Source organism: Tateyamaria sp. syn59 (genome assembly GCF_007995245.1).
Taxonomy (GTDB): Bacteria; Pseudomonadota; Alphaproteobacteria; order Rhodobacterales; family Rhodobacteraceae; genus Tateyamaria.
Genome location: NZ_VCBA01000019.1, coordinates 1 through 57,671 on the forward strand (window position 1 = coordinate 1; position 57,671 = coordinate 57,671).

A 57,671-nucleotide genomic window follows, 5' to 3' on the forward strand; every position below is an offset into this window, starting at 1 on the left:
TTTTCAACATCGAGGTCCAGTGTGAAGTTGCCCAGGTTCGTGCGCTCGAAGGCAGTCCGGTCGCCATCGGCTGAGATCGTGACCAGGTTGGCGGCGTCTTCGGCCAGGCGAACAAATTGTGTGTCGAAACCATCGCCACCATCTACGGTGTCCGATCCATCGCCATTGCGCCAGACCGCGCGGTCATTGCCTGCGCCCAGGTCGATGACATCTTCGCCGGTGTTGCCCGCAACGATGTCGTCGCCTTCATCGCCGAGAATTGTGTCGTCTCCCTCGCCGCCAGTAATGGTGTCGCGACCGGCGCCGCCTTCCAAGGTGTCGTTCCCAGCACGGCCATTCAGCCGGTCATTGCCGTCGCGACCCCGCAGGCGGTTGTCCTGCGCATCGCCGAGGATCTCGTCGTCGAAGTTGGAGCCGGACACGTTTTCAATGTTGAGCAGCACGTCGCCTTGCGCGTCGCCACCTGACTGAATGGTCTCCCGCAAGTCGATCTCCACACCTTCGTCGGACCTGACATAGTCGGCCGTGTCGATACCTGCGCCACCGTCAACCGTGTCAGCACCTGCCCCGCTACGGAAGATCGTATCCTGGCTGTCGCCGATGAAGTTGTCGTTGAAATCCGACCCTTCGATGACTTCGATGTCGAAGAAGCTGTCGCCATCGGCATCCCCGGCACCCGCATTCGGTGCCTTCATGTTCAGCGTCACGGCTGAGGTCGCATCGCGATAGGAAACGATATCAAACCCGTTGCCCCCGATGTGAATATCCAGACCGGCTCCACCGAAGAAAAAATCGTTGCCATTGCCGCCGATCTGGATGTCATTGCCCGTCCCGCCAAGGAAGAGGTCGTTGCCGTCGCCACCATCCAGCACATCGTTGCCAGCATCACCGAACAGGCGGTCATTACCAACGCCGCCGCTGATCTCGTCCTGGTCGTTACCGCCGCTTAGGCTGTCGTTGCCCTCGCCGCCGCGAATGGTGTCGTCACCGCTGCCACCGGTGATGGTGTCGTTGCCGTCCTCACCAAAGAACTGGTTCGCGCGGCCATCGCCGTCCAGCGTGTCGCCAAAGGCCGAACCGATCACGCCGTCGATTGCGCGGACCGTGTCGCCTTCGGCATGGCCGCCGGAACCTGTGTCGGCCGCCAGGTCAACCGCGACAGCTGCGTTCGACGCTGAGTAGTCAGCAACATCTTCACCGCTGCCGCCGTCCATGAAGTCGGCCCCTGCGCCGCCGATCAGCAGGTCGTCATTGTCGCCGCCAAACAGGCTGTCGTCGCCTTCGCCGCCGTTCAGCGTGTCCTTGCCGTTGTCGCCTTCCAGCCGGTCGTCGCCTTCGCGCCCTTCCAGCAGATCGTTGCCGCTGCCGCCATCCAGGCTGTCCTTGCCGGTGGAGCCGATCATGACGTCCCGGTCGCTTTCGCCGATCACACGGATGATGTCATTGTCGGTGAACCCGACGAACTCGATCTGCGACAGGTCCACATCCGCGCCATCCATGATAATGGCAATGTCGACCGCCGTGTCAGCGCTGGTGTCGTTGATGCGGATGCGTTCGATATCGTCAAGCTGCGACGAGTTGATGTTGAAGCCCTTGCGACCGCCGGTGGAGTCGTTGATCAGGATGTCTTCGAAGTTGCTGATCGTGTCGTTGCGGAACTCCTGGAATTGGCGCAGCTCGAGCGTGTCAAACCCGTCGCCACCGTCAAGCCCGACGTTATTGCGGTCCTCTTCAAGGCGCAGCCGGTCGTTATGGTCTGACCCGATGAAGCCGTCGATGCCGGAATAAGTGTCACCTTCGGCGTCGCCGCCGACACCCACGCCCCGGTTCAGGCTGACGATCACACGCTCGGCCGAGTCCGCGTAGCTGACGGTGTCACGATTGTCGCCACCGTTCAGTTCATCCGCACCCGCGCCGCCGATCAGAATGTCGTCGCCGTTGCCGCCAAAGATCGTGTCATCGCCGTCACCACCATCGATCGTGTCATTGCCGCTGCGGGCGTTGATCTCGTCGTTCTCTGTCGATCCGATGATAAAATCAGCGTCGTTCTCACCTTCGACCCGGATGGTGTCATTGCGGTCAAAGCCGGTGAAGTTGATGCCAGACAGGTCAGCGTTGACGAAGTTTTCCATGTCGAAAAAGAGGTCAACATCGCCTGAGAAGCTGCGGACATTGATCTCTTCCAGATCAGCAAGCTGATCGGATTTGATATTGAAACCGACGCGCCCAGAGGTGGAATCGGCAATCACGATACGCTCGAAGTTCAGAAGCGTGTCATTCCGGAGATCCTGAAATTCGTTGAGAAACAGGGAGTCGAAACCGTCGCCGCCGTCGAAGAACAGGTTGCTGCGGTTGGCGTTCACATCGAGTCGGTCGTTGAAATCTGACCCGATGATGCCGTCGATATCATCAAGCCGGTCACCCTCTGCGTGTCCGCCGGAGCCAACACCAAAGTTGAGACCGATGCGGATACCCTCATCAGAATCGGCGTAGCTGACGATATCGTCACCGCCGTCGCCGTCGAGGAAATCTGCGCCCTCGCCGCCGATCAGCGTGTCTTCGCCGTCCCCGCCGCGAATGCTGTCGTCGCCGTCACCGCCCGAGAGGATGTCATTGCCACCGTCGCCAAAGATCGTGTCGTCGCCTCCCAATCCGTTGACCGTATCGTTGCCTCCGTTTGCATCAATGAGGTCCGCATCATTCGTTCCGTTCAAAATTTCCGAAGTATTGTCACCGTTAATATTGGCCATCTGTCTTGTCCCTATGTTGGTGCCCAAATGGGCGTTGGATATGGATGGGTCGGTGGACCTCGGCATTCGGTTCAAACTTTTTTGACCTAGCGGAAACTTGCCAACATACGCCGGGATTTGTCGGGGCAGGCGAAAGCGATTGAATCGGGCATACGGCCATGTAAGTTCGCCGCTGATGACCGACCAAACCATACGTCTCCGAGGCGCATCCGATGATGCGGCACTTCTGTCCCGCATCGCCCAGGGCGACATGGCGGCCATGAAAACGCTCTATGAGGCCCATGCCGATGCGGTCGCCCGCTTTGTTCGACCGCGTGTCAGGGATGCGGCAGAGGCCGACGATATCGTCCATGACACAATGCTGAGCGTTTGGCGCGGTGCAGCGGGCTTTCAGGGCCGGTCAAGCGTCCGGTCCTGGATCCTGACCCTGGCGCGCAACAAGACCGTCGATCATATCCGCAAGCAGGCCCGCGTCACGCTGGCCGAGGCGGACGAGACGCAGCCGGACGACGCGCCCGACCCGGAGACCGTGATCGGCGCTGCTCAGGACGCGGCGCGTGTGCGCGCCTGTCTTGATAAGCTGCCGGAACGCCAGCGCGCTGCAATTCATCTTGCGTTCTATGAAGAGATGACATGCGCCGAGGTGGCCGCGGTGGAAGACGTCCCAGAGGGGACGATCAAAAGCCGCATTTTTCACGCCAAGCAGGCCTTGATGCGCTGTTTGTCGCGCAATGGGCGGAAATGATTTTGAACCGTTCTGTTTCTTGCCCGTCCAATAGGTACGGCATAACCTGGCAAAGAGGTTGACATGGACCGAACAGACGGACTGAACGAAGATCTATTGCTCGCGCATCTGCGCGGCGAAACCGACCCTGAAACGGCGGCCAGGATCGAGGCAGAGGCGGAGGCTGACCCCGCCCTGCGCGCGGAACTGGCGTTGATGCAGGGTCTTCCCTGTGCCTTGTCGCAAGGCGATGGCGCCGCCGAAGGCGGCTGGGACAGGCTGGCGTCAGAGATTGAACGCACCAGACCCGCAAACCTGCCGCACCGGCCCATGTGGCGTATCGCGGCCCTTTTTCTTGGGGCCGTCGTGCTGGTTCAGGGGGCCTTTTTGGTCGTCGGGGGCGGCGCAGAGGACGGCCCGCTTTTCCGCACCGTCAGCGAAGCACCGGTCGAGGCGACCCTCGCTGTCGCGTTTGGGCCAGAGACGACGGCGGCCGAAATCGAGGCCCTGATGCGTGAGACCGGCGCAAACATAGTGGATGGTCCTTCGGCTGTCGGTCTCTACCGATTGGTGTTCAGCGATGCTGCTGTGCGCGCAGCGGCGCAGACGGCTTTGGAGACCTCACCGCTCGTCGAGATTGTAGCCGAGGAATGACATGGTGCGCTTGATCGTTTTCTTGTGTTTCTTTCTGGCCGCCTGCGGGCCCGCAGGACCGCCCCGCGTCGCCGGACCCGGTGGCTTGCCGTTTGCTGTGACGGACGAGCGGGAACTGGTTGTGTTGACAGCAGAGGCGCCCGAGGTTCTGATCGCTCGGGCCGAGGCGCTCGGATACGTGGTGATCGCGCAGCATCAGTTGCCCCGTTTGGATGACACGATGGTCGTGTTCCGCATTCCGGCGACCACAACTATTCCCCAGGCGATTGACGAAATCGAAGCTGCTGTTCCCGGTGTGACAGCCGGGGCAAACCATATCTACACCCTGCAGAGCCAGGGGCAGGCGGGCTTCGACTATGCTGCGGCCATGATCGGTTGGCCAGATGGCGGCTGTGTTGCCCGCGCCCGCGTGGGGATGATCGACGGCGGGGTTGCGTCAAATCATGCGGGCCTTGCTTCCGGTCAAATCGTTCAGGAGGCGTTCGGCGGCGGATCGGATCCCACAGCCACGGACCACGGCGAACGGATCGCAGCGCTTCTGGTCGGGCCGGGACGGTTGCGTGGCGCGCCGCTTTACAGTGCCAACGTCGTCGCCGAGGGCGACGCAGCGGGTGTCGTTCCGATCTTGCGCGGGCTCGACTGGTTGGCGGGCAACGGGGTCCGGGTTGTGAACATCAGCATGGCCGGTCCACGCAATAAGTTGATGAACCGCGCCTTGTCGCGGGCGGCCGAAGACGGAATGATTTTGGTGGCTGCGGTCGGCAACGACGGTCCCAATGCGGCTCCCCAATATCCTGCTGCCTTTCCATTCGTGCTGGGCGTGACAGCGGTCGACCGCGACGGTGCTGCGTTTCGTAACGCAGGGCGCGGGGGCCATGTGGATTTGGCCGCACCAGGCGTTGATGTCATCGTGCGCGATGGAACGCGTCTCCGGATCGCCAGCGGCACCTCAATGGCGGTGCCCTTTGTAACGGCGGCCATCGCCGCCGACAGAAACATGTCGCGCCGCCCGGTGGAGCAGGTCCGGGCGTCCCTGGCCTCCACATCGGAGGATTTAGGTCCAGCCGGGCGCGACACAGTGTTCGGTGCAGGGCTGCTGCAGTTTTCCGGCTGCTGATGTCTAGCCAGCGGCGCGATTGACGGCGCAGATGGTCGAGCGGCCTGTCCGACCGCTCTAATCCGCTCTTAGCCGAGTTCTTGAAGGCGGGCGATTGCAGCTTTCATTTCGGCCTCTTCCCCTTCGCGCAGCCGCAGGTTTTCCTTGGCTTCTGCAACCACCGCGTCCGGCGCTGAGGCAACGAAATTCGGGTTGTTCAACCGCCCCCGCAGTCCGCCCAGTTCCTTACCCAGCTTTTGCATGGTCTTTTCCAGACGTGCGATTTCCGAGGCAACATCAATCAACCCTTCCAGCGGGATGCCGAAGGTGCCGCCATCCATGGGAATGGTCACGCAACCTTTGGGAAAGCTGTCCACATGTTCCAGGCTTTCAATTCGGGCCAGTCGCTGGATGAGCGCCGCGTTGTTGTCCCAGGCGGACTGCCCCTTGGCATCCAGCCCCGTGACCAGCAAAGGCACTTTGGCACCTGCGGGCAGGTGGACCTGCGCACGGGCAGACCGGATGTTTTCGATCAGACCAATCACCCAGTTCATTTCCCGATCTGCGTCCGTATCGACCAGTTCGGTGCCGTACTCCGGCCAATCGGCATGGACCAGCATCTTGCCGCGGCTGTCCGCAAGGCCCCAAAGCTCTTCCGTGATAAACGGCATGATGGGATGCAGCATGATCAGGCATTGATCAAGAACCCAGCGCAGGGTCTGCTCTGTCTCGGCCTTGGCGCTTGCATCGTCGTTTTGCAGGATGGGCTTGGAAAACTCCAGATACCAGTCGCAGACCTTGCCCCAGGTAAAGGCATAAAGCGCGTCAGCCACATCGTTGAACCGGTAGCTTTCCATGCCTGCATCAACGGCTTCGCGCACCTTGCCGGTTTCGCCGATAATCCATTTGTTGAGCGTCTGAGAAGCGTCGGGCCGCGTCGCATCGCCGGGGTAGGGGATCTGGTAGTGGCCGGCAAAGCTGAAAGCGTTCCACAGTTTCGTGCCGAAGTTGCGATACCCCTTGATGCGATCCTCGCTGATTTTCAGAACGCCACCAAGGGCTGCCATCTGTGCGTTGGAAAAGCGCAGCGCATCTGCGCCGTAGGCGTCGATCATGTCGAGCGGGTCGATGACATTGCCACGCGTCTTCGACATCTTCTCGCCCTTCGCGTCGCGGACAAGCTGGTGCAGGTAGACGGTGTGGAACGGGTCGTCTTGCAGTACGGCCTGCGACATCATCATCATCCGCGCGACCCAGAAGAACAGGATGTCCTGGCCGGTGATCAGCACGTCGCCGGGAAAGTATTTCATCGCCGGATCGTTTTCTTCGGGCCAGCCGAGTGTCCCAAAGGGCCAGAGGCCGGACGAGAACCACGTGTCGAGGACATCGGGGTCGCGCATCAGCGTAACGTTGACTGCATCTTCGGCTCCGCTGTCGTCCGCTTTGACAACAGTGTGCGCGAATTGCGCCGCGTCCGCCTTCAGTTCCACGGTGGCACTTGGGCCATAGTACGCTTCGGCCTGCGCCCGAATGTCCTCATCGCTTGCACCGCAGAAAAACTGGGCGTCGCCGTTATCGTTGCCTTTCAATGCGTCCTTGGTTGGCCCGTACCAAACCGGGATCTGGTGCCCCCACCAGAGTTGGCGCGAGATGCACCAGGGTTCGATGTCTTCCAGCCAATGGTAAAACACCTTTTCGCCTGACTCGGGCATGATCTTGACCCGGCCTTCGCGCACGGCGTCCAGCGCGGGCTGGACGATTTTCGATGAGTCCACGAACCACTGGTCGGTCAGCATCGGCTCGATCACCACTTTGGAGCGGTCACCGAAGGGCTGCATGATTTTCTTGGCCTCGACGAAGGGGATCGTCGCTGGCATGTCGGTTGGGTCGGCATCGTCCGGATCCGCGGTGTCAAGCGCCGGATTGGCGACCATCACCGCATTGCCCTCCGCCGTGATGTCAGCGACGATACGCGCACGCGCTTCGAACCGGTCCAGCCCACGGTACTCATCGGGGACGAGGTTCATCGCTGCGATCTTAGCCTCGTCAAACCCTTCGTCGCCCCGCGCAATACTCTGTGCCGTTGCGGCTGCGGTGGCATATGGTTCACCGTCGCTGCGCATCTGCGCCTTGGTGTCCATGAGGTTGTACATCGGGATGTTGCCGCGCTTTGCCACTTCGTAGTCATTGAAGTCATGCGCGCCAGTGATCTTGACCGCACCCGACCCGAAATCGGGGTCAGGATACCGGTCGGTGATGATCGGGATCAGGCGGCGGTGTTCCTTTGGGCCCACGGGGATTTCGCAAAGCTTACCGACGATGGGTGCATAGCGCGTGTCATCGGGGTGCACGGCAACAGCGCCGTCACCCAGCATGGTTTCCGGCCGCGTCGTTGCAATGGAAATGTAGTCCCGCGTCTCCCGCAAGGTGACGTTCCCGTCATCATCCTTTTCGACGTATTCATAGGTTTCCCCGCTGGCCAGCGGGTATTTGAAATGCCACATGTGGCCATCGACTTCGTTGTTTTCGACTTCGAGGTCGGAAATCGCCGTTTCAAAATGCGGGTCCCAGTTGACCAGCCGCTTGCCGCGATAAATCAGGCCATCGTTGTACATCTGCACAAAGACCTTGAGCACGGCGTCATGGAAATTGCCGGGCTTTTCCGTTGCGGGGGCGCTGGACGCCCCCGACATCGTGAAGGCCGAGCGGTCCCAGTCCATGCTGTCGCCCAGACGCCGGGCCTGCTGTTCGATCACGCCGCCCTTGTCCGCCTTCCAGTCCCAGACTTTCGCGATGAATTCATCCCGTGGCATCTCGGACCGCTTTCGGTTCTCGCCGTCCGCCGCCATCTGCTTTTCGACCATCAACTGCGTTGCGATCCCTGCGTGATCGAGGCCCGGCTGCCAAAGCACATCATAGCCCTGCATGCGCTTCCACCGCGTCAGCATATCCATCAGGGTGTGATTGAATGCGTGTCCCACGTGCAGAAAGCCAGTCACATTGGGCGGCGGCAGCTGAATGCAAAACGTGTCAGCGCCAGGCTTGGCGTTGGCTCCGGCCACAAACGCGCCTGCGTCTTCCCACATTTTATAGATACGCGGTTCGGCCTCGGCGGCGTTGAATGTCTTTTCCATCGGCGGCTTCCATTGTCTTACATGGGCTGTACTTGGGTACCATATCCAACAGTCCGCCGGTAAAGCCCAGCCGAAATAGTCAGGCGGGAATGCCAACGGCTGAATGAGCGTGACGACGCTGGCGCTTGCGGATGGGTGCGATTGCGGGCGGCGACTACTTGGATAGTGGCAAATCCGCCAGACCCCGCGTTGTCGTTGACCAATTCGAAACTAGCCGAAACAGACAAAGCTCATCTTGTTGCCGTCGAGATCGCGAAGGTAGGCGCCAAAAAAGTCTGTCCCATATTGCGGGCGCGGGCCTGGATCGCCTTCGTTGGTGCCGCCATTGGCCAGGCCAATGCGATGTGCGGTTTCCACCTCCGCAGTGCTTTGGCACTCAAGCCCGACCATGTTGCCATTCCCGGCTACGGCGGTTTCTTCGTTGTGCGGGCTCGCCACCCAGATCCGCCCACCAACCCGCAATTCGTAGCATACCGCGTGGGGCATGAACTCGGCGACCACTTTGCCGCCGATCACTGGCAGGACCGCATCGAAAAAACCGCGCGCCTTGGGGACGTCATTGGAGCCGAGCATGACGTAGTTCAGTGACATTATGTGTGCTCCAGATCGGTGTGGGCCGTGGTGGCAGGTCAGCCAAGATGCGTCCACAAGGCGTTGCAGGCGGGCGGGATCTGCGCCTCTATGGCCTGCATGGCGTCCACGATCAGGTCTTCGCGCCACCTGCGACCTGCGATCTGCACGCCGATTGGCTGCGGTCCGCCGGGCAGGTCGGCGATATGTGTCGGCAGGTTACCGGCGGGCAACCCGATGAAATTCATGATGAAAGACCATTGGGACGCCCCCAACGCGTCGCGCACGCCTTCCGCCCCTTCCGCATCGCGCCCCGGTCGAAAAAAGGGCTTGAGCATGAACGGCGTCAGGACCAGCGGATAGGCTTCGAGAAATAGAGACCATTGGCGCGCATAATGGGTGCGTTTCGCCTGCATGGCGAGGTATTCCGCGCCCTCGTATGGTGGGAACTGGCGATAGTACTCGTCGAAGATGCTGTTCAGTTCTGCCGATCCGTATTGGCGGATGTCTGCGCCAAGTAAGGCTTTCACTTCGCCCATCAGCGCGCGGTAGCCCACGTCGCCGGTTTCTTTTGCCAACGGTGGCTTCACGCTTTCCACTGCATAGCCCGCGTCGGCAAGGGCAGAGGCGGCTTTGTCTAGTGCGGTTGCGACGTCCGGGTGTAGACCAAGGCCGAAATCGTCACGGGATACGGCGACGCGGATGGGCTGGTCCAGGGGCGCGCCGCGCCAGGGCAGGGGCACGTGGAACGGGTCGCGCGGGTCTGCAGCAATCAGCGCTGGCATAGACAGATGTAAATCGGCGGCGTTGCGTGTGATCAGGCCTTGTACAGACATGGATTGCGCCAAAAGACCCCGCTCAGATGTCTGGCTGGGATTGAAGGCAGGCACACGGCCCATGCCCGGTTTGACCGTGACCGCGCCGTTTGCGGCGGCCGGAAACCGCAGCGATCCCCCGATGTCATTGCCGTGCGCAAGCGCGCCGATCCCCGCCATGACCGCAGAACCTGCACCGCCCGACGAGCCCCCTGGCGACACGTGGCGCCCCCACGGGTTTTGGGTTCGGCCATGCAGCGGGTTGTCAGTGTCGGCACGGAAGGAAAACTCGGGCGTGTTGGTGCGCCCGATCACAACGGCGCCCGCCGCCTTCAGGTTGCGGACAAGGGGCGCATCTTCCTGTGCGACAATGCTTTGAAAAGCGGGAACACCGTTGGATGTCGCGTGCCCCTTTTGATCAACATTGATCTTGATGGTTACGGGCACGCCGTGCAGTGAGCCCTTCGGACCGCTCTGCGCATCAAGCGCCTTGGCTTCGGCCCGCGCCTCATCGGCGAGGCTTTCGACCACTGCGTTCAAATCCGGGTTTGCCGCATCCATGCGGGCAAGTGCGGCTTCGGTGACTTCGACCGCCGACAGCGACCCATCGCGTGTGGCCGCCGCGATGTCCGTCGCGCTCCATTGCCAGAGGGGTTTCTTGCCGGTCATGCTATTTTCTTCCCATAGGCTAATTGGGCCAGACAAATGACCCCGACCAAACCGTAGCAGCCCGCAAATCAACTGGCCAAGGCAATACGAATGCAATCGCTTGAGCGGGCCCTTGCTGCTGCCTTAGCGCGTAGATTTCCAGCGGGCGATGTAGCACACGCACTTACCCGATGCTGGCTGCAACCGGTGTCCGCAGCATTAGGCTGGCGATCTCGTCAAAATCGCCGTTCTCTATGGGACATGCGGCATTTTTGGCCATGCCGATATTTGCGGGGTTCCGCATCTCTGCCGACAAAGCTTCTGGCGTGACGCCACGGCATTCTGCAGGAAGCTCATGCGGAATGTCGCAGGCTCGCATCAACTTGGAAAACGCGTCCGGCAGCGCGTCCGCCGTTTCGGCGCCGCCCAAGGCCTGCGCCGCTTTGGCATAGTTGCAGGCGCCCTCGTCGCGCGCCACCAGCCATGGCAGGCTGGCATCAAGCGCCAACCCGGTCGCAAGCCCGTGATGCACGCGCACCAGAGAGCCGAGCGCATGGCTGATGTTGTGCCCCATATGCGTGTTGCAGTTGTGCAGCGCCAAACCCGCAATCATGCTGCCCCAAAGTACTTGTCCACGCGCGGTGATGTCCGCACCATCGGCAACCGCCCGCGGCAATGCATCCGTGAGCACGCGCAGCGCCTCAAGTCCGTAAAGCTGCCCCGCCGGGCTCGTATTGCGTGCCGTGGCGCCTTCGAGCGCGTGGGCGACCGCATCAATGCCTGTCCATGCGGTCAGGTGTGGCGGCAGGCTGAGTGTCAGTTCAGGGTCCAGGACAGCTTGGGCAAACATCAGGTCTTCGCCCCAGAACCAGGTTTTCCAGCCATCCGCTTTTGAGATGACGGATGTACGGGTCACTTCCGATCCGGTGCCGGCTGTGGTCGGGATGGCGATGGCGGGGATACCGTTCTGGGGCAAGGGTTGCGCGGCAAGCGCGAAATCCTGCGCGGGCTGGCCAGAGCGGGCGATGGCGGCGACCAGCTTGGCCGCATCCATGGCCGCCCCTCCGCCCAGGCCGATGACGACCGCCGCGTCCATCTCTCGCGCGCGAGCGCACAGACCATCAATCAGCTCTTCCTTGGGCTCGCCCGAGACGTCGGCGGCCAGTTCGAATGCCAGCCCCTTGGCAGTCAGGTGCCGGGTCAGTCGTTCCGTCACGCCCAACTGTGCAAGGATGGCATCAGCGATGATCAACACCGGGCTGCCGCCCAACGACGTTACCATCCGCGGTACTTTCGACATCCGGCCGGCGCCGAAGGTGACGGGTGGGACTTGACCCATGTTGAAGTGCTGCATTGGCCCCTCTTTCTGTAACCTGATCGGCATCGTGTGCGTGACGTACCCCGATGTAAAGCAGCCGATCGCATTAGGTTATGTGCTGCAAGCGACGCGATAGGTCGCGGGGAACGCATGCCTTAGCAGAAAGGGGGGATTGGAACCGGACTTGTTTCAAAGCCGCGGTTGTTTTACCCACCCGGCAATTGGTGCAGGCCAACAGGCGCGCAAATGGCAAAGGCTGAACCGTACGCGCCCGAAGGCTTTGGTTGAACAGGAGCAGACCGATGTCCGAGCGTAATTTTGAACCCATGACCAAGGCAGAGGTCGTCGCTGCACAACGCGCCTGGGCCAGATGCGTGACGGAGCAGGATGTCGAGGGTCTGTTGGCGCTTTACGATTTCGGTGACCCGGATGAGCCGCTGCTTTTCAAGCCGACCCTGGCAGACGTGATCCGGTTGGATCGTGAGGGTGCACGCGCCTATTTCGTCGGCGGCAACCCGGATTACCCGCAAGACAACGGCTTTCTAAAGCGTGGGTGGAAAAAGGTCGAATTCCAAAGCGCTGTCGGCCCGATCCTCAAGGCCGGTGGGCTTGGGTACAAGGACATGGGCCACTACACGTTTGTCGACGGTGACGGCAATGCGACGCGGGCCGATTACACATTCGCATACCACAAACTCGACGGGCAAGTGTTGATCTCGCTGCACCATTCGTCGTTGACATGGTTTCCGCCTGTCAGCGGGTAGGGTGGGCTTGGCGCATTCTGACCGCGCTGTGTTGGTGCCTCAAGGTTAGGCCTCGGTGGCGTCGGTTAACCGTAAGACGTTCTTGTCTTTGGCTGAATGGAGCGCTGGTCGCAGCGCAGGCGGCGACCAGCTTTCTGTATCCCGAATTTACAAGCAGTCCGCCATGACGCTTGCCATATCGCGGATGAGTTGCGGGTAGAGGTCCGGTCCAGGCTCAAGCCCTGCTCCGAGCGGGTCGATGACACTGGTGTTTGCTTCAGTACCTTCAAGGACTGTCTCGATTAGGCCGGGGTTGAACTGCGGCTCCGCCAGAACGCAATCGATGCCCTCGTTGCGGATACGGCCCTGCACCTCGGCGATGCGCGCCGGGCTTGGGTCAGACGCATCGCTGATGGAAATTGCGCCCGCTGCGGGGAAGTCGAAATCGGTCTCAAAGTACTGGTAGGCATCATGGAAGACGATGAAGCTGCCGCCACGCACCGGATCAAGGGTGGCAGAGACTTCGGCGCTCAGGGCCTCCATCTCGGTCTGGGCAGCAGTGGCGTTGGCAAAATATGCGCCGGCATTGTCAGGGTCTGCGGCCGACAACTGCGCGGCGATGACGTTCAGCCAAACGCTCGCATTCTGCGGTGACAACCAGGCGTGGGGGTCGTGATCGCCATGATCATGGCCCGAGTGGTCGTCGTGACCATGGTCGTCATGTGCGTGTTCACCGTGGTCGTGATCATCATGAGCGTGGTCGTGGCCTTCCGCCTTAGCTTCCTCGTGCCCATGATCGTCATGGTCATGGTCGTGACCTTCCGCTTTGGCCTCCTCATGCCCATGATCGCCGTGATCGTGATCGTGATCGTGATCTTCGGCCTCTTCGTGCCCGTGATCATCGTGATCATGCGCTTCGAAAAGCGCGTTTTCCCGGAACTCCAGCAATGTGATACCGTCTGCTTCCAACAGCGACGTGACAGATGCCGCTTCGGCCAGCGTCTCGATGGCATCTTCCAGTTGCGGGGTCAGGTCATGGCCAATCCAGAACACGACATCCGCATCTTGCAACGCCTGCGCAGATGACGGGCGCATGCTGAACCCGTGCGGGGACTCACCAGAAGGGATGACCAGATCCGGCGTGCCCACACCGTCCATCACACGCGCCACCAACGAATGTACAGGGGCGATATCGACGGCGACACGCGGCACATCCGCCATTGCAGTGCCGCCCAAAAGCGCGGCATAGACAGTGAGAGAGAGAAGCTTCCTAGACATCTGGGCCACCTTGTGATCTTATAACATTACTGTTGCCGTACATGAACAGAGTTTCCATGACAAGCAATCAAACACCCAAGCAGGCGGTCGGTCGGTCGCCGGTCGGATTTTCGATCCACGATCACAACGTGTGCGTGAAAACGGCCCTCGCTGCGGCAGAGACGCGGTGCGCCAGGGATGGATTGCGCCTGACACCCGTCCGCCGCAAGGTCCTGGAATTGCTGCTGCAGGAGCATCGCGCGCTCGGGGCCTATGCGCTGCTGGACTTGCTGAAGGACGCAGGCTTCGGGTCGCAACCCCCCGTGGCCTATCGCGCGCTTGATTTCCTGATAGAACATGGCTTTGTGCACAAGATCGAGCGGCTCAACGCTTTTGTCGCCTGCAGCCACCCGGAGGAAGCCCACGCACCGGCGTTTATGATCTGCCGTCTCTGCGACGCTGTGGTCGAAGCGCAGTCTACTCCATCCAAGGGCACGTTGGGCGAGGCGGCGAGGGCCGCGGGCTTTCACATCGAAAAGACGGTTGTCGAAGCCGAAGGCGTCTGCCCCGAATGTGTTGACAAGGCTAATCCATGACCCTGGTGACAGTGACGAAGCTGAGCGTCGCTTATGGCGCAAACACCGTGCTGCGTGACGTCGAACTGGCGGTATCGGCGGGCGAGATCGTGACCATTGTCGGCCCGAACGGGTCGGGCAAGACCAGCCTTTTGCGGGCGATCATCGGTGCAACCCCACCGGCCAAAGGGACCGTGCAGCTCAAACCCGGTCTCAAGGTCGGATATGTGCCGCAACGCCTGCACATTGACCCAACGCTGCCCATCACCGTCGAACGCTTCATGCGGCTCACCGCGCCCGCCGACCGGCGCGCCTGCACAGAGGCGCTGCAGGCGGTGGGCATGCCGGATCTGCTGACCCGGCAGATGTCGCAATTGTCGGGCGGGCAATTCCAGCGCGTGCTTCTGGCGCGCGCATTGATCAATGAACCGGACATTCTGCTGCTCGATGAAGCCACCCAAGGTCTGGATCAACCCGGATCAGCCGCGTTCTACCGTCAGATCGAAGCGGTCAGGGAACAGACGGGCTGTGCCGTTCTGATGATCAGCCACGATTTGCACGTGGTGATGAGCGCCTCTGACCGTGTCGTCTGTTTGAACGGTCATGTCTGCTGTCAGGGCACACCCGCCGTCGTGGCCTCCGCACCGGAATATCGCGCGCTTTTCGGGGCCGGGACTGGCGGCGCCCTCGCGCTTTACCGGCATGATCACGATCACCACCACCATTCGAGTTCAAAGGCCGCCGAATAATGCTGGACGATTTCATGACCCGCGCGACCCTCGCAGGGATCGGTGTGGCCTTTGCCGCGGCTCCGTTGGGGTGCTTTGTCGTGTGGCGCCGCATGGCCTATTTCGGGGATGCGACTGCCCATGCCGCGATCCTCGGCGTTGCGCTGTCGCTGGCGTTTGAGGTGTCCATTTTTCCCGGCACCTTGGCCGTGGCGCTTATCATGGCGATGACGGTGACCCAGCTTGCGGGGCGCGGCTATGCGATGGACACGCTGTTGGGGGTCATGGCGCATTCCGCATTGGCCTTTGGACTTGTGGCGGTGTCCTTCCTGTCCGGCATTCGTCTTGACCTGATGTCCTATCTCTTTGGCGATATCCTGGCCGTATCACGGACCGATCTTCTGGTGATCTGGGGCGGGGCGGCTATCGTTGTCGCCCTGATCACGTCGCGATGGGCCGCTCTGCTGGCCTCGACACTGAACGAAGACCTCGCCTATGCCAGCGGGTTCAATCCCAAGCGTGAGCAACTCATCCTGACCATGTGTCTGGCCATTACGGTGGCCGTCGCGATCAAGGTGGTGGGTGTCCTGCTGATCGCGGCCCTGCTGATCATTCCTGCCGCAGCCGCGCGCGGGACCGCCCGCACGCCCGAGGCGATGGCCGTGATTGCAGCCGCCATTGGCGCTGTGTCTGCCGTTGCGGGACTGCGCGGCGCCTACCTGTTCGACACGCCCGCAGGGCCGTCGATTGTCTGCGTTGCGGCGATCATCTTCGCGGTCCTCAGCCTGGCGCGGTTGGGAATTGAACGTTCTGGCTGAGGCTTTATCCCAAGCGCGCTGTCCACTGGCCTTTCACGTCTTGCGACGGCCCCTGACACCACACGCGGCCGTCACTGCACCTGCGCAGTATCGCTCTGGATCTTCAGTTTCCAGTCCTCGATCAGCGTCCCTTCGGTCTTCAAACGGCTTGCCAGATAATAGAGCCGCTGTGTCGCCGGGCCCGTCGGGGCCGTCTCAAAACGCTGTTTGAGGTAATAGGGCGGGATCGCCTGCGAGTAGAGCGTGGCCGAAACTGTCGCGCCGCTGGCGTCCACACCGGATGGCAGGGTGATCTTGTAGGTCAGCTGGTCCTTGCCCGCCTTTACGCCGGCATCATGCTCGGCGCGCCCTTCGGGCATCGTGGCTTTCATGAAGGCGGCAGTGACCTCGGAGTCTCCGAACCGTGCCTTGAATGCATCCGTGCCCGGCTCTGCCGCACCCCATGGCAGCAAGCGATTGTCCTTGGGGTGATAGACGCGATGCACAAAGCTGGATGTGAATTCCTTCTTCGCGTTCTGCGTCAACTCCTCATAGATCTGCACCTGGGTTTCATCTTCGATCAGGTCGTGGTGCGGCTGGTACAGCGCTTCGGTCGCGCCATCGGGCACATAGTCCAGAAACTCCGTCTTGAGCGGCTTGCCGTCGGGCCCGATGATCACGCCCGCACCATTGGTGCAGCCCGAACACCAGACCTGCGCGCCACCCGCATCTGTCACCTTCACCTCAAGAAACGCGCGGCGGAACCCAACGCCGGAGGGCAGGCGGTGCCCTGTCTTGTTGTCGACACTCACGACCGCCTCAACCACGCCATCTGCAGCCGTCAGGCTTTCGATGGCCACATCCGCAGTCTCATCCCGCGCTTGCAACGCCATCGTCTCGAGCGACAATTGCGCGCCGTTGGTGGCGTAGGTCATCGGGTCTTTGGGGCTCATGCCCATCTCTTCGTCAAACTGCGACAGCATCTCGACCATAAAGGCGTTTAGGCCCACGAAGTTGTGCCGCTTGTAGTCGTCGCGGAAAGGCACATCCAATTCCTCGTGCGGCAGGGCGTTGGGCACCTCGGGCAGGTTGGTGTCCTGAATGGTCGCGATCTGCGTGGTCAGGCTGTCGATCTTGATCCTGCCATCCAGCGTCTCGAAACTGCTTTTCATGTGGCAGTCCTGGCAGGACTGGGCCGTGCCTGCATCCGCGAACTGGCTGTTCTGCCATTCAAGAAAGGTGGCCTGTTCGATCGAGTGTTGGAACTTCACGAGGGGCTCGCGATAGGTCACGTCAAACTCGTCTTTGAGGAAGTCGACGGCGTTCTGGGCTGCCTGGTTCAAGACCGCCTGTTCCTCGACCGAAAAGCCGGGCAGGGGGGTGTCCGTCGCCCAATCCACATTGGGCAGGTTGATGGTGTGGCAGGCACCGCACATCTCGCTTTCGGTGATGTAGTCGTCGTGGACCGGTGTGATGCCCATGGCGTTCTGCATCGGTTTTTGGCGCACATCCGGGAACGGCCCGATCAACTCGTTGGCGGGGTTGGTACGGAAAACACCCGTCGTGCCATTCATCAGATACGTGTCGAGGGTGTTGTAGTCGGGTTGGCCCGCAGCCCGTTCCGGAGGGGCGATGTGGTGACACACGGCGCAGGAGATCCCCTCGCGGGCGAGGTTGCCATACTCATGGTACTCGAACGTGCCATCCGCGATCTGCTGCTCTTTCTCCGCGGTGGTCAGCGGATCATGCAGCAGGGTGTAGGCCACCTTGAACGTGTTGCCGTCCGGCCCGCTGTCAGGACTGGCATGTGCGTCGATCTCAAGCTGGCGCTGGCCCATCGCGCCGTGACAGGACAGGCACGTCGTGCCCAGGTTTTCGGACAGGTCGCCGACACCCGCGGCCTCCAGTAGGGCAAACTCGGATTCAAGCTGCGCATAGAAAATCGGATCGCGCCCGGCCAAGCCCATCGGCGACCAGCGCCATTCGCCGTATTCCGAGATGTTGTAGCCATCCCCGTATTTCGGCCCATCCTTGATGAACATTGTCACGCCCGAGGGTGCGCCGCCCAGACCACCATGGCAGCCAATGCAATTGTCCGATGTCAGGAAATGCTGGGTGTCGTCGGGCCGCGCTGGCACGTGGTCCAGCCACTCGCTTGGCAGGGTCTGCAGGTTGGCGCGGGTGATATCGACGCCGCCCGTGCCCGGGAACATGTCGGTAAAGGCCGTGTTCTGATCGATCGGCGACGCCTTGGCCGCCGCGATATGCGCCGCGCGCATGGCCGCCGGGTCATGTGGATCGTTCACATAGGACTTGATCATGTCCTCAAGGCTTGCGCCAAAGGCAGGCTTTTGCGCCATGGGCAGATCGCGCCAGCTTTCGTCTACGCGGTAGATCACCGGCTCGCCCGGATACCCTTCGATGTTCTCCAGCGCGGAAAAGATCAACTCTTCGGCCGCGGATGCGTGACACCGCATGCACATCCCGTCACCGCCCGCGCCAAGTGGCGGGCTGTAGGGCGCCTCAAACTTGTCGATCACGGGCGTGCGTGCCTCCATCTCTGCCTTATCCTCGAAATATACCGAGGCAAAGAACCACCCGCCATGCGACAGCGCACTGTCCTTGACCATAACCGTCCAGTTCAGCCCGCCCTGATCATAGGTGTAGCGCGCCATCTCTTCGGCGACCTTTTCCGGGTCGTTCGGGTGCTTGGCAACCAAGCTGGCATAATGCTCGTTGTAGCGGGCCGACGGCGGGGTCACCATTTCTTTCACGACAATGGCACCGTCAGCAATCGTGCCTTGTCGGCCCCCTTCGAGCCACGCCATGATCTCGGGCGAGTAATACATGCGCACGGCAGGGTGGATGCCAAAGCTCATGTCGAAGACAAAGGGACCGGTGTCGCGCCAGCTTTTGTCCCGTTTCCATCCCAGGCCCACATATTCCCGCTTGGCGATCCACGGGAACAGCACATTTTCATAGTCGATCAGAGGCAGGGTGCTGGGCAATGGTAGGTCGGCCCCTTTGCCTTTGTGCGACGCATCGTCGGCAAGGGCAGCGTGCGTGACAAAAGTGAAAATGAAAAACAGGCTGGCGAGAAAGCTGGCGCGCATCGAATAGATCTCCGGCGTTATGCATCGGCAGAATGCCACCTAAGCGCGAATTTGTATACGCAAACTTTCGCCTATATCGGGAAAATCGGGTCTATCTCCGGCTTTTTCGGGGTAGCTGCCTTGATCTGTAGTGCAATCGTCCTAACGCGCTACTTGTTTTGCCACGATGCCCTCCTTAAGCGCGGCGGCCTCGCCAAACCGCGCCTCAACATCGCTCTTGAGACCGTGCTGAGCGGCCTCTCTTGCCTCGGCCTGACGCGCGGGATTTCGCCGAAAATGGGGAACTCTTTCCGATCTCTCCGGTTATTCACCCAGCGCAACCTACTAAACGGAGGTCACTATGACTGACGCACTGAAAGTCGTTCCTTCAAGCGACGACGTCTCAACCGGCGTCCAGGATACCGAAGCGGTCGCAACCGGGCTGGCAGACATTTTGGCAGACACCTACTGCCTTGTTTTTAAGACACATGCCTATCACTGGAACGTCGAAGGGCCGCTGTTCTATTCCGTCCACAATCTGACGGAAGAGCACTACACCAATATGTTCGAAGCCGCCGACGAACTGGCCGAACGCATCCGTGCGCTGGGCGAACTGGCACCGTCGGCGCTTAAGGACGTGGTCAGCCGGTCGCGTATCGAAGATGCCGAGGGCAAGATGTCGACCGCAGACATGGTCGAAGACCTCGCCTCTGATCACGAGCGTATCGCGCACCGCTTGCATGCGCTGGCCGAACTCGCCGGTGACAACCGTGATATCGTGACCGAAGATTTGGCGACCGAGCGCTCCGCGTTCCACGAACAAGCCGCATGGATGCTGCGCGCCATCGGAAAGAGCTGAACACGAAAAAACCCCGCCGGAGCGATCCGGCGGGGTTTTTACCGTCTATTTGAGAAGCGTCACGCCTTCAGCGTTTCCGTTGATGAAAAGAACATCGCCTGACTGACGGCAGATTTGACTTGCGCCTCTGTATAAGGCTTCGAAATCAGGAACGCGGGTTCGGGTCCCTGTCCAGTCAGCAACCGCTCCGGGAAGGCGGTGATAAAAATAACCGGCACGTCGCCCTGTGCTGCCAGGATGTCATTGACCGCATCAATCCCGCTGGAATTGTCTGCAAGTTGGATGTCCGACAGGATAAGGTCGGCGCTTTCTTCCTTGGCCAACTGCACGGCGCGATCACGCGTGCGCGCGATGCCGGTGACCCGGTGGCCCATATCGGCAACAATCGATTCCAGGTCCATCGAAATGATCGCCTCGTCCTCAATGATCATAACCCGGCCGGACACGTGCTGGCTCATCTCGGCATAGGCGATGTCGATCAACTCTTGCGCTTCCTCGGGTGGGATATCCATGACCTGGGCAACTTCGGTTGGTGAGAAATCCTCGACCGTATGCAGCAGCAAGGCTTCCCTTGTGTTCGGTGTGAGCTTGGACAGGTGGTCGCGCGCTCTTCGCGCAATGCCAGGCACATCGGACTGTTCACCAAACGCGGCACCCGACGTGGTCCAGATCGCGTGGAAGCTGCGGAACAGGGCGACTTTTGCGTGCGACCCATCCTGGTATTGATCGGGATCGGACAGGATCGCTTCGAGCGTTGCGATGGCGTATGTGTCACCGCTGTCCTGGCTGCCTGTCAGTGCGCGCGCGTAGCGGCGAAGGTAAGGAAGGTTGGCGCCCACATCGTCCGCGAGCTGCTCCCTTGCGTCCTTGTTCATTTTCTTTGCCTTTTTTCACTTTGTCTCGGAACCTTACGCGCGGCCATGCGTATTGGTTCCGTCACACGCCAATAAAATTACTCGAGAAACCAGATCTGATGACACGGCAGACCCGCAAGACAGACATCGACGCAGAGATCGACGCAAACCTCAAACGCGCTTTCGACAGCTTGGCGCAAGAGCCCGTACCCGACCGGTTTACGGACCTGTTGAACCAATTGCGCACCGGTGACGTTCAGGCGTCGTCCGAAAAAGGAGAGCGGCATGACGACTGACCCGCGTGACGAGTTGGTCGAACATCTCGGTCCCCTGCGTGCTTTCGCACTAAGCTTGTGCCGCAACTCTGCCACGGCGGACGATCTGGTGCAGGAAGCGTTGATCAAGGCGTGGACGAATATCGACAAGTTCGAACCCGGTTCGAACATGCGCGCGTGGCTTTTCACCATCTTGCGCAACACCTACTACTCGCTGCACCGCAAGCGTAAGCGTGAGGTCGAGGATGTCGACGGCGCCTATGCCGATACGCTGTCGCAGAAACCAGACCACGACGGGCGCCTCGCCATGCGGGACTTCGGCGCGGCGTTCGACCAGCTGAACGATGAACAGCGCGAGGCACTGGTTCTGGTCGGAGCAGGTGGCTTTTCCTACGAAGAGGCGGCAGAGACCTGCGGTGTCGCGGTCGGCACCATCAAAAGCCGGGTGAACCGGGGCCGCGCACGTCTGGCAGAGCTGATGGCCGTGGAAGACCCCGACGATATCGAATTGACAGACAGCGTGACCGTGGGGATCGTCTCCGCCCAAAACATGGCCTAAGCTGTGGCACCGGACCGGTTGACACGCGGGCTTTTCGTTCGTCTGGCGGGGCTGATGACGCTGGCCCTGTTCCCGCTGGGTGCCATCGCTCTGTGGCAGACCAACGAAGTTGTCAGCGCCACGGTCAGACTGTCCGAAGAGATTGTCTTGTCCGAGACCGAACGGGCGGCAGCCAACGAACGGCGTCTCCTCGAACGCGGGCGGGGTGCGGCCGAGGGTCTGGCCGCTTTGCTGGGGCCCGTCTCGAACGATGCCGCCCAGTGTTCAGAGATGATGACCCGGTTTGTGAACCGCCAGGACACGTTTGTCTTTGCCGGCTTCATTGATCTCAATGGTATGATGATGTGTTCGTCAAATGGCGTCACGTTTGATTTCGCGGACGACCCCAGCTTCGACCGCGCGCTCGAACAGGAAGGGCAGATTTTCGAGGCAAACCTATCTGGCGTTGCAACCGGCGAATCCGTGGTGATCGTCAGCAACCCCGTAAAGATCGAAGGCAAGTTCGCAGGCTTTGTTTCATTGTCCTTTCCGCATTCCTTGGCAAACCCACCGGCGCGAGGTTTGACTCAAGAAAGCCTGTTTGAGCATGTCACCATCAACCGGTCAGGACGTATCCTTTTTTCGACAAACGACCTCTCGACTGCCGGGGAACTGCTGCCCGCTGCCAGCCAGCCAACCGCGTTCCTGGAACGCGACGGTCAAACCTTCATTGCGGAATCCATTGACGGGCGCGAACGGCTGTTTGCCGTTGCTGCGATCGTTCCGGGCGAGGTGGTCGTGATCGGGTCATGGCCCACAGGCCGCGCGCTCAACAACATCGGAACGACTCCGGTCTGGGTGCCACTGCTTTTTCCAGTGCTGATGTGGTTTGCCGGTGTCTCGGTTGCGTTCCTCGGCCTGCACCGGCTGGTCATCCGCCACATCTACATGTTGCGCAGCTCCATGCGGCAGTTTGCGCTGGGCGAAAGGGATAACCCGGAATTGCGGCTCGATGATCCACCGACCGAGTTCGAAGTGTTGGAAACATCCTACAACCGCATGGTGCGCACGCTCATGCACGCAGAACGGCAAGTCGAACAGGATCTGAACGAAAAGACCATTCTGCTGCGCGAAATTCACCACAGGGTGAAGAACAACCTGCAACTCATCGCGTCGATCATGAACATGCACGCGCGTGCAGCAAAGACACCGGAGACGCGGGCGCTGCTGTCGCAACTGCAACAGCGGGTGCGGGGTCTGGCGACGGTGCACCACACCTTGAACACCGACAGCGATGAAACCAGCATCGACGCGCAGAACCTGATCCGCCGGCTGGTCAAGGAATTGATCCCCATGGCGGACGGGTTGAAACGCACCATTCAGACAACCACCGACATCGCAAAGGTTCATCTGGGGCAAGACCAGGCGGTTACGCTTTCGATGCTCGCTGCCGAAGCGTTGACCAATGCGGTTAAATACATCGACGCCCCGGCAGGTAAGCCGCTGACCTTACACATTGCGCTCACGCACGACGCCGACGACAAACTGACCTTTGCCATTGAAAACTCAGTTGGTGATGGATCCGACCAGATCCCCGACATGCTGGAAAGCACCGGGATCGGAACCCGACTGATGCGCGCCTTTGTTGCGCAACTCGACGGGGAAGAAGACCGCGAAGAGAGCGATACGCATTATCGCTATTGTGTCACGTTCTCTCTGGCCACAATCGAGGACGAAGAACCAAAACCCTGGACCCAGCACCAAGCAGCAGTCTGACACGGTCCGCACCTGACAATCGGGCCACCCTTCTGCGGATTATCCTAGATCAGCGGACGTGGTTGGATATTGTCGGGGTCAATGCCCGACAGCGTTGTCAACGCGTCCTCATCGAGAATGTGCAGTGTTCCATTGCTCCACTGCGCAATTTTCTTGTCCTTCAATTTCGCCAGCGTCTTGTTGGTATGAACCAAAGACAGGCCCAAAGCATCAGCCAGATCCTGCTGTCGAAAGGGCAGGGGGCAGCTGTTGTCCTTGTTCAGATCCAGCGCGCACGCGCGGCGATAAAAGCGGTGCAGGCTCCACCCGATCTTTTCCAACGCACCGCGCTGACCAACGGTGGTCAGCGCATCGCCCAGAAAGTGCTCCTCGACCGCAGCGATATGGGTCAGGGAAAAGGCCCGCTCGGGCTGGTTCTGAAACAGCTCAAACACACGGTTCCGGTTGAACACGCACAGACGCATCGGTGTCGTCGCCTCGACCGAATGGCACATCGCGTCCAGCACTGCGGCCTGCAGGCCGATGAAATCACCCGGCATCACAAAGCCGATAACCTGCCGCCGCCCGTTTTCAAGTGTCTTGTAACGTATCCCCATACCCGACAGTACGGTGAACAATTGCGCTGCGCGGGCCCCTTCCATGAACAGTTGAGTGCCACTGTCTGCCACCATTTCACCAGTTTTGAAGCGTTTCATGAACGCGATTTCCTCCGACTTGAACGGCAGAAACCCGTCCTTGCGCCGCAGAGGGCAGTTGTCGCAATTAATCGTCGAAATATCACCTTGGTATGTCACAGTTTATTGCTCCCCTGAGCCGTCACATGGAATGAGAACGTCCAACAAGAACAAGGGCGAGCCTTCATGACCGTGCGCACACACAACGACCACAGCTTTGCTGTGGTCATAACCCCCAATTTTGTCGAAGCCGAAGACATCGCAGACGCCCTGCGTCGTGTCGGCTTTGATAACGTCACTCACTTTCGTTCTGCTGCGGATGCACGAGACGGGCTGGCCGAAGCCGCTGTGTTGCCCGAATGCGCGTTGCTGTCTTTGCACGGTGCCGACGTCGCGGCTGACGACCTGTGCGGTCGCCTTCACCGTGCCGGATGCCGCTTGGTTTTGATCAATGGCGACCCCGCCCGCGCCAAAGAAATCGACGCTGCCTTTCTGCTCCGCCCCTATTCCGACACCGAACTTGATGGTTGCATCGTTGATGTGATGCGGGGCCGCTTGTCAGCGAGCGGTGCACAACAGGCATGATCGTCGTGGTATACGCCTGAAATGCCCGTCAGGCGGGCCGCCTCGGCTTGTCGTTAGCCCTGCGGCTCGATCATCTGTGCGTCGTCTTCCACAAAGGCTGCATCGTCCTCAACGCTGGAATACATATTTGCCACGAAAAAGAGGCCTGCAACCAAGACAACCGCTCCGATCCCGGCCAAGACAAACCAGTGTTTGCGCGTCTGGGTTTCGATGTTTGTGTCGGGTGCCGACATGTTGTGTCTCCTTCGATTACCGTTGCGAGACAAACGCTCCAAAGCGGTCAGGGTTCCATGCGATATGTGTCACATGACATCCGAGACATAAGACGGGGATGAATTCCGACTGGCGACGCATCGCACTTAAAGGCGGCACACTGGTCCAAGGGAACCAACACCGTGACGCTTGCGTTGTCGGGTCACGTGAAAACATCAGGACATTCCTATGACGGACACATCGTCTTCGCCCCTCGTCGAAGAGAAAGTCGAAGACGAGGCGGTAACGGAAGCGTCTGGCCTTTCGCCCCGGCTCATCTTTGAAACCATCCGCCGCCACGGCGATGAAGAGTTGCGGCGGCCGATCAACACGCTGTTCTGGTCTGGGGTCGCCGCAGGTATCCTGATCAGCTTTTCGGTGCTTGGCGAGGCATATTTGCGTGCTTATCTGCCCGACGCAGACTGGCGCTTTATCTTTGAAAACCTAGGGTACTCCCTTGGCTTCCTGCTCGTGATCCTTGGCCGGATGCAGCTTTTTACCGAAAACACGATCACAACGGTCGTCCCTGCGGTGATCAACCCGTGCCGCGCTGTGTTCGCGCGCGTTGCCACGCTCTGGTCAGTGGTCCTGATGGCCAATCTCATCGGCGCGTTCGTGATCGCAGTCTTTCTTGTCTATACGCCGGTACTGACGCCAGAACTCCTCGCGATTGTCACTGATCTCAGCAAGCATGCGACAGGCTTTCCACCGGTTGAGGGGCTGGTGCGTGGCATTCCAGCCGGCATTCTTATTGCAGCCATCGTCTGGATGCTGCCATCGGCGCAGAACAACGAAATTCTGTTGATCATCATCTTCACGTGGCTGATCGCGCTGGGCGACTTCACCCACATCATCGCCGGGTCGGTCGAGATGGCTGTTCTGGCCGTTCAGGGCTTGATCAGCGCAGAGCAGGCCGTGTTCGGGTTTTTCCTGCCGGTGCTTGTCGGCAATGTCATCGGTGGCACCGCGGTCTTCACCATGATGACCTATGCCCAGATCCGACCCGAAATTGACGACGCCGAATAAAACAGGGCGCCCGAAGGCGCCCTGTCTCTCTCAACCGTCCTCGGCGAGGCTCGATTTCTCCGCGTCCGGATCGTCCATACGTTCCTCAACGCGTCGCTTGCTCAAGTAAGCCCAACCTAAAACCAAACCAAATGTCAGCGCAGGCAGGACTAAGATCAGTGCTTCGATAGTCATGCTGTGTCCTTTCGTGTTGCTTGGATAAGAAACGCCCTGACCCCATCAGCGTTCCCGCCAAACGCGCGTTGGTTCAATTGGTCGCAGCGCGAGCAAGCTGACGCTGACCCCGGCACCGCCGGTGACACTGAACCTCCCCTCGGCGCTAACCGGCGCGTTGCCGCGACTCGCCCGTCCGCGGCCGCAAGCGGTCGTAACGGTGTGCGCGGCAGTCCGGCGCACGAATAAAAGCCGTTTGTTTTCAGTATACAAGATATAATTCTGCCCAAAATGATGAACGCACCTCAAAAATTCGTTGACATGATGTACGTCCCTCAAATAGCGTTTCCCCAAGGTCACCGCCCAAGCGGGACCGATAGGGAGGATCATATGAAAAAAATGACTTCAGCCGCCATTGGCGCGGCGCTAATGACGTCTGTCAGCGTGCCAACCATGGCCATGGCAGAGGATTTGACATTGTGCTGGGCCGCCTGGGACCCGGCCAACGCACTGGTCGAACTCAGCAAAGAGTTCGAGGAACAATCCGGCCACACCATGAACTTCGAATTCATCCCGTGGCCCAACTTCGCCGATCGGATGCTGAACGAGCTGAACTCGGGCGGCAAGCTGTGCGATCTGTTGATCGGCGACAGCCAATGGATCGGCGGCGGCGCCGAAAATGGCCACTACGTCAAGCTGAACGACTTCTTCGACGCCGAAGGGATCAGCATGGACGACTTCGCCCCCGCAACGGTCTACGCCTATTCCACATGGCCCAAGGGTACGCCCAACTACTACGCGCTGCCCGCCATGGGCGACGCAAACGGCTGGTTCTACCGCAAGGACTGGTTCGCGGATGCCGATATCCAGGCCGCCTACAAGGAAGCCACGGGTGAAGACCTGCGCGAGCCGCAAAGCCAGCGCGAAATGCTGCAGATCGCCCAGTTCTTCCAGGGCCGCGAGATCGACGGCAAAACCGTCTACGGCGCCTCTATCTTCACCGAACGCGGCTCCGAAGGGATCACCATGGGTGTGACCTCCGCCCTCTACCCCTGGGGCTTCAAATACGAAAACACCCCGGGCTCCTACGACATGGAAGGCGCGGTGAACTCCCCCGAGGCTGTCGAAGCACTGGAATTCTACAAGGAATTCTACGAAACCGCGACGCCGCCGGGCTACACCAACTCCTACATGGGCGAGTCGCTCGACGCATTCAAATCGGGTCAGGTCGCCATGGCGATGAACTGGTTCGCCTTCTTCCCCGGCCTCTACGCCGACCCGGCCACCGGCGGGGACAAGATCGACTTCTTCGTGAACCCACCGCAGAACCAGGCGGGCTCGACCTTGGGCGGGCAGGGGATCAGCGTCGTCGCCTATTCCGACAAACAGGACGCAGCCCTCGAATACATCAAGTGGTTCGCCGACCCGGAAGTGCAGGCCAAATGGTGGGAACTCGGCGGCTACTCAGCCCACAACGCGGTCCTGAACGACCCGGGCTTCAAGGACAGCGCGCCCTTCGCCGGTGACTTCCTGGAGGCGATGAACGACGTGCAGGACTTCTGGCAGGAACCGGCCTACGCCGAACTGCTGCTGGCCATGCAAAAGCGCATCCACGACTACGTGGTGGCCGACCAAGGCACGGCACAGGAAGCGCTCGACAAACTGATCGAGGACTGGACCGAAACCTTCGAAGACGAAGGCAAGCTCTAAGTCTTCCTCCCATGGGTGGGCAGCATTGCCCACCTTACCTCCGATAACCCGACGCATGCGTAGGGTGGGCAATCTGCCCACCGCACGAAGAGGCTGTGCCAGATGACAGACACCATCGCCAATCGCGCCGCCAAGGCCACGCCGCCCCGCGTCGCGCGCAAGATCAAGGGATTGAGCGACCGCGCCATCGCGTGGATCTTCGTCGCCCCCACGATCTTCCTGCTGCTGGCCATCAACATCTTCCCGCTGATCTGGACCATCCAGCTCAGCTTCACCAACTACCGCGCCAACCGGCTCAACCGCGAACCCGAATTCATCGGCCTGCGCAACTATGAACGCATCCTGACAGACAGCGACATCTGGCTGAACATGCAGGCCACGGCGCATTTCCTGTTCTGGACCATCGCGCTGCAGACGCTGATCGGCTTCACGCTCGCGTGGCTCATCAACAAGAAATTCAAGGGCAACGACCTCTGGACCACGATCATCGTGTTGCCCATGATGCTGTCGCCCGCCGTGGTCGGAAACTTCTGGAAATTCCTCTACCAACCGCAAATCGGCCTCTTCAACTACATCGTCGCCTTCTTCACGGGAAAAGACCCCAGCAGTTTCGAAATGCTCGGCTCGGTCCAGCTTGCCCCCTGGTCCATCGTCATCGTGGACACCTGGATGTGGACACCTTTTGTGATGCTGATCTGCCTCGCCGGTCTCCGCTCCATCCCCGATTACATCTATGAGGCGGCAGAGGTCGACCGCGCCTCAAAAATCCGCCAGTTCTTCACGATCACCATCCCCATGGTGCTGCCCTTCCTGATGCTGGCCGTCCTCTTCCGCGGGATCGAGAACTTCAAGATGTTCGACCTCGTCGTGCAACTCACAGGCGGCGGCCCGGGGTCTACAACCGAACTCACCTCGATCAACCTCAAGCGCGAGGCGTTCGAAAAATGGCGCACCGGCTACGCCAGCGCCTACGCCATCATCCTCTTCGTCACGGTCTTCGGCCTCGCCAGCATCTACGTCAAAGCCCTCAACAAGGTGAAGGAGCGCTGATCATGGCCAAGCTCTTTCATCTTGCCCAAAAAACTCTCGGGGGGAGGTGCGCGAGCACCGGGGGGCAGACAGCCCCCCTCCCAACCTCGACACCCAAACCGGACCTCAAACCATGAGCGCCTATTCCGTCACCGAACCCAGCACGCGGTCGAAATGGTTCGCCGGATCGCTGGTCATCCTCTACGCGCTGATCACGATGATCCCGCTCGCCTGGATCATGCTCACCGGGTTCAAGTCGCCCTCGGACGCCATCAGCTACCCGCCCAAGGTCGTCTTCGAGCCAACGCTCGAAGGCTACGTGAACCTCTTCACCACCCGCACCCGGCAGACGCAGGAATTCCTCGACGCCAACCCACCGCAAAACTGGGCGGACGAGATCGTGCGCGAATACGACATGGTCATCGTCGGCCCGTCGAAATTCGGCGAACGCTTCCTGAACTCGGTGATCATCGGCTTCGGCTCAACCTTCCTATCGGTCTTCCTCGGCACGCTTGCCGCCTACGCGTTCTCACGCTTCAAGATACCCCTGGCCGACGACCTCCTCTTCTTCATCCTCAGCACAAGGATGATGCCCCCCATCGCCGTCGCGATCCCGATCTTCCTGATGTACCGCAACCTCGGGCTCTCGGACACGCATCTCGGCATGATCCTCCTCTACACCGCCGTGAACATCTCGCTCGCCGTCTGGCTGCTCAAAGGGTTCATCGACGAAATCCCGCGCGAGTATGAAGAGGCGGCCCTGATCGACGGCTACACACGGTTCCAGGCGTTCTACAAAGTCGTCCTGCCCCAAGCTGCAACGGGTATCGCCTCCACCGCCATCTTCTGCCTGATCTTCGCCTGGAACGAATACGCCTTCGCGGTGCTCCTCACCTCGGCTACAGCCCAGACCGCACCCCCCTTCATCCCGACCATCATCGGTGTCGGCGGTCTCGACTGGCCCGCAGTTGCGGCAGGGGCCACGATCTTCCTGTTGCCCGTGATGATCTTCACCATCCTGCTGCGCAAACACCTGCTGCGGGGCATCACCTTCGGAGCCGTGCGCAAATGATCCGCCTATGCTCCACCACAACATCTCGGTGCACCGAAACGGTGTACGGGTTGTGCACAGGTTGTGCACGGGTTGTGTACGCCGATTTTCACCAAAATGAGGTGCCAAAATGAAGGGGTTTCTGACCGGCCTCATGCGCCTGCGCCGCGGCCCGTGGGAGATGCTGGCGACCATCATCATTGCCCTCGGGGTCTTCATGCTGATGCAGCCTTTCGTGCTCTGGGCCTTCACCTATTCCTTCATCACAACGCTGGTGGGCACCGTCATGTTCATCATCGTCAGCCACTTCCCGGAAGGTGAGTAATGGCCGAGATTGTTATCAAGAATGTCCGCAAGGAATTCGGCGATTTCGTCGCCGTACGCGAGTCGAGCTTCACCATCGAAGACGGTGAATTCTTTATGCTTTTGGGCCCCTCGGGCTGCGGCAAGACCACGACGCTCCGTATGATCGCAGGCCTCGAACTGCCCACGTCTGGAGAGATCTATCTGGACGGCGAAGAAATCGGCCAACGCCCACCCTCCGAGCGCGATATTGCCTTTGTTTTCCAGATGTTCGCCCTCTATCCTCACATGAACGTCTACAAGAACCTCAGCTATCCTCTGGTCAGCCAGGGCATGCCGCGCGCCCAAGTGCGCGCCAAGGTGGACGAGGTTGCAACCATTCTCGGGATCAAGGACATCCTCAAGAAACCCGTCGGCGGCCTCTCCGGCGGCGACCGCCAGCGCGTCGCCCTCGGCCGCGCCATTGTCCGCGAACCCAAAGCCTTCATGATGGACGAACCCCTCGGCGCCCTCGACGCCGAATTCCGCGAACACATGGCCGAAGAACTCCGCGCCCTCCATGACCGCATGGGGGCCACGACAGTCTATGTGACCCACGACCAGCTCGAAGCGATGCAAATGGGCGACAAGATCGTTGTGATGAACAACGCTGTCGTCGAACAGTTCGGCAAGCCGCAGGACATCTACGACATGCCTGCCACCATGTTCGTGGCCGACTTCATCGGCTCGCCCTCCATGAACTTCTTGAATTTCCATGGAAAAGTGGCGAAGGGCGAAGAGTTGGTTACGCTTGCGGATCAAACGATGAGCGTCCCGACACTGCGCGAAGGCGCCTCCGGTGACCTGGTCTTCGGCGTCCGCCCAGAACATATCCGCCTCTCCGATGACGGCGACTATCGCGGCAAAGTCCTCGCCACCGAATACCTCGGCACCACCCAGATCATCACCCTCGACACCCCCAACGGAGAGGTCAAGGCCCGCATCGCTTCCGACCAGCCTGCGACCGTGGGAGAGACGGTGGGGCTTGGATTCAACGCCAAGACTGTGACCCTGTTCGACAAGTCCACAGGCCGCGCCCTGCGCTCGGAACTGAACGAAGGAGTGCTGGCCCATGGCTGAGGTGCAACTGACCGGCGTGTCCAAATCCTTCAAAGCTACACAAGCCGTCGTCGACATGGACCTGACCATTCCCGATGGCGCTTTCGTCGTGTTGCTTGGACCCACCGGAGCGGGCAAGACCACGACCCTGCGCCTGATCGCGGGACTGGAGAAACCGGACGCCGGGGACATCAAGATCGGCGGTACATCCGTGACCAACCTGACCCCCGCACAGCGCGATGTGGCGATGGTGTTCCAGCAGTATTCACTCTACCCGCACATGTCGGTACGCGACAATCTCGCCTTCCCTCTGCGCTCTCCCATCCTCAAGACGCCTGAGGATGAAATAGCACGTAAAGTCAAAGAAGTGGCGGAAGTTCTTCACATCCCACATAAACTGGACAACAAGGCAACCGAGCTGTCGGGTGGTGAGATGCAGCGTGTCTCCATCGGGCGCGCCTTGGTGCGTGATCCGCAGGTGTATCTCATGGACGAACCGCTCAGTTCGCTAGATGCCAAGCTGCGCGCCGACCTGCGGGTCGAGTTGAAACGTATTCACGCAGAACTGGCCGCCACGCTGCTTTACGTCACCCATGACCAGATCGAAGCGATGACCATGGCCACCCATGTGGGCGTGCTGGACGAAGGGCAGCTGGTGCAGTTCGGAACCCCGCGCAACATCTACGAAAACCCGCGCACCGCCTACGTCGCGGCACGCTTGGGCCAGCCACGGATCAACCTGTTGCCTGTCGGTCTGATGGGCGAGGATGCTCCCGCAGGTGCGCATCAGGTGGGCCTACGCCCGGAAAACATCCGCCACGGCAAAGGCCGCGACGCGCAGGTGGTGCGGGTGGAACATCTCGGCGACCAGACCCGGCTGCACCTCAAAGTGTCGGACCACGATGTCATCACCCTGACCGATCCGCACACCACACTCGAAGCTGGCGAAACCATCCAGATCACCCCGGAAAATCCAGTCTTCTTCGACGCTTCCGGCGCGCGGATCACCTAAGAAAAGGACATGCACATGGCACAATTCGTCAATGCGAAAGAGGATCTGGTTAAGGAAGCTATCGACGGCCTTCTGGCTTGCTCGGGCGGTGCGCTGGCGCGGCTGGACGGCTATCCGCACATCAAAGTGGTGTACCGCACGGATTGGGCCCGAGACCGGGTTGCGCTGATCTCAGGCGGTGGGTCTGGCCATGAACCGGCGCACGCAGGTTTTGTCGGTCCGGGCATGCTGACGGCGGCGGTGTGTGGCGAGGTCTTTGCGTCCCCGTCCGTCGAGGCCGTGCTGGCGGGTATTTTGGCCGTCACGGGCGAGGCGGGGTGCCTGCTGATCGTCAAGAACTACACGGGGGACCGGCTCAACTTTGGTCTCGCCGCAGAACGGGCACGTGCGTTGGGCCGCAAGGTCGAGATGGTCGTTGTCGACGATGACATCGCCTTGCCTGATCTGCCGCAGCCGCGGGGAGTTGCTGGCACGCTTTTTGTGCACAAGATCGCGGGCGCCATGGCCGAGGCGGGCAAGCCTCTGGAAGAGGTCGCCGACGCCGCGCGTCGTATCATCGACAGCGTTGTCTCCATTGGCACCAGCCTTGATACCTGCACCGTTCCAGGCTTGCCCAAGGAAAACCGCATCCCGGCAGGCAAGGCCGAACTGGGTCTTGGCATTCATGGCGAACCGGGGGTGGAGCAGGTGGACTTCACGGGTGCCTCTCAGGCGATGAACACCGTGCTCGAAAAGCTACGCGAGCACGCCGGGCAAGGGCCGTGCGTGGCGCTTGTGAACAACCTCGGCTCGACCACACCGCTTGAGATGTCGGTGCTGAGCCACGGGCTTGCGCAATCCGGCATCGCCAGCCACGTGATCGGCCCTGCGCCGATGATGACATCGCTCGACATGCACGGGTTTTCGGTGTCCGTCCTGCCTGTGGCCGCCGATGACCTCGAAGCGCTGGCGACACCTGTCCCCATGGCAGCATGGCCCGGCCTTCAGGGGCTGGTCGAGGTGCTGGTGACGCCGCTTCCAGACGGCCTCACGCCCATCGAGCCCATCCCCTCGGCCAATGCGCAGACGCGGGACATCATCGCGCAGGTGGCCGATGCGCTCATGGCCGCCGAAGGAGACCTTAATGAACTCGACGCCAAGTCCGGTGACGGTGACACGGGCAGCACACTTGCCACCGCAGCACGTGCGCTGAAAGATCGGCTGGATGCGATGCCTCTGGCTGATCTAACCCAGCTGTTCCCAGCCCTCGGCAATGAGTTGAGCCAGACGATGGGGGGCTCCTCCGGCGTGATCCTCGCCATTTACTTCAATGCGGCTGGTGATGCATGCGCCGGTGGCGCGCCGGTGCACAAGGCGCTGGCTGAAGGGCTGAAACGGGTGAGCGATGTTGGTGGTGCCAAGGTTGGCGACCGCACGATGATCGACGCGCTGGCGCCTGCTTTGCAGGCGTTGTCGCAAGGGATTGATGCGTCTGCCATCGCTGCGCGCAAGGGAGCAGACGGCACCGCGCATATTCACCGTGCAAAGGCGGGCCGGGCGGCGTATGTGCCCTCGGACAACCTGAAGGGCCACAACGATCCGGGTGCGGAGGCGGTGGCGCTGGTCTTCGAGGGGTTGGCACAGGCCATGAAGGGATAGGCGCGGTTGAATAAGCAGGACACGAAGAGCGGCCTAAAACCGACCGTCAATGACATTGCGCGTGTTGCGGGCGTGTCGCTGGCGACTGTGGACCGTGTCCTGAATGCGCGGCCCGGCGTGCGCTCGGTGACCATCGAAAAGGTTAATAAGGCCATTGCCGAACTGGGCTATGTCCGTGACACAGCGGCGGCCAATCTGGCGCGGGGGCGTGTCTACAACCTGCTGTTTATCCTGCCCGATACGGCGAACGAGTTTGTGGTGGCCCTAGATAACCACGTGACAGAACAGGCCGCAAAGCTGCGGCATCAGCGTACGATCTTGGAGACCGCCCGCGTGCCGCCGTTCGACCCGCAATCCATAGTGCAGGCGCTGGACAATGTGGATGCGACACGGACTGACGGGGTAGCCGTCTTTGGGCCAGAGACGCCATCGGTGCGGGATGCGGTTAAGCGAGCGAGGGCGCGGGGCATCGTTGTTGTGGCGCTTGTTGCCGACCTGCCCAGTTCGGATCGCGACCATTTCATCGGCGTGGACAACGTGGCCGCTGGCCGGACGGCCGCGCACCTTATGGGTCGTTTCGCCAAGGGGGCGGGCCGCGTACTGGTCATCACCGGCTCGCGGCTGGCACGGGATCACCTGGAGCGGCGCAAGGGCTTTGACGCTGTCATGTCGGACCGTTTTCCGGAGCTGGACGTTGTGGCCAGTATCGAAGGCCGGGATGATCCCGACCTGATCCGCAAGATGCTGCCAGAGGTCTTTGCGTCCTATCCCGATCTCTGCGGTATCTACTCGTCCGCCGCGGGCAATCCGGGCCTGATCCAGTATCTCAGCGACAACCCGCATCCGGGTCTTGTGGTCATCGCGCATGAGTTGACGCCGACCTCGCGCACGGCATTGGAGCAGGATGTGTTTGATGCCATCATCTCGCAAGACACCGGGCACCTTGTGCGCTCTGCTGTGCGGTTGATGAAGGCCACGGCAGACCGCCAGCCCATCGACCACACGCAGGAACGCATCCGCATCGACATCTATCTGAAGGAAAACATGCCGTCGCCATAGCGGCATGAAGTGAGGAGACATCATGAAAACCATTAAGGGCCCGGCGCTGTTTCTGGCGCAGTTCGCAGGTGACGAGGCGCCGTTCAATTCCTGGGATGCAATCACCAAATGGGCGGCTGAGTGCAGCTACAAAGGGGTGCAGGTTCCCAGTTGGGATGGGCGTCTGTTCGACGTGATGAAGGCGGCGGGTTCGCAAGACTACTGCGATGAATTTCTGGGTGTGGCGCGGGAGAACGGCGTTGAGGTGACCGAGCTTTCAACGCACCTGCAAGGTCAGCTTGTGGCGGTGCACCCGGCCTATGACAGTGCATTCGACGGATTTGCAGCGGAAGAGGTGCGCGGCAATCCCAAGGCGCGGCAGGAATGGGCCGTGGAGCAGGTGAAGTATGCCCTGTCCGCGTCATCCCGGATGGGCATCAAGGCACATGCGACCTTCTCTGGCGCATTGGCGTGGCCCTATGTTTATCCTTGGCCGCAACGCCCCGCGGGCCTGATCGAGACCGCCTTTGACGAATTGGCGGCGCGCTGGCGTCCGATCCTGGATCATGCCGAAGAAATGGGCGTCGATGTCTGTTACGAAATCCATCCGGGCGAAGACCTGCACGACGGAGTGACCTTCGAGATGTTCTTGGAGCGGCTGGGCAACCACCCGCGCTGCAACATGCTGTACGACCCCAGCCACTACGTGCTGCAATGCCTTGATTACCTTGACAATATCGACATTTACAAGGATTGCATCCGCATGTTCCATGTCAAGGATGCGGAGTTCAATCCGACAGGGCGGCAGGGTGTCTACTCCGGCTACCAAAGCTGGGTGGACCGTGCGGGTCGGTTCCGCTCCCTCGGTGATGGGCAGGTCGATTTCGGGGCAGTGTTTTCAAAGATGGCCGCCAATGATTTCGATGGCTGGGCCGTGGTGGAGTGGGAGTGCTGTCTGAAGCACCCCGAAGACGGTGCGCGTGAGGGGGCGCAGTTCGTCAAGGATCACATCATTCGCGTGACCGAGCGGGCCTTTGACGACTTTGCCGATGGCGGAACGGATGAGGCGGCCAACCGCAAGATGTTGGGCATCGAGGGTTAGCGTTGGCGCTTTTGGTGGATCGGCCCTTCGGGGAGGATTTTTTGAAACAGGGAAGAGGGACGGTTGTGCACTCACGCCGACCGGGAGGATGAGATGAGCCGGATCAAATTGGGCATGGTGGGCGGCGGAAATGACGCCTTTATCGGGGCGGTGCACCGCATTGCGAGCCGCATTGATGATCGCTTTGAGTTGGTGGCGGGGGCGTTGAGTTCGACGCCTGAGAAGTCGCAGGCCAGTGGTGAGGCTTTGGGCCTGCCGCGCATCTATGACGATTTCAAGCAGATGGCGCAGCGTGAGGCGCGGCGGAAGGACGGCATTGATGCAGTCAGCATCGTGACGCCCAACCATGTGCACTACTCGGCGGCGCGGGAGTTTTTGAAGCGGGGCATTCATGTCATTTGCGACAAGCCGCTGACCTCGACCCTCGCGGATGCCAAGAAGCTGGTGAAGGCGGCGGAGGACAGTGACGCGCTGTTCATCCTAACCCATAATTACACGGGCTACCCGATGGTGCGGCAGGCGCGTGAGATGATTGCAAACGGCGATATCGGTGCCATTCGCGTGGTGCAGGTGGAGTATCCGCAGGACTGGTTGACGGTCGAGCAGGATTTCAAACAGGCGGAGTGGCGCACCGATCCTGCGCGGTCAGGTGCAGGGGGTTCAACGGGTGACATTGGCACGCACGCCTTCAATCTGGCCTGTTTTGTCACGGGGCTCGAGGTCGAGAGCCTAGCCGCCGACCTAACTGCCTTTGTTCCGGGGCGGCAGGTGGATGACAACGGTCACGTCATGCTGCGTTTCGAAGGAGGCGCCAAGGGGATGCTGTGGTGCAGCCAGGTGGCGCCGGGCAACGAGAACGCGCTGCGCATCCGGGTCTATGGCGACAAAGGCGGGCTGGAATGGGCGCAGGAGGATCCAAACTACCTATGGCATACGCCCTTCGGTGAACCGAAGCGCCTGATCACGCGCAATGGTGCCGGGGCTGGTGAGGCGGCGGCGCGTGTGTCGCGCATCCCGCCGGGCCATCCGGAGGGGTATTTGGAAGGGTTCGCCAATATCTACACCGAGTCGGCAGATGCGATCATGGCGGTCAAGGCGGGGCAGGGGGTGCCTGCGGAAGTGCTCTACCCGACTGTCCATGACGGGCTGAAAGGTGTGCAGTTCGTGTCGGCCTGCGTCAAATCCTCGGCCCGGAACGCGACCTGGGTGAAACTGGACCACTGAACATATGGGCCAAGGGGCGGCTTGACCCGCCCCAGCCCTTGTCATATCTGAGGCATCGGAGCTGCGGGCGTTGTGTAGTGGTAAGACCTTAGCCTTCCAAGCTAATGACGCGGGTTCGATTCCCGCCGCCCGCTCCAAACCTTCCCCATGCGCCGCCCTGTCCACTTGACCAGACTGCACTGGTACATGCATGTGCAGGCGTGAGTAGTTTCCGGAGACCGCATGGCCGACCAGACGACCGCCGCTGCACCGCCCAATCCAGGCACGGAAGAGCGCGAAAAATCCAAGAAAATCGGCGCGTTACGCGCGCTTTGGCCTTTTGTTGTGCCCTATTGGAAGCTGATGTGCGCGGCCATAGCGGCACTTGTGTCGACGGCCATAGTGTCGCTGACGCTGCCCCTGGCCGTCCGCCGGGTGGTCGATAATTTCAATACCGAGCATTCGGAGATCCTTGATCTCTATTTCCTGGCTGCGATTGGTATTGCGGGTCTTTTGGCCATCGGGACAGCCGTTCGCTACATGCTGGTCACGCGGCTGGGAGAGCGGGTCGTGGCCGACATTCGCAAGGCCGTGTTCGACCGGGTTATCGGGATGTCGCCCAGCTTCTACGAAAATATCATGACGGGCGAGGTGCTGAGCCGGATCACCACCGACACCACGCTGATCCTGAGCGTCATTGGTTCCTCCATCTCGATCGCGCTGCGTAACGTGTTGATTTTTATTGGTGGTCTCGTCCTGATGCTGCTGACGTCAGCCAAGCTGACGGGGCTTGTCCTGTTGATTGTGCCCGCCGTTGTGGTGCCGATCCTTGTATTGGGGCGGCGTTTGCGCGTGCTGAGCCGTGAGAACCAGGACTGGATTGCGGCCTCATCTGGCAGTGCATCCGAACAGTTGAGCGCGGTGCAGACGGTGCAGGCCTTTACCCATGAGGCGACAAGCCGGACGATGTTCTCGGACGTTACGGAACTGAGCTTTGGCGCGGCCCGCCGGCGGATCGCGGTGCGCGCACTGATGACGGCCATCGTGATCTTTCTGGTCTTTGTCGGCATCGTCGGCGTGCTGTGGATCGGCGCAAATGATGTGCGATCCGATGCGATGACGATGGGCGCGCTGATCCAGTTTGTGATCTATGCCGTCATGGTTGCTGGGGGTGTGGCGGCCCTGTCCGAGATCATCGGGGAATTGCAGCGCGCCGCTGGGGCGACGGAGCGTTTGGTCGAGTTGTTGAAGGTCGAGGATGCGGTGCAGGATGTGCCGGCACCGGTTGCCGTACCTGAGCCGGTCAAGGGGCATATACGGTTCGAGGATGTGCGCTTTGCCTATCCGGCGCGGCCCGGGATCAAAGCGTTGGACGGCGTGACACTTGACATTCAGCCGGGTGAAACAGTGGCCTTTGTTGGGCCTTCTGGGGCAGGGAAAACCACGATTATTCAGATGCTTCTGCGCTTCTATGATCCGCAGGAGGGTCGAGTGTTGCTGGACGGCGTGGACGTGGCCGAGATGGCACGCGAGGCCTTCCGCCAAGAGATCGCATTGGTACCGCAGGACCCGATCATATTTGCGGCGTCTGCTGCCGAAAATATCGCCTTTGGCCGTCCCGGCGCCAGCCAGGCAGAGATCGAAGCCGCGGCCAAGGCGGCGGCAGCCCATGACTTCATCAGCGCGCTGCCGGACGGCTACGACAGCCCGCTGGGCGAACGTGGCGTAATGCTGTCGGGTGGGCAGAAACAGCGTATCGCGATTGCCCGCGCGATCCTGCGCGATGCGCCTGTCCTGCTGCTGGACGAAGCGACCAGCGCGCTGGATGCCGAAAGCGAGCGCGCGGTGCAGGAGGCCGTCGACACGTTGGCGCAGGGGCGCACGACGCTGATCGTTGCGCACCGTCTGGCCACAGTGAAAATGGCGGACCGGATTGTCGTGCTGGATCAGGGCCGCATCGTCGCACAGGGGCCGCATCACCAGCTTGTGGCAGAGGATGGGCTCTATGCCCGTTTGGCCCGATTGCAGTTCACCGACGGGGTGGCTGCTGAATAACGCAGCCCGATTTTGACCCAAGGTCACCTGTTCTGACGCCGCGTCCGACCGGGCTCGGCACCCTTGCAATGCTTGAACATTGCGTCAATCCACCGCATCTTGTGAAGCGAGGGATTATTGCGCCAACACGAAAAAATACATGGCGCTACAGGGAGGAATACCATGACATATGCCGGGTTCGCGGACCGCGATGCCATTGAAAACGAGATGCAGTGGGAGGAACGCGACGTCGCCAAAACCCTCTTTGGTATGCTCAGCGATACGGCCGAAAAATTCCCGAACCACAACGCTGTCAGCTTCCAGATTTTCTCTGATCCGAAGTCCAAGGCGGAAACGCTGACATGGACGCAGTTGCAGGGTCGGACCGCGCAATGTGCCAATATGTTGCGGCAGCACGGCATCGGGCCGACTGATGTTGTGGCCTATGTTCTGCCGAACGCGACCGAGACCATAGTGGCTCTGTTGGGCGGTGCGACCGCCGGGATCGTGAACCCGATCAACCCGCTGCTCGACGCCGAACAGATTGGGGCCATCCTGCGCGAGACGGGGGCCAAGGTTCTTGTCACCCTGCGCGCGTTCCCCAAGACGGACGTGGCGCAGAAGATGTCCGAGGCCGTCAAGCTGGCGCCCAACGTCAAGACGGTGCTCGAGGTCGACCTGCTGGGGCATGTGTCGGGTCTCAAATCCTTCATCATCCCGCTGATCCGTCCGAAGATGGAGAAGGCGCCGGGTGTCACCTATCTGAACTTCAACGAGGAATGCGCCAAGCATCCGACCACCCTGCAATTCGAGGATGTGCAGGAGGACCGCGTCGCCTGTTACTTCCACACCGGCGGCACCACGGGCATGCCCAAGGTCGCGCAGCACAAATATTCCGGCATGGTCTACAACGGCTGGGTCGGTGCGACCGTGCTGTTGACGGAAGAGGATAACATACTGGCACCATTGCCACTTTTCCACGTGATGGCGGCGCATGTGCTGCTGCTGGGGGCTGTGGCTTCAGGCGCTCACTGTATCTTCCCCACGCCGCAGGGCTACCGCGGCGAAGGTGTGTTCGACAACATCTGGAAGCTGACGGAGCGGTGGAAGATCACGTTTATCGCGTCGGTTCCGACCGCCATTGCGGCGATGATGCAGCGCGGGATTGATGCGGATATCAGCACTGTGAAATCTACATTCTCGGGCTCTGCACCGCTGCCGCAAGAGCTGTTCAAGCGCTATGAAAGTGCGGCTGGTGTGGACATTGTCGAAGGTTACGGCATGACCGAGGCGACCTGTCTGGTGTCGGGAAACCCTATCGACGGTGAGAAGAAAATCGGGTCGGTTGGTATTCCGTTCCCCTACACCGAAGTGAAGATCTACAAGGGTACACCCGAGGGTCCGATCGAGGCGGATGTGGACGAGATTGGTGAGATTTGTGTGAGCAATCCGGGCGTCTGGCCGGGCAATACGTATACCGAGGCGGACAAGAACAAGGACTTGTTCTACAACGAAAAATTCCTTCGCACGGGTGATCTGGGTCGCTTTGATGCGGATGGATATCTGTGGATCACGGGCCGTGCCAAGGACTTGATTATTCGCGGTGGTCACAACATTGATCCGGCTGAGATCGAAGAGGCGCTGTTGGGCCATGAGGCCGTCGCCTTTGCCGGGGCCATTGGTCAGCCGGACAAGCATTCGGGTGAGGTGCCGTGCGCCTATGTGGAGCTTGTTGACGGGGCAAGTGTGACGCCGGATGAGCTGATCGCCTTCTGCAAGGAGCATGTGCACGAGCGGGCGGCGCAGCCTAAGCATATGACAATTATGGATGAATTGCCGAAAACCGCTGTCGGCAAGATCTTTAAGCCCGACCTGCGGAAAGAGGCGATTGCGCGTATCTATAACGCGGCGCTGGCCGAAGCCGGGTTGAAGGCGCAGGTGGTCACCGTGACTGATGACAAGACACGCGGGCTGGTGGCGCAAGTGGCCGCCAATGGCGAGAGCGAGACGGCGATCCAGACCGTGCTGGGCGACTTTGTCAGACCCTGGGATATGGCGTCGGAGGCGATGGCGGCCGAGTAATCCTTAACGCACCGTGCGGTGCGCTGCGAGATCGGGAAAGGCGCGAAACTGCGAAGTTTGTCGCGCCTTTTGCGTGTTTTGGGCCCTGTGTTTTCGGGTGATTTCGGGGTGTTTTTCGGAAACTGCACATTTTCGGGCCGAAACTGCGCGTTTTGCACTGTACTCGTGCGTTAAGAAACCGTTCACACTCGATCAGGCGTTAACCATTTCCGCGGGCCGTTAACGGATCGGTCACCTTTCGGCTGAAATGACGGAGACGTGAGCAGTCCCGGTCCGTTTTCGGCGCTATCGTTCTGAGACTGCAATCCGAGAGATCCCATGCCGAAATCCAGAAAACGCGCCAACGCAGTGACGCCCAAATCCGAAGCCACCGCATCCGTATCCCGCAGGTCACTCTTGGGCGGCGGTGCCGTGGCCTCTGCCATTGCTTTGGGCGGCGGGGTCTGGGGCGTGAGTTCGTTCCGGTCCTATGCGGCCGAGCATGATCTGACGCGGGTGGGGCAGGGTGATCTGGCCATCGTGCAGATCCATGATCCGCAATGCCCGACCTGTACGGCGCTCCAGAAGCAAACGCGGCGGGCGCTGCGCGATTTCGACGATTGCGGGATGGCGTATCTGGTGGCGGACATCAACACGCCCGAGGGCGCGGCCTTTGCCCGTCGGTTCAATGCGCCGAATGTGACGCTGTTGCTGTTTGACGGGCAAGGGGAGTTGCAGCGCCGGGTGCAGGGGATGCAGCAGGCGGCGGAGTTGGCGCAGGTGTTTGCGGCGCATAAGGCTGCGGTTTGAGCTGAGACCTAGGCACGGGATCAAGCCGAAGGCGCCTTGCCAGCGCCGATCCGCCCCCAGGGGCGGCGCTATCTCACCGCCAGCGCGCCGTTTGAAGCGCGCAATAACGGAGTAGCGATAAAGCGCATTGCGGAAGCGTTGTATGCGCAGCCCCGCGGATCGGCGATGGCACGGCTCGGGTCAGGCTAGAAACGGCTTGGCTTTCATCGTGTCCGGGATTTCAGCGCCGAGACGGTGCAGGATAGTGGGTGCCAGTTGCAGCTGGTCGATGACGGTGTCTGCGGCTGGTCCCGTCGCTTCTCCGAAATAGTAGAGCGCGGTTTCCTGCTGCAGAGCGCCGCGACCGCCGTGGTGGCCGCGGTCGTCCTGTCCGTGGTCGGCTGTCACGATCACCTCGTATCCCATGTCGCGCCAGCGGGGGATGAAGGGGGCCAACATCTCGTCCATGACGAAACAGGCCGCGTCCATTTCCTGGCTTTCGTGGAAAAAGCGGTGGCCCATGCTGTCGAGCGTGCAGGTGTGCAGCATGCCGTAGGTCAGGTCGAACCGGGCGCAGAGGTTCGTGAGCGTGCCGAAGAGGTCTACGTCTGATGGCGTCATCTGGTTGTTGGCCCCGTAGCCCGTCATCGTGTGGAAGCGGCCATGGTTGATCGTGTCGCTGTCTGGCTCGTCATATTCGATGTCACGGACAAAATCGAACGGGTGGCGGTTGAAGAATTCCGACCAGAAGGAATGGGCGACGGCCCCTGTGGTGCCGCCTGCCTTGCGGACTTGGCCGAAGACGTCTGGGAGTTCGAGCCGGAAGACATTGCCGTTGCCGGTGCAGCCGTGTTCTGCAGGTGTCACGCCTGTGTGGATCGAGGCGTAGCATGAGGCGGAGATGGAGGGGATGACGCTGCGGTGCGTCCATGTCTGGGCGTCGCCGCTGTCGACCCACCCTTCGAGATTTCCGAAGAGGCGGCGGAAGTTCCGGAGCGGGACGCCGTCGAGGATGATGAGGAGAAGTTTGTTTGGCATTGGCCGCACCCCGGTATTGTTTTCCGGGAGCCTAGGTCCAATCGCGTGGGCCCTCAATCTTTCAGTCTTGCAACCCGTGCCTCACGGTCGCAAGGCCATCATCGCGTTGCGAATGTCACCATTCGTCAGCGACGGGTTGGCCGTTCTGAAGCAATCCACGACGGCGCCGCGCTGGGTGCGCGACAGTTTCTGGCCGGGTTGTGCGCCGGCGGGAATGCAGTTTTGAACCTGCTCTTCGGTGAGGTTCAGCCCGGCGGCGAGTTTGGCAAAATCCAACTGCGCATCCTGAGCGGTGGCCAGGGACGGCAACCAGATGGCGGCAAAGATCGTTGCAGGGTGCAGGACGTTTTTGCGCATCGTTCGCTCCATATCAGTGGGATATGCAGGTGATACGGGTGTGGCGCCGGGTTCCGTCGCGGCAACTTTAGTTGCCGGCGCTTTCCATCTTGCGGTTGGCGATGACCTCTTCGAGCCAGCCGAGTTTCATCTCAGGCACGGAGCTGAGCAGGAGGTCGGTGTAGTCGTCATAGGGCTGCGTCAGAACTTCGGACTTGGTGCCGTAGCGTTGCACCTTGCCCTGGTACATAACTGCGATGCTGTCGGAGATCGCTTTGACCGTTGCTAGGTCGTGGGTGATGAAGAGGTAGGCGACGTCTTCGATCTTTTGCAGGTCGAGCAAGAGTTTCAGGATGCCGTCGGCGACCAGTGGGTCGAGGGCGGAGGTGACCTCGTCACAGATGATGAGCTTGGGTTTCGCGGCCAGCGCACGGGCGATGCAGACGCGTTGTTTCTGGCCGCCGGAGAGTTCTGCCGGGTAGCGGTCCTGGAAGCCTTTGCCGAGTTCAATCTCGTCCAGCAGTTCCTGGATGCGTTTCTGTTTTTCGGCGCCTTTGAGGCCGAAGTAGAATTCGAGGGGCCGTCCGATGATCGTGCCGACCGTCTGGCGCGGGTTCATGGCGGTGTCGGCCATCTGGTAGATCATCTGCAGCTCGCGCAGGTCTTCGATGCTGCGGGAGGGCTGGTCGGGATTGAGTGTGCGCCCTGCAAAGGTGATCTTGCCTGATGTGGGCGGCAGGAGGCCGGTGATGACGCGGGCGAGGGTGGATTTGCCAGAGCCGCTTTCGCCCACCACGGCGAGCGTCTGGCCCGGGCTGATGTCGACGGAGACGTTGTGCAGGACGTCGAAACTGGTGCCCTTGTAGCGGGCCGTGATCCCTTCGACGCGCAGGACGGGTTCGGTCGGTTGTTTTTCCTCGTGCGTGATGGAACGGACGGAGACGAGCGCCTTGGTGTACTCTTCCTGTGGCGTGTTGATGATCTGGTCGGTGGTGCCGTATTCGACCATGCGCCCATGCCGCAGGACCATGATGTGGTCGCTGACTTGCGCCACCACGGCGAGGTCGTGGGTGATGTAGAGCGCTGCGACACCGATGTCGCGGATGGCGTCTTTGATTGCCTTCAGCACGTCGATTTGCGTCGTGACGTCGAGGGCGGTGGTGGGCTCGTCGAACACGACAAGGTCGGGTTCTGGGCAGAGGGCGAGGGCCGTCATGCAGCGCTGGAGTTGGCCCCCGGAGACCTGGTGGGGGTAGCGGCTGCCGATGGTGTCGGGGTTTGGCAGGCCGAGTTTGGTGAAAAGTTCGACGGCGCGTTTCTGGGCGTCTGCCTTGGTAAACTTGCCTTGGCCTACGGCGGCCTCGATCACCTGTTCCATGATCTGCTTGGCCGGGTTGAAGGAGGCGGCGGCGGATTGGGAGACGTAGGTGACCTCGGCCCCGCGCAGTTTGCGGATGTCTTTGAGGGAGGCTGTGCGGACGTCGCGGCCGTTTACCTCGACCGTGCCGCTGGTGAGTGCCACCCCGCCGCGTCCGTAGGCCATGGTGGCGAGGCCGATGGTGGATTTGCCTGCGCCGCTTTCGCCGATCAGGCCCAGCACCTTGCCCGGTTCGACGTCGAAATCGACGCCGTGCACGATGTCGATGTCGTGCGGCTTTTCGCCCGGCGGGTAGACTGTGGCGCCGATTTTGAGGCCGCGGACTTTGAGGAGCGGTGTGGTCATGGCTGGCTTTCGTCGTCGGGTGTTCTGTTTCGGGCCTTTGGCCCGAAATGCGCCCACCCGCCGACCCTTTTGGCGCGTAAAGTCGGAGCGTGGGGTGTGGAGGGCGAGTGGCCCTTCTGGGAGGATTTTTTTAAAACAGGGAAGGAGGATGTGGTGTGCTGCATCATCCACGGCCCCCTTTGAGAGACGTTGTGCGGTTGAGGATCCAGTCGGCGATGAGGTTCACGCTGATCGCAAGCGTGGCTATAGCGACGGCCGGGTAGAGGGCGGCGCCGATGCCGAAGTTGATCCCGTCTTTGTTCTCTTTCACGATTCCGCCCCAGTCGGCGAGCGGGGGCTGGACGCCGATGCCGAGGAAGCTGAGCGTCGAGATGAAGAGCACCATGAAGATGAAGCGGAGGCCCATTTCGGCTACGAGCGGGGAAAGCGCGTTGGGCAGGATTTCGCGGAAGATGATCCAGCCGAGTTTTTCGCCGCGCAGGCGCGCTGCTTCGACGTAGTCCATGACCGAGATGTCCACGGCCACGGCGCGGGCGAGGCGGTAGACGCGGGTGCTGTCGAGAAGACCCATGATGACGATGAGGGTGACGACCGTGGCCTCGATCGAGCTGAGGATCACCAGGGCGAGGATCAGGGATGGGATCGACATGAAGAGGTCGACGAGGCGGGACATCACTTGGTCGATCCAGCCGCCCGAGACGGCGGCAACGAAGCCGAGGACGGAGCCTGTGGTGAAGCTGAGGATTGTGGCGGCGGTGGCGATGAAGATCGTGGTCTGGCCGCCGAAGATCATGCGGGTGAGCAGGTCGCGCCCGATCTGGTCGGTGCCGAGCCAGTGTTGCGCCGAGCTTGGCTCCCACACGTCGCCCACGGTTTCGGCCATGCCGTAGGGCGCGATGAGCGGCGCGAAGAGCGCGGCGAGGAAGTAGGTGCCGGTGATGATGAGGCCGAGGGCGGCGGAGAGGGGGATGTTCTTTAGCATGTGCGCGTGTCTTTGGTTCTGACCCTGCGTCGCTGTGCGACGCAGATCGCCCCCGACCCGCGCCCCAGGGCGGGGGCGATGCCCCCACCCTTGGGTCGGGCGCGATCTGGGGACCTGTAACGTATGGTTTTCACGGTGTTGATCACTTTGGGTGGCGGAGACGAGGGTTAGCCAAGATGGACACCACGTCAGCGACAATGTTCAGGATGATGTAGACAGCGGCGAAGATCACACCGCAGGCCAGCACCACGGGAACGTCTCGTTTGACCACTGCGTCCACCAGGTATTGGCCCATGCCGGGGTAGGCGAAGACGACCTCGACCACCACGACTCCCACGACGAGGTAGGCGAGGTTGATCATTACCACGTTCACGATGGGCGCGATGGCGTTGGGGAAGGCGTGGCGGTAGATGACCTTGAACGTGGTCAGGCCCTTGAGCTCTGCCGTTTCGATATATGCCGATTGCATCACGTTCAGGATCGCGGCCCGTGTCATGCGCATCATATGGGCCAGCACCACCAGCGTCAGCACGGCCACGGGCAGGGAGATGGCGTGGAGTTGCTCCAGGAGCGGCATGCCGGGGCTGATCGAGGCGAAGGAGGGGGCCCAGAACAGTTTGACCGCGAAGAAGAAGACAAGGATGTAGGCGATCATGAATTCGGGCAGCGAGATCGAGGCGAGCGTGATGCCGGAGATCAGCTTGTCAGGCCAGCGGTTCTGGAACCGCACGGCGATGAGACCCAGAAGGATGGCCAGCGGCACCGAGATGATGGCGGCCCAGAAGGCGAGGAACAGGGTCGATGACATGCGCCGGGCGACCTGATCCGCAATGGGCAGGTTGTTGGTGAGCGCGTTGCCCATGTCGCCCGTCACGATGCCGCCGAGCCATTCGAAGTAGCGGGTGAGGGCAGGACGGTTCAGGCCCATTTCCTCGCGCAGGTTGGCGAGGCTTTCGGCGGTGGCGGCCTGGCCGAGGATGGCCTGGGCTGCGTCACCGGGCAGGATTTCGGTCAGGCCGAACAGCAGAGCGGAGGCGGCCACAAGCAAGATCAGGCCAAGGCCTAGGCGCTGTAGGACAAGTGTCAGGATGGGGTGCATGAAAGGTCGGTTCTTGGGGGTGCGCCCGCGGGCGCGACAGACTGTGATGCGCAACGAAAAACCGCGCCCGGAGGGACCGGGCGCGGTTTATTCAGGTTACGCTTTCCAGGTTTTCTTGAACGCGTACCAGTTCATTTGCGGGCCGTTCGGGTCGCTTTCCCAACCCTGAACCTTGGTCGAGACCGCATCGACAAAGTCGTTGAACATGGGCACCATCAGGCCGCCCTCTTCGTTCAGCATGCGGCCCATTTTCGAGTAGATCTCTTTTCGCTTGGCCTCGTCCAGTTCGGCGCGGGCTTCGAGCAGCATGGCGTCGAACTCGGGGCGCTTCCAGCGGGTGTCGTTCCAGTCTGCGGTCGACAGATAGGCCGTGGTGTACATCTGGTCCTGCACGGGGCGACCGCCCCAGTAGGAGCAGCAGAAGGGCTGCACATTCCAGACCTCGGACCAGTAACCATCGTTGGGCTCGCGCTTGATTTCCAGCGGGATACCGGCCTGTTGGCAGGTCTGCTGGAAGAGCGCTGCGGCATCGACCGCACCGGGGAAGGCGCCGTCGGCGGTGCGCAGGATGATGGGCGAGCCATCGTGGCCGGATTTCTTGTAGTGCTCGGCCGCTTTGGCCAGGTCGAACTGGCGCTGCGGGATCGTGTCGTCAAAGAGGGGGTAAGCCGCATTGATCGGCATGTCGTTCCCGATGGAGCCGTAGCCTTGCAGGATCTTTTCGACCATTTCCTCCCGGTTGAGCGCGTGTTTCAGCGCGAGGCGCAACTCGTTGCTGTCGAAAGGCGCCGTGTCGATATGCATGATAAAAACATAGTGGCCGCGGCCTTGGGTCGAGAGCACGTTGATCGTGGGCGCGCGGTCGAGCAGCTTGGCGATCTTGGGCTCTACCCGGTTGATCGTGTCCACTTGCCCCGATTGCAGGGCAGCGGTGCGCGCTGTGGCGTCGTTCAGCACGATCACTTCGACCCCGTCATAGTGGGCCGTCTGCGTCTGATCGCCGCCCCAGTAGTTGGGGTTGCGTGCGCCGATCATGCGCACGCCGGGCTCGTCATTCTCAAGAGTGTAGGCGCCCGTGCCGATGGCCTCGGTCGGGTTGTCAAAACCGCCATTGGGCTGGATCATCAGGTGATAGTCGGCCATCAGGTAGGGTAGGTCGGCGTTGCCCACGCCAAGCGTCACCTCGAACACGTCGCCGTCAGTGCGCATGGACTCGATGCCCTGCACGATGCCGAGCGCGCCGGATTTGGAATCCTCGTTCGAGTGGCGGGCCATGGTTTGCATGACGTCCTCAGCCGTGACCGACTTGCCGTTTGAAAACTCGATGCCCTGACGGACCTTGAAGCGCCAAGTCTTGGCGTCTGCGGAGCCTTCCCAGCTTTCGGCGACAAGGCCGGTGAGTGAGCCGTCGGGTTCAACCTCGACCAGACCTTCGCCCCAAAGCTGTCCGCCCGCAATTGGCACATCGGAGGCCCAGGTGGCCGGGTCCTGGCTGTTGGTGCTTTCGCCGCCCTGTACGCCCATCTTGAACGTGCCGCCTGCGACGGGCGCAGCCTTGGCTTGCGTGGCGATCATGGATGTGGCGACGGCAGCCGACACGCCAAGAGCAGCGGCACGGGCCATGAAGTCACGGCGTGTCATCGTGCCTGCCGCCACCTTGGCGGACAGGTGTTTCAATTCGTAAGACATCGGTTTCTCCCGGTTGGTCCCCTGCGCCTTTTGCGGCGCGTTTTTTGATTACACGCATAGGGTACGCATTTGATGACAGCCTTCAAGGGCCAATCCCAAAGCGCTTAAGCGCACGCACGATGAGTGCCTCGTTCATAGCAGATCACGACCAATCTTCTCCTGAACGGTGCGGTGATAGACGCGCACGTCGTTCTCGAACGCCTCGATGGACGCTGTCAGGTGGAAATGGGTCGCGTCAGACCATATCGCGCAGCGCGCTTCTGTCCGCAGATGAATGTCGTCGCGGCTAAGCTCGTCTGTCCAGTGGCACGTTCCGCGCGCAGACAGCGGGTCATCGGGGTGGATGTCCCAGCGTTCACGGGCGATGGATCCGGCAATCAGTCCGTGGTCAAGGTCGCGCACTTTGCCAAAGTCATCTTCGATGATCAGTGATGTGACGCCGGTGGCCATATCGGTCTCCTGCCTGCGGATGTGGTTTTCGGGGCGCAACTCTTCTGTTTCCCATGGCGGGGCGGCGTCGGGCGGCGAGAACGTCCAGTGGCCTGCACTCCTCATGGCATCGATCGAAAGCGAGCCGCCGTGCAAGGTGACGCTGGCCGTTTCGGGTGCGGGCCAGATCAGTGGCCAGTAGCATGTCGAGATCGCGACCCGGATGCGATGCCCGGCAGGAACGCGGTAAGAGATATGATCGAGGTTCAAGCGCACCTGCTCAGTCTGTCCAAAGACAAGCGGGCGACCTAGATGGCGGGCGAGGTTCAGCACACCGTAGGTGATGCGGGTTGCGGCCCCGTCGGGGTGAATATGGTTGAGGCGCACAGCGATGTGCGCAACCGGTCGGTCTGCGCTGAGGGTCAGATCCAGCACTGGCGCGTCGATGACGCAGAGATCGTCTGCCAGCGGTAGGCTGTCGAAACAGGCGCTCAGCGCATCGTCAGCACGTTGGTCGCCCGGCAGTTCAGGGCCGAGCCAGATGGCGCAGTATTCACCGGCATCTGAGCCTGCGTGTTGCGGAGAGCAGATGGATTGGCTGAGTGTGCCGGGCGCCGTGGTCAGACCAGCGTCGGTCAGGTGCCACGTTTTCGTAACGCTCTGCGCGTCGGCCAGCCAGCGTCCGGGACGGTCGGTGTACCATCTGGCCGGGCGCACGCCGTCCATCAGATAGGTGCGCAAAGCGGGATCGTCTTCGACGCCCGTTTCAATGTCTTTCAGCCAACGGTCCCACCAGCTCAACGCCTCTTGCAAAAACCCGATGCGCGGTTCGGGCACGGCGAAATGCGGGTATTTGTGCACCCATGGCCCGATGATACCCTTGGCGCCTTTTATGTTTCGTACGATCTGTGGCACTGCGTTCTTGTAGGCGTCGCCCCAACCGCCGATGGCAAGCACCTTGGCCGAGATCGTGTCATAGCTTTCGCAGATGGATCCGTGTTGCCAATAGGCGTCACGGCTTTGATGACCCAGCCAGGTTGCGGGCAAGAAGGGTTCGTTCTCGAGCCTGTCCAGCCACATCTCGCGCCAGTCAGGGCGTAGGCCGGGGTCGGGCGCGCGAGAAGAATAGCTCCACATCGTGGCACCCCAGCCGAGGTTTTCATTTAGCAGGCAGCCGCCCTTGTAATGAATGTCATCGGCAAACCGATCGACGGTGGAACACAGCGTGATGATGGCCTTGAGTGGGGCAGGGGCCATGGCGGCCACCTGCAGGCTGTTGAAGCCGCCCCAACTGATCCCCATCATGCCAACCCTGCCGTTACACCAAGGCTGCGCCGCGGCCCATTGGATCACTTCAACCGCGTCATCCAACTCCTGCTGGGTGTATTCGTCAGTCATCAGCCCATGGCTGTCGCCATTGCCGCGGATATCCACGCGCAGGCAGGCATAGCCCCGCTGCGCGAAATAAGGATGGGTGAGTGCGTCACGTGCACATGTGCCGTCACGTTTGCGATAAGGGAGGTATTCCAGGATGACGGGTACAGGGTTATCCCGCGCATCCACCGGAGCCCACATCCGCGCGGACAGCCGTGTGCCGTCGCTGAGCATGATGCCGAGGTCGGGATGTTCTTCGATGTCGCGGAGGGTGTTTTGCATCACTGCACGGTGAGCGGCGTCTTGCGCTGATGTCAAGCCGGGGGGCGCTGCCCCCGGTCTTCGGAGGAGCGCGGGACGCGCGGGGGCAGCGCCCCCTCGAACATGTCGTCGCGCAAGTAACCTTTGGATCAGGTCTTGTGTGCGATGAGTAGGTCCATGACATTTGTGCCCGTGGGGCCGGTCACGACCAGCGCGCTATGCTCCTTGAGCCAAGGATATGCATCGGCACGGGCCAAGGCGTCGGCGCCGCTGTCCTTCCACGTGGTGCCGTCGACCAGCGCGCCCGCAGCATCCGTTGGCCCATCGGTGCCGTCAGTGCCAGCCACCAGGATACGCAGGCTCTCGGTTCCGGCGATTTCGCGCGCCAGTGCAAGGCCAAGCGCCATGTTGCGCCCGCCCAGTCCAGGGTTCTCGGGCAAATGTACCACCGGCTCACCGCCAAAGATGTGCAGCCCCGGCTCTGCATTGCGCAATGCCTGACCTAGTCGCGGGGCCAGATCCGCAATGTCGGCATATAGCGTTTCCTCATTTGTTTCGACCGCCACGGGCGACGCAGCCGCAACGGCGTTGCGGGCGATCGCGTTGCTGGCGATGATATGCGGCGCAAAGCCAAACGGCGCGTCAGCCGGTGCATCTCCGATGCCGGAGCCGATGGTTGCGAGGCTGTCGCCCTCAACATCCGAAAGCGCCAGAGTGGTCACATGCCGCCCCTCGAAACGGGCGAGCAATTTTCCTCCCTTGATTTCCGACCGTGCCGTGCGATGCGTGTTCATGTCTCCTATGGGGGTGCCCGATGCCAGCAGTTCTTCCGTCTCAGCCTGCAACTCGCTGAGCGTGAGACCGTTCGCTGGCACCTCGGCCAGCGACGATGCGCCGCCCGACACGAGCATCAGCAGGTGGCTGCCGGGCGCACAGGCATCAATTGCGTTCATCAAAGCCCGTCCAGCGGCGAGGGACGCGTCATTCGGCACAGGATGCGCGGCTTCGATCACTTCGGCCATTGGCGGCGCCCCGTCTGAATGATGATATTTGGTCACCACGGTGCAGGGCACATCTGGCCAGCGTTCCGAAGCCGCCCGCGCCATGGCGGACGCCGCCTTACCCACCGCCACAATTCGGTCTGGTTTGGAGATAGCGCCCGAACGAAGCGCCGAATGAACGGCAGCGTATCCTTCAACGGCCTTTATGCCTTCCCACCACAGCGCGAGAAGATCGGGGGTGTCAGACATTTGGAACCCTTTTTGCTGCATCGGACTGAGTCCGAATCATCACAATATGTACCTGGAATCTCTGTAAATTGTGATGGCTGGCTAAAAAGACTCTAGCCCTAGAATCATGATTCGCTTATCAATCGCGTAGAACAAGTGGTCAGCACGGCGAAACAAGGCCGGCGGCATGATTAAAAGAAGGGTCCGCAAAAAGCGGTCTGAGGCGAGAGTGGTGGTGTTATGAAGGCGATTGATTTCGTCGTCCGCGACAGTGCGGGCGCAATCCAGCGTGGAGTCGTACCTGTCGAAGGCAATGCGACGGTGGCGCTGGCCGGTGGGCAAGAAGTTTCATTCAATCTTCGGCAGACGGATCTTGTCGGTCAGCGGCGCAGCGGGGATGACCTGATCATCACGCTGGTCGATGGGCGCGAGGTCACGCTTGAGAATTACTTCAACGACTTGGGAGAGGCCAATCGCCTTTTCATTTCGGCAGATGGCTATCTTAACGAGGTTGCTTTTGTCGAAACGGCCGATGGGGAATTGTTCGCCCAGTATGGCCCGACCGAGCAATGGGGCAAGTGGAGCCCGTCGGACGACCTGATCTATCTGGGCAGAACCGAAATCGCTGGCGCGTCTTTGACCGACGATGGCGAGGTGTCCATGTTGGGCGCCGCTCTTCTTGGCGGATCCGGCCTTTTAGGCGGTGGCGCGGCGGCGGCTGCGGCCGTGGTCGGTGGCGCCGCATTGCTGAGCAATGGCGGAGGCAGCGGCGAAGGGGGCACCGGTGGCGGTGGCGGCGGAGGAGGAGGTACTCAGGCTCCGTACGTGCCTGTGGACCCGACCATCGACGGCGCCGGAACCACCACCAATATCGGCGGTGACAATACGTCAGCGCATGTTTTCGAGGTGACGGGCACGGGTGAGCCCGGTGACGTTGTTACCGTGACCGCAGGTTCTCAGATCATCACAACGACAATCAGCGACGACGGAACGTGGCGTGTGACGTTCGAAGGCGCGACCTTCCCCAAGGACGGGACGCTTGATGTCGTGGCCGCGTTTGCACATGCAGGCGGCGGAACGACAACGCTGACCGGGCCGACGTTCGTGATTGACACGACACCACCGGATGTTGCTGTGACCGAGGGCGTCGACTCCGTGGGTCATGTGGTCAACAGCGGTGAGATGTCGAACGGTGTAACACTCAAAGGCACCGGCGAGGCAGGCGCGACGCTTGAGATCACGATATCCGGCGTCACCCGCACCGTGACCGTGAACGACGCAGGCACATGGGAAGCGACCTGGCAGACAGGCACGCTGGCGGAAGGCGAATATTCAACCGGTGTGAGCATCGTTGCATCGGACAGTTTCGGCAATACAACAACCGTTACAGACATGCTTGTCGTCGATACTGTGGCCGAGGTCACGATGGAGACGGCCACCGTCGAGGTTGACGGCATCATCAATGCGGCCGAAGCGTCGGACGGTGTTGTCCTGACAGGCACGGCGCAGCCCGGCTCGACTGTCGAGGTCACCTTTGGTGCGGTCACACGCAGCGCAACGGTTGACGCGGCAGGGAATTGGACGGCCAGCTTTTCGGCGGCAGAGATCCCTTCGGGTGAGACGACGCTCACCGCGACAGCTGTTGCGACCGATGCTGCAGGCAACACGGCGACCACATCCGGTGACGTGCAGGTCGATACGTTCGTAAACGCGTTGAACTACACCTCCACGGCTGGCGGAGACGGCACGGTAAACGCATCAGAGGCCGCAGCCGGTATCGTCGTGACGGGAGTAGTCGAGCCCGGCTCCACCCTTCTGGTAACCCTCGCAGGTGTGACGACCACGGCGGTGGTGGCCGCAGATGGATCCTGGACGGCCACCTTCGCGCCCGGCCAGTTGCCATCAGGCACGTATACGTCCGACATGGTGGCCACAGCGACGGATGCGGCGGGCAACACATCGAGCGTGACGCAATCTGTCAACGTCGACACGCAGGCCAGCGTCCTGACGCTGAACGGCCCGGTTGAAGGCGACGACGTCGTAAATGGGGCAGAGGCCAGCGACGGCGTTGTGCTGTCCGGCACGGCGGATCCGGGTGCCATCGTGAACGTGACCTTGCACGGCGTGACTCACCAGACGGTCGCAGGCTCAAACGGGACGTGGCAGGCGTTCTTTGCAGCAGGAGAGATCCCTGCAGGCACCTATGATGCGCAGATCAGTGCAACGACGACGGACGCTGCTGGCAATACGGCAACCGTCACCGACACGGTCCATGTGGACACGCGCGTCGACAACCTGAGCATCGCAGCCGACCAGATCGAAGGCGATCAGATCATTTCGGGCACAGAGCGCGCGGATGGCACCGTGATCACCGGCACGACCGAGCCCGGCTCGACCGTGATGGTGACCATGGGCACGCATACGGTGCAGGCCATCGTCGATGCGAATGGCAACTGGCAGGCACCGTTCGCAGCTAGCCAGATCCCAATGGGTGAATACACCGCCGACATCTCCGTGACGGCGACGGACCGTGCAGGCAACGTGGCGACAGTGACCGATACGGTCGAGGTGGACACGCTGGTCAACACGCTGAGCCTTGCCGGTCCGATCACCGCCGACGATGTGATCAATGCGCAAGAGGCGCGTGAGGGCATCAACCTGGGCGGCATGGTCGAACCCGGTTCGACCGTGATGGTGGATTTCAACGGCATTGTCATGGCCGCAACCGTGAACGCGGGCGGCACCTGGTCGCTCGATATCCCGCCGTCGGCCATTCCAAGCGGCGAGTATGATGCCGCGATCACTGTTATGGCGACGGATGCGGTGGGTAACACGGAAACCATCAGCGATACAGTGCGCATCGACACCGACGCCCCCGAAGGCCCGGTCATCGCCAGCTTTACGCGCGATAGCGACGGTGTGCGTGGCATCTCGACCGAGCAGAGCGATGGGGATCTGTCCGTGGCGCAGGTCAATACTGACGGCGCGGTCACCGATGTTGTGGCCAACCAGATTGATATCGACGTTCTGGGCGAGACAAGCTTCCAGTTCCAGACCGATGTGCCGGACGGATCGCACCTGGTGGTCAGCTCGCAGGATGCGGCAGGTAACGCGGTTGGCACTTATGTGGTGCTCGACGACGAAAGCGCCGGTTCGAGCATTGATCTGGGCAACCCGAACCTTGGCAACTATCAGATCGAAGCCGTTGATCTGCAATTCGCCGAAGAGGCCAGCCTGACCATCACCGAAGCGCAGTTGCTGAACCTGTCGGAGGGCAGCAATACGCTGACCATCCATGGCGGACGAGATGACACAGTGACGATTGCGGGTGCACAGCGCACCGGTTCGACCACGGTCGATGGCCAGACGTACGACGTCTACAGCCTCGGCACCGAGGGCACGATCATTCTGGATGACGACATCAACGTGAACACGAACGTCGTCTAGGTCGCGGATACAAACGAGCTTTCACTGGGCAAGAGCAACAAGAACAAAATCGAGCATTCTCCAGCAAGACAGAGGCGCGGACCGGACACCGCAACCGCGCCCACCTCCAAACGATAAAAACCCGATACGGGGCAGGACTATGGGGCAAGGTGGTATCAAGTATGCGGTGGTCTTCACCGCCGTCTCGCTGACAGCGGGATGTATGGGGGATATGGGCGAGATGCCTTTCGTGTCTCGCTCCGACGCGGGTGTGGACACGGAGGTCGTGGCCCCGTCGCAAGCGGCGCTGCGGGCGACACCCACAACACATGACGCGACATTGAACGCCGAAAGCCAGGTCATTCAGGGCCTTTTGGCGCGCCGGTCGGTGCTGCCGTCGGGCAGCGCCTATGACCGCGTGGCGACGTCTGTTCTGGCCGCCAATGCCCGCGCTGCCGAGACCGAGTTGCGCGCAGCACGTCTGCGCGCCTCTGCCGCGTCGAAGAACTGGTTGCCGACCATCGGGCCGCGTGTGTCGTTGAACTCGCTTGGCGACATCATCAGCCAGATCGTGGTTGAGCAGGTGATTTTCGACAATGGCCGCAAGAAGGGCGAGCGCGCCTTTGCCAAGGCGGATGTCGAGGTGGCTGCTGTGGCGTTGGCTGAGGATACGAATGCGCGGGTGGCGACGGGGTTGGACCTGTACCTGACCGCTGCCGAAGCCCGTGCAAGCGCTGCCGTCCACCGCGCGACGCTGCGCGAGATGGAGCATTTCGAATACATCATGTCCGAGCGCGTGCGGGGCGGTGTTTCGGACATGTCCGATCTGAACGTGATCCGCCAGAAGCTGGCCGAGATCCGCGCCGCCATCGCCGCAAGCGAAGAGACGGAGGCGACGGCGATTTCCGAATTGAACGCCATGTCGATCCAGCCCTTGGCCGATGTGCGCGGGCTTGAGACGCTGGCCGTGGGAGGCTCTGCTGCGCAGCCATTGGCCGTGACGCGGGCTGAGGCCGAGAAAGAGCGCAGCATTGCGCAGGCGCAGATTGATCGCGCCAACCAGTTGCCCGGCATTACCGCCACGGCGACGGCGGGGGAAAACAGTGGGGCGGGTCTGACGGCTGGCGGTACTGGCATCGGCTTTGGCACCGCTGGGCGTCTGCGCGCCATTGAGGCCGCGCGTGACGCGGCGGGTCGTCAGGTGGCCCAGGCCAATGAGGATGCGAACCGGATCTTGCGCCGTTTGGAAGGCCAGTCTGCTGCGACCGCCCGTCAGGCGGGAGAGGCGCGGGGGCTGACCGCGCAGGCGAAGACGAACCTTGATCTGTTTCAGGATCAATACCGCGCCGGGCAGCGGCAGGTCATGGATGTGGTGGGCGTCTATGAAACCTTTGCCGCGCGTCAGGTCGCCGAGGTGCTGCTGAAATACGAAGCGCTCCGCTTGCAGGTCGAATTGGCCCGCGTGCAGGGGGTGCTTGCGGACGGAGAGCAGATTTGACCGAGAAACGCCCTTTTACCCTGACGATCACCAACGGCAACCGGGCACAGATCACGGCGGCCCCGGTCAAGGAGACGCCGAAGGCCGATAACGCCAATCATCAGGCGGACCGCTTGAGTGCCCGCGCCGATGTGGCGGTGGCCTATGCCGGTTTGCTTGGGGTGTCTGCGGCGGCGTCCGACATGCTGACGACCCTGCGCCAGAATGCGCGCGAGGGGGCGATTGACAAGGTTGAGGCTGGGACGCTGGCGGGCTGTTTGCGCAGCGCAGGTTTGCAGGCGCAGGTGATGTCCGCGCGCGTCCTGACGCCGGAGCACTGGCCCGCGCTGGCCTATATGACCAGCGGTCAGGTGGTGCTGGTCGTGGGGCAAGACCGCGATGATCTGATCATTTACGACAAGACCTGCACGGATAATCGCGCCCATGTGCCAATGGCCGAGTTTATGCTGTTCTTTGCCGGCCTCCTAGTCAAGGCGGAGGCACCTCTGGAGCGGGTGGCGGAGGTGCATAAGACCTTTGCCGTGCGCAACCACTGGTTCTGGGGTCAGTTCCCGCGCTTTCGCAAGGCGCTGGCGGAAGTGGCGCTAGGGTCCTTTGTTGCGAACCTGTTGGCTATGGCCGTGGCC

At 61.1% G+C, this 57,671-nt stretch carries 48 protein-coding genes and 1 tRNA gene (1 of these 49 running past the window's edge); 30 read left to right on the plus strand and 19 right to left on the minus strand.

From position 1 onward, the window contains the following. On the minus strand, nucleotides 1-2,750 hold a 2,750-nt coding region (locus FD715_RS20555; RefSeq protein ID WP_223275015.1), incomplete at its 3' end, for a calcium-binding protein. A 175-nt stretch (nucleotides 2,751-2,925) separates the two neighbouring features. Here FD715_RS20555 and FD715_RS20560 point away from each other — a divergent pair. The 3 genes from FD715_RS20560 to FD715_RS20570 all read left to right on the plus strand — a co-directional run bounded on the left by FD715_RS20560 (nucleotide 2,926) and on the right by FD715_RS20570 (nucleotide 5,245). Then, a complete protein-coding gene (locus FD715_RS20560; protein WP_147114543.1) occupies nucleotides 2,926-3,495 on the plus strand; it encodes an RNA polymerase sigma factor in 570 nt (189 codons plus the stop codon). Nucleotides 3,496-3,558: 63 nt separating this feature from the next. Beyond that, nucleotides 3,559-4,128, plus strand: coding sequence for a hypothetical protein (locus FD715_RS20565; RefSeq protein WP_147114546.1), 570 nt, complete (start codon nucleotides 3,559-3,561; stop codon nucleotides 4,126-4,128). A gap of 1 nt (nucleotide 4,129) precedes the next feature. Then, a complete protein-coding gene (locus FD715_RS20570) occupies nucleotides 4,130-5,245 on the plus strand; it encodes a S8 family serine peptidase (RefSeq protein ID WP_147114549.1) in 1,116 nt (371 codons plus the stop codon). 68 nt (nucleotides 5,246-5,313) lie between these two features. On the opposite strand, the gene FD715_RS20575 is transcribed toward FD715_RS20570, so the two are convergent. The 4 genes from FD715_RS20575 to FD715_RS20590 all read right to left on the minus strand — a co-directional run bounded on the left by FD715_RS20575 (nucleotide 5,314) and on the right by FD715_RS20590 (nucleotide 11,745). Continuing rightward, nucleotides 5,314-8,358: a valine--tRNA ligase gene (locus tag FD715_RS20575; RefSeq protein ID WP_147114552.1), complete on the minus strand. Its 3,045-nt coding sequence runs from the start codon at nucleotides 8,356-8,358 to the stop codon at nucleotides 5,314-5,316. A gap of 210 nt (nucleotides 8,359-8,568) precedes the next feature. After that, nucleotides 8,569-8,949, minus strand: a complete 381-nt coding sequence (locus FD715_RS20580; protein WP_147114555.1) for a VOC family protein — start codon at nucleotides 8,947-8,949, stop codon at nucleotides 8,569-8,571. A gap of 38 nt (nucleotides 8,950-8,987) precedes the next feature. Continuing rightward, nucleotides 8,988-10,412: an amidase family protein gene (locus FD715_RS20585; RefSeq protein ID WP_147114558.1), complete on the minus strand. Its 1,425-nt coding sequence runs from the start codon at nucleotides 10,410-10,412 to the stop codon at nucleotides 8,988-8,990. 163 nt (nucleotides 10,413-10,575) lie between these two features. Further along, on the minus strand, nucleotides 10,576-11,745 hold the full coding sequence (locus FD715_RS20590) for an iron-containing alcohol dehydrogenase (RefSeq protein WP_223275016.1): 1,170 nt from the start codon (nucleotides 11,743-11,745) through the stop codon (nucleotides 10,576-10,578). Between the two features lie 266 nt (nucleotides 11,746-12,011). Here FD715_RS20590 and FD715_RS20595 point away from each other — a divergent pair, with 266 nt between their 5' ends. Continuing rightward, the gene (locus FD715_RS20595; RefSeq protein ID WP_147114563.1) at nucleotides 12,012-12,473 is read left to right on the plus strand and encodes a hypothetical protein; all 462 of its coding nucleotides are present in this window, start codon (nucleotides 12,012-12,014) and stop codon (nucleotides 12,471-12,473) included. Nucleotides 12,474-12,620: 147 nt separating this feature from the next. On the opposite strand, the gene FD715_RS20600 is transcribed toward FD715_RS20595, so the two are convergent. Beyond that, complete coding sequence (locus tag FD715_RS20600) at nucleotides 12,621-13,730, minus strand: zinc ABC transporter substrate-binding protein (protein ID WP_147114566.1); 1,110 nt, start codon at nucleotides 13,728-13,730, stop codon at nucleotides 12,621-12,623. A 56-nt stretch (nucleotides 13,731-13,786) separates the two neighbouring features. On the opposite strand from FD715_RS20600, the gene FD715_RS20605 reads away from it, so the two are divergent. From FD715_RS20605 to FD715_RS20615, 3 genes are read left to right on the plus strand one after another with little or no spacing between them, the layout of a single operon-like run. Next, on the plus strand, nucleotides 13,787-14,305 hold the full coding sequence (locus FD715_RS20605) for a transcriptional repressor (protein WP_147114569.1): 519 nt from the start codon (nucleotides 13,787-13,789) through the stop codon (nucleotides 14,303-14,305). Then, nucleotides 14,302-15,033: a metal ABC transporter ATP-binding protein gene (locus tag FD715_RS20610; RefSeq protein WP_147114571.1), complete on the plus strand. Its 732-nt coding sequence runs from the start codon at nucleotides 14,302-14,304 to the stop codon at nucleotides 15,031-15,033. Before FD715_RS20605 ends, FD715_RS20610 begins: the two co-directional genes overlap by 4 nt. Beyond that, a complete protein-coding gene (locus tag FD715_RS20615; RefSeq protein ID WP_147114574.1) occupies nucleotides 15,033-15,830 on the plus strand; it encodes a metal ABC transporter permease in 798 nt (265 codons plus the stop codon). The genes FD715_RS20610 and FD715_RS20615 overlap by 1 nt, the downstream gene beginning before the upstream one ends. A 71-nt stretch (nucleotides 15,831-15,901) precedes the next feature. Here FD715_RS20615 and FD715_RS20620 read toward each other — a convergent pair whose 3' ends face one another. Next, entirely contained in the window at nucleotides 15,902-18,922 is a 3,021-nt protein-coding gene (locus tag FD715_RS20620) for a hypothetical protein (protein WP_147114577.1), read from the minus strand. A 340-nt stretch (nucleotides 18,923-19,262) separates the two neighbouring features. Here FD715_RS20620 and FD715_RS20625 point away from each other — a divergent pair, with 340 nt between their 5' ends. Continuing rightward, nucleotides 19,263-19,760, plus strand: coding sequence for a Dps family protein (locus FD715_RS20625; protein WP_147114579.1), 498 nt, complete (start codon nucleotides 19,263-19,265; stop codon nucleotides 19,758-19,760). A gap of 59 nt (nucleotides 19,761-19,819) precedes the next feature. Here FD715_RS20625 and FD715_RS20630 read toward each other — a convergent pair whose 3' ends face one another. Next, nucleotides 19,820-20,635 carry a response regulator gene (locus FD715_RS20630; RefSeq protein WP_147114582.1) on the minus strand — a complete coding sequence of 272 codons (816 nt, stop codon included), beginning with the start codon at nucleotides 20,633-20,635 and terminating at the stop codon, nucleotides 19,820-19,822. A 98-nt stretch (nucleotides 20,636-20,733) separates the two neighbouring features. Between FD715_RS20630 and FD715_RS22605 the strand changes: the two genes are divergently transcribed. Genes FD715_RS22605 through FD715_RS20640 form a run of 3 tightly spaced genes read left to right on the plus strand, consistent with a single transcriptional unit; the run spans nucleotide 20,734 to nucleotide 23,203 of the window. After that, a complete protein-coding gene (locus FD715_RS22605; protein WP_189799585.1) occupies nucleotides 20,734-20,910 on the plus strand; it encodes a NepR family anti-sigma factor in 177 nt (58 codons plus the stop codon). Beyond that, the gene (locus tag FD715_RS20635; RefSeq protein ID WP_147114584.1) at nucleotides 20,900-21,448 is read left to right on the plus strand and encodes an RNA polymerase sigma factor; all 549 of its coding nucleotides are present in this window, start codon (nucleotides 20,900-20,902) and stop codon (nucleotides 21,446-21,448) included. Before FD715_RS22605 ends, FD715_RS20635 begins: the two co-directional genes overlap by 11 nt. Before the next feature lie 54 nt (nucleotides 21,449-21,502). Further along, complete coding sequence (locus FD715_RS20640; protein WP_147114587.1) at nucleotides 21,503-23,203, plus strand: sensor histidine kinase; 1,701 nt, start codon at nucleotides 21,503-21,505, stop codon at nucleotides 23,201-23,203. 44 nt (nucleotides 23,204-23,247) lie between these two features. Here FD715_RS20640 and FD715_RS20645 read toward each other — a convergent pair whose 3' ends face one another. Next, entirely contained in the window at nucleotides 23,248-23,898 is a 651-nt protein-coding gene (locus FD715_RS20645; RefSeq protein WP_147114590.1) for a Crp/Fnr family transcriptional regulator, read from the minus strand. Between the two features lie 165 nt (nucleotides 23,899-24,063). On the opposite strand from FD715_RS20645, the gene FD715_RS20650 reads away from it, so the two are divergent. Continuing rightward, nucleotides 24,064-24,462: a hypothetical protein gene (locus tag FD715_RS20650; RefSeq protein ID WP_147114594.1), complete on the plus strand. Its 399-nt coding sequence runs from the start codon at nucleotides 24,064-24,066 to the stop codon at nucleotides 24,460-24,462. 53 nt (nucleotides 24,463-24,515) lie between these two features. Here FD715_RS20650 and FD715_RS20655 read toward each other — a convergent pair whose 3' ends face one another. Then, entirely contained in the window at nucleotides 24,516-24,695 is a 180-nt protein-coding gene (locus tag FD715_RS20655; protein ID WP_147114596.1) for a hypothetical protein, read from the minus strand. Between the two features lie 208 nt (nucleotides 24,696-24,903). Between FD715_RS20655 and FD715_RS20660 the strand changes: the two genes are divergently transcribed. Further along, nucleotides 24,904-25,740, plus strand: a complete 837-nt coding sequence (locus FD715_RS20660) for a formate/nitrite transporter family protein (RefSeq protein WP_147114599.1) — start codon at nucleotides 24,904-24,906, stop codon at nucleotides 25,738-25,740. Nucleotides 25,741-25,770: 30 nt separating this feature from the next. Here FD715_RS20660 and FD715_RS22610 read toward each other — a convergent pair whose 3' ends face one another. After that, nucleotides 25,771-25,914 carry a hypothetical protein gene (locus FD715_RS22610; RefSeq protein WP_189799586.1) on the minus strand — a complete coding sequence of 48 codons (144 nt, stop codon included), beginning with the start codon at nucleotides 25,912-25,914 and terminating at the stop codon, nucleotides 25,771-25,773. 378 nt (nucleotides 25,915-26,292) lie between these two features. On the opposite strand from FD715_RS22610, the gene FD715_RS20665 reads away from it, so the two are divergent. From FD715_RS20665 to FD715_RS20730, 14 genes are all read left to right on the plus strand, one after another. Next, nucleotides 26,293-27,603 (plus strand): ABC transporter substrate-binding protein, encoded by a 1,311-nt coding sequence (locus tag FD715_RS20665; protein ID WP_370455435.1) that lies wholly within the window; start codon nucleotides 26,293-26,295, stop codon nucleotides 27,601-27,603. A gap of 102 nt (nucleotides 27,604-27,705) precedes the next feature. Further along, nucleotides 27,706-28,653: a carbohydrate ABC transporter permease gene (locus FD715_RS20670; RefSeq protein WP_147114604.1), complete on the plus strand. Its 948-nt coding sequence runs from the start codon at nucleotides 27,706-27,708 to the stop codon at nucleotides 28,651-28,653. A gap of 112 nt (nucleotides 28,654-28,765) precedes the next feature. Beyond that, nucleotides 28,766-29,704: a carbohydrate ABC transporter permease gene (locus FD715_RS20675; RefSeq protein ID WP_039682756.1), complete on the plus strand. Its 939-nt coding sequence runs from the start codon at nucleotides 28,766-28,768 to the stop codon at nucleotides 29,702-29,704. A 109-nt stretch (nucleotides 29,705-29,813) separates the two neighbouring features. Next, nucleotides 29,814-30,008: a hypothetical protein gene (locus FD715_RS20680; RefSeq protein WP_147114606.1), complete on the plus strand. Its 195-nt coding sequence runs from the start codon at nucleotides 29,814-29,816 to the stop codon at nucleotides 30,006-30,008. Further along, nucleotides 30,008-31,105 carry an ABC transporter ATP-binding protein gene (locus tag FD715_RS20685; RefSeq protein WP_147114609.1) on the plus strand — a complete coding sequence of 366 codons (1,098 nt, stop codon included), beginning with the start codon at nucleotides 30,008-30,010 and terminating at the stop codon, nucleotides 31,103-31,105. The genes FD715_RS20680 and FD715_RS20685 overlap by 1 nt, the downstream gene beginning before the upstream one ends. Further along, complete coding sequence (locus tag FD715_RS20690; RefSeq protein WP_147114612.1) at nucleotides 31,098-32,096, plus strand: ABC transporter ATP-binding protein; 999 nt, start codon at nucleotides 31,098-31,100, stop codon at nucleotides 32,094-32,096. The genes FD715_RS20685 and FD715_RS20690 overlap by 8 nt, the downstream gene beginning before the upstream one ends. Before the next feature lie 15 nt (nucleotides 32,097-32,111). Further along, on the plus strand, nucleotides 32,112-33,734 hold the full coding sequence (locus tag FD715_RS20695) for a dihydroxyacetone kinase subunit DhaK (protein WP_147114615.1): 1,623 nt from the start codon (nucleotides 32,112-32,114) through the stop codon (nucleotides 33,732-33,734). 6 nt (nucleotides 33,735-33,740) lie between these two features. Beyond that, complete coding sequence (locus FD715_RS20700) at nucleotides 33,741-34,793, plus strand: LacI family DNA-binding transcriptional regulator (RefSeq protein WP_147114617.1); 1,053 nt, start codon at nucleotides 33,741-33,743, stop codon at nucleotides 34,791-34,793. Nucleotides 34,794-34,815: 22 nt separating this feature from the next. Further along, nucleotides 34,816-35,874, plus strand: a complete 1,059-nt coding sequence (locus tag FD715_RS20705; protein ID WP_147114620.1) for a sugar phosphate isomerase/epimerase — start codon at nucleotides 34,816-34,818, stop codon at nucleotides 35,872-35,874. A 93-nt stretch (nucleotides 35,875-35,967) separates the two neighbouring features. Next, nucleotides 35,968-37,098, plus strand: a complete 1,131-nt coding sequence (locus tag FD715_RS20710; RefSeq protein ID WP_147114622.1) for a Gfo/Idh/MocA family protein — start codon at nucleotides 35,968-35,970, stop codon at nucleotides 37,096-37,098. Between the two features lie 63 nt (nucleotides 37,099-37,161). Continuing rightward, nucleotides 37,162-37,235, plus strand: a tRNA-Gly gene (locus FD715_RS20715). A gap of 85 nt (nucleotides 37,236-37,320) precedes the next feature. Then, nucleotides 37,321-39,132: an ABC transporter transmembrane domain-containing protein gene (locus FD715_RS20720; protein WP_147114624.1), complete on the plus strand. Its 1,812-nt coding sequence runs from the start codon at nucleotides 37,321-37,323 to the stop codon at nucleotides 39,130-39,132. A 162-nt stretch (nucleotides 39,133-39,294) separates the two neighbouring features. Further along, the gene (locus FD715_RS20725) at nucleotides 39,295-41,193 is read left to right on the plus strand and encodes an acyl-CoA synthetase (protein ID WP_147114626.1); all 1,899 of its coding nucleotides are present in this window, start codon (nucleotides 39,295-39,297) and stop codon (nucleotides 41,191-41,193) included. 318 nt (nucleotides 41,194-41,511) lie between these two features. After that, nucleotides 41,512-41,982 (plus strand): hypothetical protein, encoded by a 471-nt coding sequence (locus tag FD715_RS20730; RefSeq protein WP_147114630.1) that lies wholly within the window; start codon nucleotides 41,512-41,514, stop codon nucleotides 41,980-41,982. A gap of 180 nt (nucleotides 41,983-42,162) precedes the next feature. Here FD715_RS20730 and FD715_RS20735 read toward each other — a convergent pair whose 3' ends face one another. The 8 genes from FD715_RS20735 to FD715_RS20770 form a co-directional block, all read right to left on the minus strand. After that, nucleotides 42,163-42,999, minus strand: a complete 837-nt coding sequence (locus FD715_RS20735) for an alkaline phosphatase family protein (RefSeq protein ID WP_147114633.1) — start codon at nucleotides 42,997-42,999, stop codon at nucleotides 42,163-42,165. Nucleotides 43,000-43,080: 81 nt separating this feature from the next. After that, nucleotides 43,081-43,356, minus strand: coding sequence for a hypothetical protein (locus FD715_RS20740; protein WP_147114637.1), 276 nt, complete (start codon nucleotides 43,354-43,356; stop codon nucleotides 43,081-43,083). Nucleotides 43,357-43,423: 67 nt separating this feature from the next. Next, the gene (locus tag FD715_RS20745; RefSeq protein WP_147114640.1) at nucleotides 43,424-45,058 is read right to left on the minus strand and encodes an ABC transporter ATP-binding protein; all 1,635 of its coding nucleotides are present in this window, start codon (nucleotides 45,056-45,058) and stop codon (nucleotides 43,424-43,426) included. Between the two features lie 163 nt (nucleotides 45,059-45,221). After that, nucleotides 45,222-46,040: an ABC transporter permease gene (locus FD715_RS20750; RefSeq protein ID WP_147114644.1), complete on the minus strand. Its 819-nt coding sequence runs from the start codon at nucleotides 46,038-46,040 to the stop codon at nucleotides 45,222-45,224. A gap of 142 nt (nucleotides 46,041-46,182) precedes the next feature. Beyond that, nucleotides 46,183-47,139, minus strand: a complete 957-nt coding sequence (locus tag FD715_RS20755; RefSeq protein WP_147114647.1) for an ABC transporter permease — start codon at nucleotides 47,137-47,139, stop codon at nucleotides 46,183-46,185. Between the two features lie 96 nt (nucleotides 47,140-47,235). Further along, nucleotides 47,236-48,828 carry an ABC transporter substrate-binding protein gene (locus FD715_RS20760; protein WP_147114650.1) on the minus strand — a complete coding sequence of 531 codons (1,593 nt, stop codon included), beginning with the start codon at nucleotides 48,826-48,828 and terminating at the stop codon, nucleotides 47,236-47,238. 132 nt (nucleotides 48,829-48,960) lie between these two features. Next, complete coding sequence (locus tag FD715_RS20765) at nucleotides 48,961-50,913, minus strand: CocE/NonD family hydrolase (protein WP_147114653.1); 1,953 nt, start codon at nucleotides 50,911-50,913, stop codon at nucleotides 48,961-48,963. A gap of 128 nt (nucleotides 50,914-51,041) precedes the next feature. Next, complete coding sequence (locus FD715_RS20770; RefSeq protein WP_147114656.1) at nucleotides 51,042-52,142, minus strand: DUF4147 domain-containing protein; 1,101 nt, start codon at nucleotides 52,140-52,142, stop codon at nucleotides 51,042-51,044. A 219-nt stretch (nucleotides 52,143-52,361) separates the two neighbouring features. Here FD715_RS20770 and FD715_RS20775 point away from each other — a divergent pair, with 219 nt between their 5' ends. The 3 genes from FD715_RS20775 to FD715_RS20785 all read left to right on the plus strand — a co-directional run. After that, nucleotides 52,362-55,568, plus strand: coding sequence for an Ig-like domain-containing protein (locus FD715_RS20775; RefSeq protein ID WP_147114659.1), 3,207 nt, complete (start codon nucleotides 52,362-52,364; stop codon nucleotides 55,566-55,568). Nucleotides 55,569-55,707: 139 nt separating this feature from the next. Beyond that, the gene (locus FD715_RS20780) at nucleotides 55,708-57,045 is read left to right on the plus strand and encodes a TolC family protein (protein ID WP_223275017.1); all 1,338 of its coding nucleotides are present in this window, start codon (nucleotides 55,708-55,710) and stop codon (nucleotides 57,043-57,045) included. Then, nucleotides 57,042-57,671 carry the 5' end (the start) of an ATP-binding cassette domain-containing protein gene (locus tag FD715_RS20785; RefSeq protein ID WP_147114662.1) on the plus strand. Its footprint extends 1,605 nt past the window's final position, so only the first 630 of its 2,235 coding nucleotides appear in the window; the start codon lies at nucleotides 57,042-57,044; its stop codon lies off the right edge, out of view. The genes FD715_RS20780 and FD715_RS20785 overlap by 4 nt, the downstream gene beginning before the upstream one ends.

Bases quoted from the DNA above. Each gene is read 5' to 3' on its own strand.
- FD715_RS20710 (WP_147114622.1), top strand. From the start codon at position 35,968: ATGAGCCGGATCAAATTGGGCATGGTGGGCGGCGGAAATGACGCCTTT.
- FD715_RS20760 (WP_147114650.1), bottom strand. From the start codon at position 48,828: ATGTCTTACGAATTGAAACACCTGTCCGCCAAGGTGGCGGCAGGCACG.
- FD715_RS20680 (WP_147114606.1), top strand. From the start codon at position 29,814: ATGAAGGGGTTTCTGACCGGCCTCATGCGCCTGCGCCGCGGCCCGTGG.
- FD715_RS20650 (WP_147114594.1), top strand. From the start codon at position 24,064: ATGACCGTGCGCACACACAACGACCACAGCTTTGCTGTGGTCATAACC.
- FD715_RS20705 (WP_147114620.1), top strand. From the start codon at position 34,816: ATGAAAACCATTAAGGGCCCGGCGCTGTTTCTGGCGCAGTTCGCAGGT.
- FD715_RS20725 (WP_147114626.1), top strand. From the start codon at position 39,295: ATGACATATGCCGGGTTCGCGGACCGCGATGCCATTGAAAACGAGATG.
- FD715_RS20670 (WP_147114604.1), top strand. From the start codon at position 27,706: ATGACAGACACCATCGCCAATCGCGCCGCCAAGGCCACGCCGCCCCGC.
- FD715_RS20740 (WP_147114637.1), bottom strand. From the start codon at position 43,356: ATGCGCAAAAACGTCCTGCACCCTGCAACGATCTTTGCCGCCATCTGG.
- FD715_RS20570 (WP_147114549.1), top strand. From the start codon at position 4,130: ATGGTGCGCTTGATCGTTTTCTTGTGTTTCTTTCTGGCCGCCTGCGGG.
- FD715_RS20575 (WP_147114552.1), bottom strand. From the start codon at position 8,358: ATGGAAAAGACATTCAACGCCGCCGAGGCCGAACCGCGTATCTATAAA.
- FD715_RS20625 (WP_147114579.1), top strand. From the start codon at position 19,263: ATGACTGACGCACTGAAAGTCGTTCCTTCAAGCGACGACGTCTCAACC.
- FD715_RS20685 (WP_147114609.1), top strand. From the start codon at position 30,008: ATGGCCGAGATTGTTATCAAGAATGTCCGCAAGGAATTCGGCGATTTC.
- FD715_RS20745 (WP_147114640.1), bottom strand. From the start codon at position 45,058: ATGACCACACCGCTCCTCAAAGTCCGCGGCCTCAAAATCGGCGCCACA.
- FD715_RS20665 (WP_370455435.1), top strand. From the start codon at position 26,293: ATGACTTCAGCCGCCATTGGCGCGGCGCTAATGACGTCTGTCAGCGTG.
- FD715_RS20630 (WP_147114582.1), bottom strand. From the start codon at position 20,635: ATGAACAAGGACGCAAGGGAGCAGCTCGCGGACGATGTGGGCGCCAAC.
- FD715_RS20690 (WP_147114612.1), top strand. From the start codon at position 31,098: ATGGCTGAGGTGCAACTGACCGGCGTGTCCAAATCCTTCAAAGCTACA.
- FD715_RS20610 (WP_147114571.1), top strand. From the start codon at position 14,302: ATGACCCTGGTGACAGTGACGAAGCTGAGCGTCGCTTATGGCGCAAAC.
- FD715_RS20775 (WP_147114659.1), top strand. From the start codon at position 52,362: ATGAAGGCGATTGATTTCGTCGTCCGCGACAGTGCGGGCGCAATCCAG.
- FD715_RS20765 (WP_147114653.1), bottom strand. From the start codon at position 50,913: ATGCAAAACACCCTCCGCGACATCGAAGAACATCCCGACCTCGGCATC.
- FD715_RS22605 (WP_189799585.1), top strand. From the start codon at position 20,734: ATGACACGGCAGACCCGCAAGACAGACATCGACGCAGAGATCGACGCA.
- FD715_RS20735 (WP_147114633.1), bottom strand. From the start codon at position 42,999: ATGCCAAACAAACTTCTCCTCATCATCCTCGACGGCGTCCCGCTCCGG.
- FD715_RS20780 (WP_223275017.1), top strand. From the start codon at position 55,708: ATGGGGCAAGGTGGTATCAAGTATGCGGTGGTCTTCACCGCCGTCTCG.
- FD715_RS20565 (WP_147114546.1), top strand. From the start codon at position 3,559: ATGGACCGAACAGACGGACTGAACGAAGATCTATTGCTCGCGCATCTG.
- FD715_RS20620 (WP_147114577.1), bottom strand. From the start codon at position 18,922: ATGCGCGCCAGCTTTCTCGCCAGCCTGTTTTTCATTTTCACTTTTGTC.
- FD715_RS20645 (WP_147114590.1), bottom strand. From the start codon at position 23,898: ATGAAACGCTTCAAAACTGGTGAAATGGTGGCAGACAGTGGCACTCAA.
- FD715_RS20640 (WP_147114587.1), top strand. From the start codon at position 21,503: ATGACGCTGGCCCTGTTCCCGCTGGGTGCCATCGCTCTGTGGCAGACC.
- FD715_RS20730 (WP_147114630.1), top strand. From the start codon at position 41,512: ATGCCGAAATCCAGAAAACGCGCCAACGCAGTGACGCCCAAATCCGAA.
- FD715_RS20770 (WP_147114656.1), bottom strand. From the start codon at position 52,142: ATGTCTGACACCCCCGATCTTCTCGCGCTGTGGTGGGAAGGCATAAAG.
- FD715_RS20585 (WP_147114558.1), bottom strand. From the start codon at position 10,412: ATGACCGGCAAGAAACCCCTCTGGCAATGGAGCGCGACGGACATCGCG.
- FD715_RS20655 (WP_147114596.1), bottom strand. From the start codon at position 24,695: ATGTCGGCACCCGACACAAACATCGAAACCCAGACGCGCAAACACTGG.
- FD715_RS20695 (WP_147114615.1), top strand. From the start codon at position 32,112: ATGGCACAATTCGTCAATGCGAAAGAGGATCTGGTTAAGGAAGCTATC.
- FD715_RS20635 (WP_147114584.1), top strand. From the start codon at position 20,900: ATGACGACTGACCCGCGTGACGAGTTGGTCGAACATCTCGGTCCCCTG.
- FD715_RS20590 (WP_223275016.1), bottom strand. From the start codon at position 11,745: ATGCAGCACTTCAACATGGGTCAAGTCCCACCCGTCACCTTCGGCGCC.
- FD715_RS20595 (WP_147114563.1), top strand. From the start codon at position 12,012: ATGTCCGAGCGTAATTTTGAACCCATGACCAAGGCAGAGGTCGTCGCT.
- FD715_RS20750 (WP_147114644.1), bottom strand. From the start codon at position 46,040: ATGCTAAAGAACATCCCCCTCTCCGCCGCCCTCGGCCTCATCATCACC.
- FD715_RS20580 (WP_147114555.1), bottom strand. From the start codon at position 8,949: ATGTCACTGAACTACGTCATGCTCGGCTCCAATGACGTCCCCAAGGCG.
- FD715_RS20675 (WP_039682756.1), top strand. From the start codon at position 28,766: ATGAGCGCCTATTCCGTCACCGAACCCAGCACGCGGTCGAAATGGTTC.
- FD715_RS20605 (WP_147114569.1), top strand. From the start codon at position 13,787: ATGACAAGCAATCAAACACCCAAGCAGGCGGTCGGTCGGTCGCCGGTC.
- FD715_RS20755 (WP_147114647.1), bottom strand. From the start codon at position 47,139: ATGCACCCCATCCTGACACTTGTCCTACAGCGCCTAGGCCTTGGCCTG.
- FD715_RS22610 (WP_189799586.1), bottom strand. From the start codon at position 25,914: ATGACTATCGAAGCACTGATCTTAGTCCTGCCTGCGCTGACATTTGGT.
- FD715_RS20615 (WP_147114574.1), top strand. From the start codon at position 15,033: ATGCTGGACGATTTCATGACCCGCGCGACCCTCGCAGGGATCGGTGTG.
- FD715_RS20560 (WP_147114543.1), top strand. From the start codon at position 2,926: ATGACCGACCAAACCATACGTCTCCGAGGCGCATCCGATGATGCGGCA.
- FD715_RS20720 (WP_147114624.1), top strand. From the start codon at position 37,321: ATGGCCGACCAGACGACCGCCGCTGCACCGCCCAATCCAGGCACGGAA.
- FD715_RS20660 (WP_147114599.1), top strand. From the start codon at position 24,904: ATGACGGACACATCGTCTTCGCCCCTCGTCGAAGAGAAAGTCGAAGAC.
- FD715_RS20600 (WP_147114566.1), bottom strand. From the start codon at position 13,730: ATGTCTAGGAAGCTTCTCTCTCTCACTGTCTATGCCGCGCTTTTGGGC.